Origin of the sequence: Mesorhizobium sp. C264A (assembly GCF_040324515.1) — a bacterium.
Taxonomy (GTDB): Bacteria; Pseudomonadota; Alphaproteobacteria; order Rhizobiales; family Rhizobiaceae; genus Mesorhizobium.
The window spans coordinates 574,041-631,711 of record NZ_JAMYVY010000002.1 but is presented as its reverse complement, the minus strand read 5'-3'; the positions used below and the strand labels follow the sequence as shown (position 1 = coordinate 631,711).

General features: G+C 63.3%; 49 protein-coding genes, 1 tRNA gene and 2 pseudogenes (2 of these 52 cut by a window edge). 27 read left to right on the top strand and 25 right to left on the bottom strand.

Going from position 1 to position 57,671, the window contains the following annotated elements; all coding sequences use genetic code 11:
• Positions 1-864 carry the 3' portion of a DMT family transporter gene (locus NKL04_RS22085; protein ID WP_023702649.1) on the top strand. It extends 60 nt beyond the left edge of the window, so only the last 864 of its 924 coding nucleotides appear in the window; its start codon lies beyond the left edge, outside the window; its stop codon occupies positions 862-864.
• On the opposite strand, the gene NKL04_RS22080 is transcribed toward NKL04_RS22085, so the two are convergent.
• Positions 794-1,768: a phosphotransferase family protein gene (locus tag NKL04_RS22080; RefSeq protein WP_023702650.1), complete on the bottom strand. Its 975-nt coding sequence runs from the start codon at positions 1,766-1,768 to the stop codon at positions 794-796. The genes NKL04_RS22085 and NKL04_RS22080 overlap by 71 nt on opposite strands.
• 106 nt (positions 1,769-1,874) lie before the next feature.
• Here NKL04_RS22080 and NKL04_RS22075 point away from each other — a divergent pair, with 106 nt between their 5' ends.
• Positions 1,875-2,507 carry a class I SAM-dependent DNA methyltransferase gene (locus NKL04_RS22075; RefSeq protein ID WP_023692639.1) on the top strand — a complete coding sequence of 211 codons (633 nt, stop codon included), beginning with the start codon at positions 1,875-1,877 and terminating at the stop codon, positions 2,505-2,507.
• 12 nt (positions 2,508-2,519) lie between these two features.
• Here NKL04_RS22075 and NKL04_RS22070 read toward each other — a convergent pair whose 3' ends face one another.
• Positions 2,520-4,973: a GcvT family protein gene (locus tag NKL04_RS22070; RefSeq protein WP_023702651.1), complete on the bottom strand. Its 2,454-nt coding sequence runs from the start codon at positions 4,971-4,973 to the stop codon at positions 2,520-2,522.
• Positions 4,970-5,854 carry a phosphotransferase family protein gene (locus tag NKL04_RS22065; RefSeq protein ID WP_031209794.1) on the bottom strand — a complete coding sequence of 295 codons (885 nt, stop codon included), beginning with the start codon at positions 5,852-5,854 and terminating at the stop codon, positions 4,970-4,972. Before NKL04_RS22065 ends, NKL04_RS22070 begins: the two co-directional genes overlap by 4 nt.
• A gap of 420 nt (positions 5,855-6,274) precedes the next feature.
• Here NKL04_RS22065 and NKL04_RS22060 point away from each other — a divergent pair, with 420 nt between their 5' ends.
• The 11 genes and pseudogenes from NKL04_RS22060 to NKL04_RS22010 all read left to right on the top strand — a co-directional run bounded on the left by NKL04_RS22060 (position 6,275) and on the right by NKL04_RS22010 (position 16,361).
• Positions 6,275-7,039, top strand: coding sequence for a DeoR/GlpR family DNA-binding transcription regulator (locus NKL04_RS22060; protein WP_023685103.1), 765 nt, complete (start codon positions 6,275-6,277; stop codon positions 7,037-7,039).
• Between the two features lie 69 nt (positions 7,040-7,108).
• Positions 7,109-7,384: a hypothetical protein gene (locus tag NKL04_RS22055; protein ID WP_156941270.1), complete on the top strand. Its 276-nt coding sequence runs from the start codon at positions 7,109-7,111 to the stop codon at positions 7,382-7,384.
• A gap of 55 nt (positions 7,385-7,439) precedes the next feature.
• Entirely contained in the window at positions 7,440-8,051 is a 612-nt protein-coding gene (locus tag NKL04_RS22050) for a DedA family protein (RefSeq protein WP_023702654.1), read from the top strand.
• An 80-nt stretch (positions 8,052-8,131) separates the two neighbouring features.
• Positions 8,132-9,038: pseudogene (locus NKL04_RS22045) on the top strand (LysR family transcriptional regulator).
• A 210-nt stretch (positions 9,039-9,248) separates the two neighbouring features.
• Positions 9,249-10,403 carry an ABC transporter substrate-binding protein gene (locus NKL04_RS22040; protein ID WP_023702657.1) on the top strand — a complete coding sequence of 385 codons (1,155 nt, stop codon included), beginning with the start codon at positions 9,249-9,251 and terminating at the stop codon, positions 10,401-10,403.
• A 203-nt stretch (positions 10,404-10,606) separates the two neighbouring features.
• Positions 10,607-11,605 (top strand): ABC transporter ATP-binding protein, encoded by a 999-nt coding sequence (locus NKL04_RS22035; RefSeq protein WP_023715589.1) that lies wholly within the window; start codon positions 10,607-10,609, stop codon positions 11,603-11,605.
• 219 nt (positions 11,606-11,824) lie between these two features.
• Complete coding sequence (locus tag NKL04_RS22030; RefSeq protein WP_023702659.1) at positions 11,825-12,790, top strand: ABC transporter permease; 966 nt, start codon at positions 11,825-11,827, stop codon at positions 12,788-12,790.
• Positions 12,780-13,595, top strand: a complete 816-nt coding sequence (locus NKL04_RS22025) for an ABC transporter permease (RefSeq protein WP_023702660.1) — start codon at positions 12,780-12,782, stop codon at positions 13,593-13,595. Before NKL04_RS22030 ends, NKL04_RS22025 begins: the two co-directional genes overlap by 11 nt.
• A 105-nt stretch (positions 13,596-13,700) precedes the next feature.
• The gene (locus tag NKL04_RS22020; protein ID WP_023702661.1) at positions 13,701-15,128 is read left to right on the top strand and encodes a gamma-aminobutyraldehyde dehydrogenase; all 1,428 of its coding nucleotides are present in this window, start codon (positions 13,701-13,703) and stop codon (positions 15,126-15,128) included.
• Between the two features lie 153 nt (positions 15,129-15,281).
• Positions 15,282-15,980 carry a hypothetical protein gene (locus NKL04_RS22015; protein WP_023702662.1) on the top strand — a complete coding sequence of 233 codons (699 nt, stop codon included), beginning with the start codon at positions 15,282-15,284 and terminating at the stop codon, positions 15,978-15,980.
• Between the two features lie 168 nt (positions 15,981-16,148).
• Positions 16,149-16,361, top strand: coding sequence for a hypothetical protein (locus tag NKL04_RS22010; RefSeq protein WP_352724383.1), 213 nt, complete (start codon positions 16,149-16,151; stop codon positions 16,359-16,361).
• A gap of 16 nt (positions 16,362-16,377) precedes the next feature.
• On the opposite strand, the gene NKL04_RS22005 is transcribed toward NKL04_RS22010, so the two are convergent.
• The 10 genes and pseudogenes from NKL04_RS22005 to NKL04_RS21960 all read right to left on the bottom strand — a co-directional run bounded on the left by NKL04_RS22005 (position 16,378) and on the right by NKL04_RS21960 (position 26,531).
• On the bottom strand, positions 16,378-16,740 hold the full coding sequence (locus NKL04_RS22005; protein ID WP_023688799.1) for a nuclear transport factor 2 family protein: 363 nt from the start codon (positions 16,738-16,740) through the stop codon (positions 16,378-16,380).
• 76 nt (positions 16,741-16,816) lie between these two features.
• Positions 16,817-17,296 carry a carboxymuconolactone decarboxylase family protein gene (locus tag NKL04_RS22000; RefSeq protein ID WP_023688798.1) on the bottom strand — a complete coding sequence of 160 codons (480 nt, stop codon included), beginning with the start codon at positions 17,294-17,296 and terminating at the stop codon, positions 16,817-16,819.
• 110 nt (positions 17,297-17,406) lie between these two features.
• Complete coding sequence (locus tag NKL04_RS21995; protein ID WP_023702664.1) at positions 17,407-18,960, bottom strand: alpha/beta fold hydrolase; 1,554 nt, start codon at positions 18,958-18,960, stop codon at positions 17,407-17,409.
• 134 nt (positions 18,961-19,094) lie between these two features.
• Entirely contained in the window at positions 19,095-19,409 is a 315-nt protein-coding gene (locus tag NKL04_RS21990; protein ID WP_023688796.1) for a formate dehydrogenase subunit delta, read from the bottom strand.
• Positions 19,399-20,226, bottom strand: coding sequence for a formate dehydrogenase accessory sulfurtransferase FdhD (fdhD, locus tag NKL04_RS21985; RefSeq protein ID WP_023702665.1), 828 nt, complete (start codon positions 20,224-20,226; stop codon positions 19,399-19,401). The genes NKL04_RS21990 and fdhD overlap by 11 nt, the downstream gene beginning before the upstream one ends.
• Positions 20,226-20,450, bottom strand: coding sequence for a hypothetical protein (locus NKL04_RS21980; RefSeq protein WP_023702666.1), 225 nt, complete (start codon positions 20,448-20,450; stop codon positions 20,226-20,228). Before NKL04_RS21980 ends, fdhD begins: the two co-directional genes overlap by 1 nt.
• A gap of 32 nt (positions 20,451-20,482) precedes the next feature.
• Positions 20,483-23,395 (bottom strand): formate dehydrogenase subunit alpha, encoded by a 2,913-nt coding sequence (gene fdhF / locus NKL04_RS21975; RefSeq protein ID WP_023702667.1) that lies wholly within the window; start codon positions 23,393-23,395, stop codon positions 20,483-20,485.
• 10 nt (positions 23,396-23,405) lie between these two features.
• The gene (locus NKL04_RS21970) at positions 23,406-24,962 is read right to left on the bottom strand and encodes a formate dehydrogenase beta subunit (protein ID WP_023673426.1); all 1,557 of its coding nucleotides are present in this window, start codon (positions 24,960-24,962) and stop codon (positions 23,406-23,408) included.
• A pseudogene (locus tag NKL04_RS21965) lies at positions 24,959-25,437 on the bottom strand (formate dehydrogenase subunit gamma). Before NKL04_RS21965 ends, NKL04_RS21970 begins: the two are co-directional and overlap by 4 nt.
• 194 nt (positions 25,438-25,631) lie before the next feature.
• The gene (locus tag NKL04_RS21960) at positions 25,632-26,531 is read right to left on the bottom strand and encodes a LysR family transcriptional regulator (RefSeq protein ID WP_023688790.1); all 900 of its coding nucleotides are present in this window, start codon (positions 26,529-26,531) and stop codon (positions 25,632-25,634) included.
• Between the two features lie 158 nt (positions 26,532-26,689).
• Between NKL04_RS21960 and NKL04_RS21955 the strand changes: the two genes are divergently transcribed.
• The 3 genes from NKL04_RS21955 to NKL04_RS21945 all read left to right on the top strand — a co-directional run bounded on the left by NKL04_RS21955 (position 26,690) and on the right by NKL04_RS21945 (position 29,607).
• Complete coding sequence (locus NKL04_RS21955; RefSeq protein ID WP_023673429.1) at positions 26,690-27,331, top strand: DUF47 domain-containing protein; 642 nt, start codon at positions 26,690-26,692, stop codon at positions 27,329-27,331.
• Between the two features lie 3 nt (positions 27,332-27,334).
• Complete coding sequence (locus NKL04_RS21950; RefSeq protein WP_023688789.1) at positions 27,335-28,339, top strand: inorganic phosphate transporter; 1,005 nt, start codon at positions 27,335-27,337, stop codon at positions 28,337-28,339.
• Between the two features lie 77 nt (positions 28,340-28,416).
• Positions 28,417-29,607, top strand: coding sequence for an Mrp/NBP35 family ATP-binding protein (locus NKL04_RS21945; RefSeq protein WP_352724380.1), 1,191 nt, complete (start codon positions 28,417-28,419; stop codon positions 29,605-29,607).
• Between the two features lie 160 nt (positions 29,608-29,767).
• On the opposite strand, the gene NKL04_RS21940 is transcribed toward NKL04_RS21945, so the two are convergent.
• Positions 29,768-30,226 (bottom strand): SRPBCC family protein, encoded by a 459-nt coding sequence (locus NKL04_RS21940; RefSeq protein WP_023699425.1) that lies wholly within the window; start codon positions 30,224-30,226, stop codon positions 29,768-29,770.
• 143 nt (positions 30,227-30,369) lie between these two features.
• Here NKL04_RS21940 and NKL04_RS21935 point away from each other — a divergent pair, with 143 nt between their 5' ends.
• The 3 genes from NKL04_RS21935 (at position 30,370) to NKL04_RS21925 (ending at position 34,553) form a co-directional block, all read left to right on the top strand.
• Positions 30,370-32,175, top strand: a complete 1,806-nt coding sequence (locus NKL04_RS21935) for an IlvD/Edd family dehydratase (RefSeq protein WP_023699426.1) — start codon at positions 30,370-30,372, stop codon at positions 32,173-32,175.
• A 354-nt stretch (positions 32,176-32,529) separates the two neighbouring features.
• Positions 32,530-34,080, top strand: a complete 1,551-nt coding sequence (locus tag NKL04_RS21930) for a flavin monoamine oxidase family protein (protein ID WP_352724377.1) — start codon at positions 32,530-32,532, stop codon at positions 34,078-34,080.
• 74 nt (positions 34,081-34,154) lie between these two features.
• Positions 34,155-34,553, top strand: coding sequence for a hypothetical protein (locus NKL04_RS21925; protein WP_023725813.1), 399 nt, complete (start codon positions 34,155-34,157; stop codon positions 34,551-34,553).
• Between the two features lie 17 nt (positions 34,554-34,570).
• Here NKL04_RS21925 and NKL04_RS21920 read toward each other — a convergent pair whose 3' ends face one another.
• Together NKL04_RS21920 and pdxR are read right to left on the bottom strand one after the other, a co-directional pair.
• Positions 34,571-36,175, bottom strand: a complete 1,605-nt coding sequence (locus NKL04_RS21920) for a trimethylamine methyltransferase family protein (RefSeq protein ID WP_023699429.1) — start codon at positions 36,173-36,175, stop codon at positions 34,571-34,573.
• A 206-nt stretch (positions 36,176-36,381) separates the two neighbouring features.
• Positions 36,382-37,875, bottom strand: a complete 1,494-nt coding sequence (gene pdxR / locus NKL04_RS21915; RefSeq protein ID WP_023669484.1) for a MocR-like pyridoxine biosynthesis transcription factor PdxR — start codon at positions 37,873-37,875, stop codon at positions 36,382-36,384.
• 428 nt (positions 37,876-38,303) lie between these two features.
• On the opposite strand from pdxR, the gene pgi reads away from it, so the two are divergent.
• Positions 38,304-39,947, top strand: a complete 1,644-nt coding sequence (gene pgi, locus NKL04_RS21910) for a glucose-6-phosphate isomerase (protein ID WP_023699431.1) — start codon at positions 38,304-38,306, stop codon at positions 39,945-39,947.
• Positions 39,944-40,675: an HAD family hydrolase gene (locus NKL04_RS21905; RefSeq protein ID WP_352724375.1), complete on the top strand. Its 732-nt coding sequence runs from the start codon at positions 39,944-39,946 to the stop codon at positions 40,673-40,675. The genes pgi and NKL04_RS21905 overlap by 4 nt, the downstream gene beginning before the upstream one ends.
• Before the next feature lie 377 nt (positions 40,676-41,052).
• Here NKL04_RS21905 and NKL04_RS21900 read toward each other — a convergent pair whose 3' ends face one another.
• Both NKL04_RS21900 and NKL04_RS21895 read right to left on the bottom strand, forming a co-directional pair.
• Positions 41,053-41,709, bottom strand: a complete 657-nt coding sequence (locus tag NKL04_RS21900; RefSeq protein ID WP_084568469.1) for a 50S ribosomal protein L11 methyltransferase — start codon at positions 41,707-41,709, stop codon at positions 41,053-41,055.
• A gap of 80 nt (positions 41,710-41,789) precedes the next feature.
• Complete coding sequence (locus NKL04_RS21895) at positions 41,790-43,781, bottom strand: long-chain fatty acid--CoA ligase (RefSeq protein ID WP_023699435.1); 1,992 nt, start codon at positions 43,779-43,781, stop codon at positions 41,790-41,792.
• A 476-nt stretch (positions 43,782-44,257) separates the two neighbouring features.
• Here NKL04_RS21895 and NKL04_RS21890 point away from each other — a divergent pair, with 476 nt between their 5' ends.
• The 5 genes from NKL04_RS21890 to NKL04_RS21870 are packed head-to-tail and all read left to right on the top strand — an operon-like array spanning position 44,258 to position 49,497.
• Positions 44,258-45,856, top strand: coding sequence for an ABC transporter substrate-binding protein (locus NKL04_RS21890; protein WP_023669491.1), 1,599 nt, complete (start codon positions 44,258-44,260; stop codon positions 45,854-45,856).
• Between the two features lie 47 nt (positions 45,857-45,903).
• Positions 45,904-46,911, top strand: a complete 1,008-nt coding sequence (locus tag NKL04_RS21885) for an ABC transporter permease subunit (protein WP_023669492.1) — start codon at positions 45,904-45,906, stop codon at positions 46,909-46,911.
• Positions 46,912-46,937: 26 nt separating this feature from the next.
• On the top strand, positions 46,938-47,822 hold the full coding sequence (locus tag NKL04_RS21880; RefSeq protein WP_050485757.1) for an ABC transporter permease subunit: 885 nt from the start codon (positions 46,938-46,940) through the stop codon (positions 47,820-47,822).
• Entirely contained in the window at positions 47,822-48,667 is an 846-nt protein-coding gene (locus NKL04_RS21875) for an ABC transporter ATP-binding protein (protein WP_023699436.1), read from the top strand. Before NKL04_RS21880 ends, NKL04_RS21875 begins: the two co-directional genes overlap by 1 nt.
• Complete coding sequence (locus NKL04_RS21870) at positions 48,667-49,497, top strand: dipeptide ABC transporter ATP-binding protein (protein WP_023688780.1); 831 nt, start codon at positions 48,667-48,669, stop codon at positions 49,495-49,497. Before NKL04_RS21875 ends, NKL04_RS21870 begins: the two co-directional genes overlap by 1 nt.
• Before the next feature lie 123 nt (positions 49,498-49,620).
• Here NKL04_RS21870 and NKL04_RS21865 read toward each other — a convergent pair whose 3' ends face one another.
• From NKL04_RS21865 to NKL04_RS21840, 6 genes are all read right to left on the bottom strand, one after another.
• The gene (locus NKL04_RS21865; RefSeq protein WP_027049321.1) at positions 49,621-51,417 is read right to left on the bottom strand and encodes an ABC transporter ATP-binding protein; all 1,797 of its coding nucleotides are present in this window, start codon (positions 51,415-51,417) and stop codon (positions 49,621-49,623) included.
• Complete coding sequence (locus NKL04_RS21860; protein WP_023699437.1) at positions 51,417-52,463, bottom strand: glycosyltransferase family 2 protein; 1,047 nt, start codon at positions 52,461-52,463, stop codon at positions 51,417-51,419. The genes NKL04_RS21865 and NKL04_RS21860 overlap by 1 nt, the downstream gene beginning before the upstream one ends.
• Positions 52,460-53,572, bottom strand: a complete 1,113-nt coding sequence (locus NKL04_RS21855) for a glycosyltransferase family 2 protein (protein ID WP_023699438.1) — start codon at positions 53,570-53,572, stop codon at positions 52,460-52,462. The genes NKL04_RS21860 and NKL04_RS21855 overlap by 4 nt, the downstream gene beginning before the upstream one ends.
• Entirely contained in the window at positions 53,569-54,750 is a 1,182-nt protein-coding gene (locus NKL04_RS21850; protein WP_023669499.1) for an acyltransferase family protein, read from the bottom strand. Before NKL04_RS21850 ends, NKL04_RS21855 begins: the two co-directional genes overlap by 4 nt.
• The gene (locus NKL04_RS21845) at positions 54,750-54,938 is read right to left on the bottom strand and encodes a hypothetical protein (protein ID WP_023682045.1); all 189 of its coding nucleotides are present in this window, start codon (positions 54,936-54,938) and stop codon (positions 54,750-54,752) included. Before NKL04_RS21845 ends, NKL04_RS21850 begins: the two co-directional genes overlap by 1 nt.
• Before the next feature lie 492 nt (positions 54,939-55,430).
• Positions 55,431-55,506 (bottom strand) — tRNA-Thr (locus tag NKL04_RS21840).
• A 353-nt stretch (positions 55,507-55,859) separates the two neighbouring features.
• Between NKL04_RS21840 and NKL04_RS21835 the strand changes: the two genes are divergently transcribed.
• Positions 55,860-57,083 carry a hypothetical protein gene (locus NKL04_RS21835; RefSeq protein ID WP_023699439.1) on the top strand — a complete coding sequence of 408 codons (1,224 nt, stop codon included), beginning with the start codon at positions 55,860-55,862 and terminating at the stop codon, positions 57,081-57,083.
• A gap of 7 nt (positions 57,084-57,090) precedes the next feature.
• On the opposite strand, the gene NKL04_RS21830 is transcribed toward NKL04_RS21835, so the two are convergent.
• Positions 57,091-57,671, bottom strand: the end of a protein-coding gene (locus tag NKL04_RS21830; protein ID WP_023688777.1) for a cisplatin damage response ATP-dependent DNA ligase. The gene runs 1,018 nt beyond the window's last position; 581 of the gene's 1,599 nt are visible here — the last part of the coding sequence; the start codon falls outside the window, past its right edge — the gene reads right to left on this strand; the stop codon is at positions 57,091-57,093.

Below are 57,671 nucleotides of genomic sequence, written 5' to 3'. Positions count from 1 at the left end.
TTGATGCTGGCCGGCGACTTCATGTTCGCGCTGAACGACGCGATGGGCAAATGGCTGGTCGCCAGCTTCTCGGTCGGCCAGGTGGTGCTGATCCGATCGATCGGGGCCTTCATCGTGCTCGGCCCGATGATCGCCAACCAGGGCGCCGGCAGACTGTTCCAGATGGAGCGGCCGGTCCTCCAGATTCTTCGCGTGCTGGCGACCACGGCGGACACGGCGCTGTTCTATGCCGCCGTCGTCTATCTTCCGCTTGCCGACGTGATGAGCTTCTACATGGCCGGGCCGATCTATGTGGCGGCGCTGTCGCATTTCCTGCTCGGCGAAAAGGTCGGCTGGCGCCGCTGGGCCGCCATCCTGGTCGGCTTCTGCGGCGTGCTGATCATCTTGAAACCCTCTTCGGCGGCGTTTTCGCAGTCCTCGCTGTTCGCGCTGGTCGGCAGCATCGCCTTCGCCTTTGCCATCATCCTCAGCCGCCGCCTGCGCGGCACCAGCGACACAACGCTGGTCACCTGGCAGACTATCGGCACGCTGCTGGTCGGCGGCGTGATGACCATAGGCGCCTGGCAGACGCCCTCGGCACTCGATTTCGGCGCCATGCTCCTGCTCGGCATCGTCTCCTGCAGCGCGCATCTGATGATTACCAGGGCGCTGAAACTGGCCCCTGCCTCGACGCTGGCGCCGCTGCACTACAGCCTGCTTCTATGGGCGGTGATCTTCGGCCTGGCATTCTTCGGCGACGTGCCGGGACCGCGCATCCTGATCGGCTCGGCCATCGTCGTGCTCGCCGGCCTGTTCATCTTCCACCGCCAGAAGGTGGTCGAAACAGTCGTGCCGCCGGAGAACGTGCCGAAAGGCGTGAATTGACCTCACCTTGGCGCACCGCCGCCAGATGCCGTGAAAACTCAGGCGTTTCCATCAGCGCCTTGCAACGGGCGAAGCGGCCGTCGGCATAGGCGCGGAAGTCCTCGACCGGGTTGTTGTTGGCAAGCTGGATCAGCCCCCACAACGTCCACAACAGGTCGCACATCGCCTTGTAGATAACGACGCGGCCGCGCTCGGCCGGTTTCGCCTCGCCGCCGAAATAGGCGCGCATCATCTCTTCCTCTTGCGCGGTGTCGAACCGGCCTTCGACCGAGAGGTCGCCGAGGTCCCAGAGCGGATCGTTCATCCCCGAATATTCCCAGTCGACGATCCACATCCGCTCGCCCGTATCGAGAAAATTCTCGCACAGCGGATCGCAATGGCAGGCCGCAAGCGGCAGTCTATGCGCGGCAAGGGCGGCACGCACGGTGTCGGATTCGCGCACCACGTCGTGGTAGCCCGGCGGCAAGGCGACGTCCTTGGTCGATAAGACCTTGAGATAGTCGTCGATCATCGCAAACAGCTCGAAGCGGAACGGAAACACCGCACCGGACGCGTGCAGCCTGCGGAAGGCTTCGCCGGCGCGGGCCGGGCTGCCGGCGCGCAGCTTGAACTTTTCCGGCGACATCGTCACGGCGCCGGCAACGAAGCGGCTCGCCAGCACGCCTGTCGCGGGGTCGACATGCAGCACCTCGGGACTGACGCCCGCTTTGGCCGCCTCACGCGCCGCCACCGCCTCATTAGCGCGGTTGATATACTCCTCGGTGCCTTTGCCGGGGATACGCAGGCAGATATCGCCGGCCCGAAAGACGAGATTGGTCATCCCGCCCAGCCGCTCCAGCGGTCCGTCGTAGCCCGCTAATGCCGGAATTGCCGCAAGTGTTGCGCGTGCCTCGTCGGTCCCCATGCCTGTTGCCCCTGGCGTGTTATTTCTTGCGACAACGGTTCCACAGTTTTCGCCGTTTGGCTATCATCCGATCGAGGGTGAGCAGCGAGCTGGCGGAGAAACAGCCATGGCGGGCAACAAGGATCATGGCGGGCTTGGCGCCGCCTATGCGGCGCAACGGCCCGAGGACGTCGCCGCGATCTATGACAGTTGGTCGGAAACCTACGATGCCGACATGTCGGCCGCCGGCTACCGCCATCCGACGATCTGCCTGGCCCTGCTCGCACGGCATCTGCCGCGCGGCGCCGCACCGCTTCTCGACGCCGGCGCCGGCACCGGGCTGATCGGCGAGTGGCTAGCCATCACCGGCTATCCCCAGGTCGAAGCGCTCGATATTTCGCAAGGCATGCTGTCTAAAGCGGCGGCAAAGGGCGTCTATTCGGCGCTGCATTGCCTGGCGCTCGGCGGGCCACTGCCCTTTGCCGACAATGCCTATGCCGGCATCGTCTCGGCCGGCGTTTTCACCTCCGGCCATGTCGGCGCCGAGGGGCTGGACGAACTGATCCGCGTCTGCCGTCCCGGTGGCGTCATCGTGCTGACCATCAAGAACACGCTGTGGAACGCCGGCTTTGCCGATCGCATCGCTGCGCTCGAGGCTGAGGTCAGGGTCGTTCGTGCCGAGGAGACTGCGCCTTATGTTTCGATGCCGGGCGAGGCTGACACCGTGCCCAGCCGCGGCCTTGTACTCCGTGTGAGCTAATCCAGGTTTCGTCTACGCCTTGATCCTGCTCATCGAAGAATCGTACATCGGTTCGAGATGAATGTTGGCCGGCGTCCGTTCCATCGCGACCACCAGCTCATAGTCCCCTGAGCTGAGAAAATCGTCGCTGACGCCATCGGCGTTGCGGACATAGCCATAGCCGATGTTCTTAGCCAGCGTGTAGCCATAACCGCCGCTGGTGAGATAGCCGACCGGTTCGCCATTGCGCAAAATCGTCTCGCGCCCGACCAGCACGATATCGGGATCGTCGACCGTGAAGCCGGCAAAGCGTTTCTTCAGGTCGGCGCCGCTGATCTTTTCGAGCGCCCGCCGGCCGACGAAATCGGTGTTCTTCCTCAGCTTCACCGCCCAGCCGAGGCCGGCCTCCTGAGGCGTGTCGTTGGGGGTGATGTCGGAGCCCCAGGCGCGGTAGCCTTTCTCCAGCCGAAGTGATTCCAGCGCCCGGTAGCCGATCGGCCGGATGCCGTGCGGCTTGCCTGCCGCCATCAGCGTGTCGAAAATCTCGCCGGTGGCGGCGATCGGCACATGCAATTCCCAACCAAGCTCGCCGACATAGGTGACGCGCAGCGCCCGAACCGTATGGCCGGCAGTCGTGATCTCGCGGATATGGCCGAACGGGAAGGCGGCGTTCGAGACATCGGCATCGGTCACGGCAGCCAGAACGTCGCGGGCCCGCGGTCCCATCAGTGACAGCGTGCCGAAATCCTCAGTGACATCTTTCAGCGTCACGTCGAGACCCTTGCCGACATGGTCGCCGATCCAGGAGAGATCATGCGTGCGGAAGCCGGTGCCGGTCACGATGTAGAATTTGTCTTCGGCGAGCCTGGCCACCGTCAAATCGGCCTCGATGCCGCCGCGCGTGTTGAGAAGCTGCGTGTAGGTCAGCCGTCCCACCGGCTTGGCGACATCGTTGGCGCAGATCCAGTCCAGCGCCTTAGCCGCATCCGAACCCGTCATTTCGTATTTGGCGAAGGACGACTGGTCGAAGATGCCGACTTTCTCGCGCACATGGCGATGCTCCTCGCCGACCGGGCCAAACCAGTTCTGCCGGCCCATGGAATAAATGTCTTCGGATGTGGCGCCCTGCGGCGCGAACCAGTTCGGCCGTTCCCAGCCGAGCTTGGAGCCGAACACCGCGCGGTGCGCTTTCAGCCGCTCGTAGAGCGGCGAGACGATGCGCGGCCGGCCCGAGACGTACTCCTCATGCGGAAAGCCGATCGTGTAATGCTTGCCATAGGCTTCCAGCGTGCGATCGCTGACCCATTGCCGGTCGCGGTGCAAATTGGAAAAGCGCCTGATGTCGACCACCCAAAGGTCGAGCGGCCCTTCACCATCGACAACCCATTGCGCCAGCACCCAGCCGGCGCCGCCGCCGGAAGCGATGCCGAAGGCGTTGAAGCCGGCGCCGACGAACATGTTGGCGCATTCGGGCGCGACACCGAGGATGAAATTGCCGTCCGGCGTAAAACTCTCCGGCCCGTTGATCATCTGCTTGACGCCGACCGTCTCCAGCGCCGGCACGCGCGCGATCGCCTGGCTCATATGCTGTTCGAAATGATCGTAGTCGTCGTCGAACAGGCGGAACTCCCAGTCATCGGGGACATCGCCGCCGGGCAGGCCGGTCGCCCAGGCCTGCGGGTTCGGCTCATAGCCGCCCATCACCAGCCCGCCGACCTCTTCCTTGAAATAGGTACGGCGGTCGGGATCGCGGATTGTCGGCGCGTCGGTCGCCAGCCCGTCGATCTTCTCGGTGATGATGTACTGGTGCTTGACCGGTTGCAGCGGCACGGAAATGCCGGCCATCGCGCCGACCTGGCGTGCCCATTGCCCGGCGCAGTTCACCACCTTGTCGCAAGCAATGTCGCCCTTGTTGGTCTTCACCGCGGTGATGTGCCCGTCCGTCATGTCAAAGCCGGTAACGCGGACGTCCTCGAACAGCTTGGCGCCATGCATGCGCGCGCCCTTGGCCAGCGACTGCGTGATGTCGGAGGGGCTGGCCTGCCCATCGGTCGGCAGCCAGGAGGCGCCGACGAGGTCGCCGGTCTCCAGCAGCGGCCACATCTTTTTGACCTCCCCCGGCGACAGCAACTGCATGTCCATGCCGAAGCTCCTGGCCGTCGTCGCCAGCCGTTTATATTCGGTCCAGCGGTCGGCATTGGTCGCAAGCCTGAGGCACCCGGTCATCTTCCAGCCGGTAGCGAGCCCGGTTTCGGCTTCCAGTCCCTTGTAGAGCTCGACCGAATATTTGAGCACGCGGGTGATCGAGGCCGACGAGCGCAACTGGCCGACCAGCCCGGCCGCATGCCAGGTCGAACCCGAGGTCAGCTTGCCCTGTTCCAGCAGCACGACATCGGCCTTGTGGTCGCGCGCCAGGTGATAGGCCGTCGAACAGCCGATAATGCCGCCGCCGATGACGACGATGCCGGCATGTGTAGGCAATGTCATGACTGTGTCCCGTACTTCGTGCGGTAATTGTCCAGCGCCCCGTCGAGCCGCGTCAGGTTCTCCGCGGTGTAGGCGACGTAGTCGATGCCGGGCGCGTCGAGGTAAAGTTCGGAAACCATGCTCCACATCGCCTCGCGCAGCAGCGAGGCGCATTGCATGGCCGCGTGCGAGCGGCGGATCGCCTCATCCGGCTCGCGCATGAAATACGCCGTGAGGAAAGTGAAGGACTCCGCGTCGCTCATCTCGGCGTTGGAGGCAACGCCGGCAAGATCGAACATCGCGGTGTTGAAACCGGCATATTCGAAATCGATGAGCCACAACCTGTCGCCATCGTCGAGGATATTTGCCGGCAAAAGATCATTGTGGCCGAACACGATCGGCAGCAGCTTCTGCGCCCGCTCCAGTTCGTCGGCCAGCGCCAGCAGCCTGGGCAGCTCGTCCCGCTTGCGGCTGCCGCCTTCGCTCAGCGTTCGCGCATAGTCGCGGATGACATGGAAGACCCAGAACATGAAGCCGGCGCCGGAGATGTGATTGGGCATCTCGCGATGGAACCCGCGCATAAGGGCTGCGACGCGGCCGATATTGGCGCGCACATCCTCGGCGACAAAGGTTTTCGCGCCGAGGAATTCCGTGACCATAATGCCGGGTTCGGAATGGCGGACCGCCGGCGCGAAGCCTGCGGCGTGCGCCGCGCGGGCCGTCATCACCTCGCGGTCGCGAAAGACGTGGTGAAATGGATAGTCCTGGCCGAAGCGCACGACATGCCGCCCGGCTGCGTCCTTGACCAGATAATTGGCGTTGCTGAGGCCGCCCGGCAGCGGCGCAATGTCGATGTTGCCGTTCCAGCAAGGCAAGGTCCGGATGCGGTCTTCAGCAGTCACGGGACCATCCCTGACTTTTGCGGAGCTTTCTTGGGCGCCATGCGCCGCGCAACGAGCGTTGGGAAACGCAAAAAATCTCGTCGGTGCGGGACGCAGGAACTCCTATCCCGCGCCGCACCGACGAGCCCCTCTGGCCAGGTTTTGATACCCGGTCTCCGCCCCCGCGGATTTGAGAAACTTTTGTGCCAGTTCAAACCCAGACGGTCTGGCCAGACGGTCCGGTCCGTGAATTGCGGCTCTGCCATCACCCTCCCGTGGCAGTTCCGAAGCTGTCACGCCGTCAATGTCACGCCAGTGCTACCTAACTGTCAATGAAATGTTGTGACTTTTTTTGGGTGTTTTGCCCGAAACCACGAGCAATTCCTTTAAAAACGGCGGCATTGCCCTAAAACCGGGCAGGCCGCAAATTGAGGAAGCCAGATGATCCATTCGAAACGGCATGGCGAAATCCTCCGCCTCCTCAAGGAAGAGGGCACCGTCACCATTGCCAGCCTCGCCGACCGGCTGGGGGTTTCGCTTGAAACGGTGCGCCGGGATGTCAAGCCACTGACCGGCAATGGCTCGGTGCTCAAGATGCATGGCGCCATCGGCCTGCCGTCGATGGCCGGCGAAGCGCCGTTCGAGCGGCGCATGCGCGACAATGCCGAGGCCAAGCGGCTGATCGCCCGCATGGTCGCTGCCACCATTCGCGACGGTGAATCGGTCATGCTGGACACCGGCACCACGACCTCGTTCCTGGCCCGCGAACTGCTCGGCCACCGGCGGCTGACGGTCGTCACCAACTCGTCCGATATCGCCCGCACGCTGGCCACCGTCAACGGCAACAAGGTCTATATGGCCGGGGGCGAATTGCGCAGCGATTCCGGGGCCGCCTTCGGCGCCTCGGCGATCGATTTCGTCAGCCGCTTCTCGGTCAGCCATGCGGTGATTTCGATCGGCGCCGTCGATGCCGCCGCAGGCCTTGCCGACTACGATCTGGAAGAGGCGGAGTTCGCCCGCATGGTGCTGTCGCGCGGCCAGCGCTCGCTGGTCATCACCGACCACACCAAGTTCGGTCGCCAGGGTCTGGTCCAGGTCTGCGGCTTCGACGGTTTTTCCGAACTCGCCACCGACCAGCCGCCGCCGCGCGACATTGCCTCGGCACTTGCCGAGGCTGGAGCGCGCCTCAGCATCGCTGCGGCCTAGCCAAACACCAGCGACTGGCGCGCCGCGATCCCGGCCCATGCCGCCACCCGATACCACGAAGGCGATGTTGTGCATCATGCGCGCCGCGTCGCCGGCCGCATAAGATGTCGTTCTGGTGAAAAATTGCTTTTTTCAATCATCCCGCTCTTCGCAATGTCCATGCAACTTGGCAGCCGCAAACAGCGCCTCGTCGAAATGCGGGCCGGGCGAATCGCCCGCATCACCAATGAGGCCACCATGCTGCAAACGATGCCTTGTCTTTCCTGGACGCTTGCGCGCTCCGACCTGGAAGCGGACCCGGCTTGGCTGGACATTCCGCAACTTTCCGCCGGCGACGGTGTATGACGGTGTATAAGGTGTCCAGGATCAAGAACCTCAAAACCTATGACTGGCGCTTCGCATGACTGATCCACTGTCGGCGATCCTGGGCTTCGGCCTGCTTGGTGTCGGCTGTCTCGCCTTCACTGAAAAGATCCTGCCGCTGCCGCCCTCGCATGTGCTGCTGCTGTTCCTCGGCATGACGGCAGCCTCCGATCTCCTGGCGCTGGCGATCCTGCTTCTGGTGACGACGCTGTCCGCCATCACAGGCTGCCTTGTCTGGTATAGTGTGGGCCGTAGGATTGGATTGGATCGTGCCGACAGGCTGGTCGAGCGTTTCGGCAAATATGTCTGCTTGCGCTATGCGACCTACAGCAAGCTTGGTCAGGCCTACCGCCGCCATCATGTCCGGGTCTCCTTGCTGGCGCAGTTCATCCCGACGGTTCGCAACTATCTGCCGATCGCGGCCGGCGCGCTCCGTCTTCCACTCTTGCCCTTCGCGGCGGCGACGCTGCTCGGCGCCACGCTATGGAACACCGGCTTCCTCGTCACCGGCTACCTTATGCGCGGCAGCGGCCGGGATTCCTATGCCATCGGCTTTCGCATCATCGTCATCGTTTTGGCGCTGGAGACGGCGTTTATGCTCGCGCTGCGCTACGGTTCAGCCTGCCGGCGGCGCCTCGGATTCCGCTGACCAGGAGGCGCCTCAAGCCGTATGGGTATAAGGCCCGCCTTCGGCTTTCCTTCCCCGTCGCGCCGGTGTTTAGTCCGGCCATGGCTTTCACCATCCGCCAGTTGCAGTTCTTCATTGCCGTCGCCGAGCAAGGCACGGTGTCGGGCGCCGCACAAAACCTCTCCATCTCGCAATCCTCGGTCACCGAGGCGATCAAGGAGCTGGAGAGCGATCTCGGCGTCGAATTGTTCGAGCGCCATCCACGTGGCCTCAACATTACTCACAAAGGCCACCAGTTCCTGCGCCATGCGACCAAGATCCTGGCCGACGTCTCCGACGCGCGCCGCGCTTTTTCCGACGACCAGGTGGTGGCCGGCGGGCGGCTGCAGCTCGGCGTCACCTCGCTGGTCGCGGGCTATGTGCTGTCCGATCTGCTGGCGCGCTACCGCCGCGCCTATCCCGGCATTGATGTCTCGGCTATCGAGGACAATGGCGACTATCTCGAACATCTGCTGATCGGCGGCAAGCTCGACATTGCCGTCATGGTCACCTCCAATTTGCGCGACCGCACCGCGCTGCAGTCGGAAATCCTCGAGGTCTCGGCCTACCGGCTGTGGGTCCCGCTCGGCCACAAGCTGGCCAGCGCCGACATTATCGGCATAGGCGACATTGCCGGCGAGCCGCTGATCATGCTGACCGTCGACGAGATCGAGGAGAACACCGGCAAGCTTCTGGCGGCGATCGGCGCCAGGCCGCATGTCGCCTTTCGCACCCGGTCGGTCGAAGCCGTTCGCAGCCTCGTCGCCACAGGTGCGGGCGTGGCGTTGCTGCCCGACCTAGTCTACCGGCCGTGGTCGCTGGAAGGCGACCGCATCGAATCGCGCGACATTTCGGGTTCCCTGCCGGTCGTCCAGGTCGGCATGGCGCCGCGGCTCCGGTCTGCCGCAGGCGTCGCGCGACTTCATCGGCCTTGCCCAGTCGCAACGTATGGTACGCCAGCAGCGTTGATAGGGTGCGTGGTTATCTATCGGAAAAACCGATATCGCGTTTCTGATAAATGAATTTGCGAAACCGGAATTTTCCGAGCACTTTTCATGTCAGGGACGAAAGCCGCCATCAGAGCGGCAACGTGCCATCGGATGAACTGACGCTTTTCAGCCTGCGGCTGACCGCGGCGGCGACTCGCTTCGCAGTCAGGCGCCAAATGGGAGATTGACGATGTACTCATTTCTGAAGACGTGCACCGCCTTGACGGTCGCGCTAACCTTTTCCGGTCAGGCTGTCGCCCAGGTCAAGGAGCTCGGCAAGGGCGAAGGCGAGGTCAGCATCGTTGCCTGGCCGGGGTACATCGAGCGCGGCGAAACCGACAAGGGCTATGACTGGGTGACCTCCTTCGAGAAGGAGAGCGGCTGCAAGGTCAACGTCAAGACCGCGAACACCTCCGACGAGATGGTCTCGCTGATGAATGAGGGTGGGTTCGATCTAGTCACCGCTTCGGGTGACGCATCGCTGCGCCTCGTTGCCGGCAAGCGCGTGCAGCCGATCAACACCGATCTCATCCCGAGCTGGAAGGCGGTAGACGACCGTCTGAAGGATGCGCCCTGGTTCACCGTCGACAAGGTGCATTACGGCGTTCCCTATCAGTGGGGCCCGAACATCCTGATGTACAACACCGATGTCTTCAAGGAAGCGCCCAAGAGCTGGAACGTCGTCTTCGAGGAAATGAACCTGCCGGACGGCAAGTCCAACAAGGGCCGCGTCCAGGCCTATGACGGCCCGATCCACATCGCCGACGCCGCCAACTATTTGATGTTCCACAAGCCGGAACTCGGCATCAAGGACCCGTACGAACTGAACGAAGACCAGTACAAGGCAGCGCTCGAGCTGCTGCGTGTTCAGCGGACGCTGGTCGGCCGCTACTGGCATGACGCCGCCATCCAGGTCGACGACTTCCAGAACGAAGGCGTCGTCGCTTCCGGTTCGTGGCCTTACCAGGTCAACACGCTGGTTGCCGCCAAGAAGCCGGTCGCCTCGACCGTGCCGGAAGAAGGCGTCACCGGCTGGGCCGACACCACCATGATGGAGGCCGACGCCGCGCATCCCAACTGCGCCTATATGTGGCTTGAGCATTCGCTGTCGCCCAAGGTGCAAGGCGATGTCTCGGCCTGGTTCGGCTCGCTCCCCGTGGTGCCCGCTGCCTGCAAGGGCAACGAGCTGCTCGGCGAGGAAGGCTGCAAGACCAACGGCTACGAGAACTTCGACAAGATCAAGTTCTGGAAGACGCCGGTCTCGAAGTGCGCCACCCAGAACGACCACTGCGTGCCCTACTACCGCTGGGTGTCCGACTATATCGGCGTCATCGGCGGGCGGTGAGCTCCCTTAACCCTCCCCCTTGTGGGGAGGGTCGACGCGCAGCGTCGGGGGGGCAACGCTGACGTCCGGTGCTAGTCACCCCACCCGCGGCTTCGCCGCGACCTCCCCCATCGAGGGGGAGGTGAAGTGCCGTGCCCGCTGGCCTGATTGGTGGCGGCAAGAGCTATTTCGACGAACACAAACCGGCAACAGACGGACAGCCCATGACATCGGCCGTTTCCTTCCAGAAAGTCTCTCGCCATTTCGGCAGCGTGCGCGCCGTCGATGCGGTCGATCTCGATATCGTGCCGGGCGAGTTCTTCGCCATGCTCGGTCCGTCGGGGTCCGGCAAGACGACCTGCCTGCGCCTCATCGCCGGCTTCGAGCAGCCGACCTCGGGCTCGATCTCGATCTTCGGCGACCGAGCCGAGGGCGTGCCGCCCTATCGCCGCAACGTCAACACGGTGTTCCAGGACTACGCGCTGTTCCCGCATTTGAACGTGCTGGACAATGTCGCCTACGGGCTGATGGTCAAGGGCATCGCCAAGCCGCAGCAGCAGAAGGCGGCGGAAGAGGCATTGTCACTGGTGCGGCTTCCCGGCTATGGCGCCCGCCGTCCCGGCCAGCTCTCCGGCGGCCAACGCCAGCGCGTCGCGCTGGCCCGTGCGCTGGTCAACCAGCCCAAGGTGCTTTTGCTCGACGAGCCGCTCGGCGCGCTCGACCTCAAGCTGCGCGAGAACATGCAGGAAGAGCTGAAGTCGCTGCAGAAGGCGCTCGGCATCACCTTCGTCTTCGTCACCCACGACCAGGGCGAAGCGCTGTCGATGGCCGACCGCGTCGCCGTCTTCAATGACGGCAAGATCATGCAGATCGGCACGCCGGAAGACATCTACCAGCGGCCGAAGACCCGCTTCGTCGCCGATTTCGTCGGCTCCTCCAACGTACTGCCGCCGGACTTCGTCCAGCGCTATTCCGGCCAGCACCGCTGGGGCAGCCTGCGTCCCGAATCCATCCGCATCGGCCGCGCCGCCAAAGGCGAGGGCGTCGCCGCGCGCCTGGTCGGAACCAACTATCTCGGCGCTACGACCAAGCTGACGCTCGACGCCGACGGGTTGAGGCTGCACGCCATCGTACCGGCCGGGACAAAGCTGCCGGCGAAAGGCGAAGCGGTGGTGCTGACGTTCAACCGCGAGCATTTGCATTTGATGGACGAGCCGGCATGATTGAGGTTTGCGCCAAGCACCCCCCTCTGTCCTGCCGGACATCTCCCCCTCAAGCGGGGAGATTGGCTGTTCCTCCCGGTTTCGCCAATCTTCAACGTTGGGGATTTGGCGAGGCAGCGAAACTGCTGATCTCCCCCTTGAGGGGGAGATGTCCGGCAGGACAGAGGGGGGTGTGAAGGAACGCGGCTTCTCAGGGTTCCTTCAGCACGCGGTCGCCCCATGACCATCGCCGCGCTCAACTCAACCTCCGCCCCCGCCATCCTGCCCGGCAGCGGTGGCATGCGCGGCGCACTGTCGGACCTTTTCTGGCGCAAGCCGCAACTGCTGCTGTTCCTCATGCTGCTGCCGCCGGTTCTATGGCTCGGCGTTGTCTATATCGGCTCGTTGTTCGCACTTCTGGCGCAGAGCTTTTTTTCGATCGACGAGTTCTCCGGCCTCATCAACCACGAATTCACGCTGAAGACCTATGGCGACCTGTTCCAGCCCGCCAATCTCGACATCATCCTGCGCACGGTGACGATGGCGGTGCTGGTCACGCTGGCCTCGGCCGTCATCGCCTTCCCGATCGCCTATTATGCGGCGCGCTATGCCCGCGGCCGCTGGAAGGCGCTGTTCTATCTCGGCGTCATGCTGCCGCTATGGTCGAGTTACCTCGTCAAGATCTACGCCTGGAAGCTGATCCTCGCCAAGGAAGGCATTTTGACCTGGCTGCTCGCCAAATTGCATCTGCTCTGGGTGCTCGATGGCTGGCTGTCGCTGCCGGTCGTCGGCGGCAATTCCCTGTCGGTCTCCGCCACCGGCACCTTCATCGCTTTCGTCTATGTCTGGCTGCCGTTCATGATCCTGCCGGTGCAGGCGGCATTGGAGCGCGTGCCCGGCAATCTGGTCGAGGCGTCCTCCGATCTCGGCGCATCGCCGGGCCAGACCTTCCGCAACGTGCTGTTCCCGCTGGCGCTGCCCGGCATCGTCGCCGGCTCGATCTTCACCTTCTCGCTGACGCTGGGCGACTACATCATCCCACAGATCATCGGCACATCGCGGCTGTTCATCGGGCAGGCCGTCTATTCGCAGCAAGGCACAGCCGGCAACATCCCGCTCGCCGCAGCCTTCACCGTCGTGCCCATCGTCATCATGGGTTTCTATCTCTGGGGCGCCAAGCGCATGGGGGCCTTCGATGCGCTCTGACGGTTCGCAATCCGCTCCGCTCGGCCTCAAGATCGCTGCCGCCTGCGGCCTGCTGTTCCTGCATCTGCCGATCTTGTTGATCTTCGTCTACGCCTTCACCACGGAAGAGAAGAGCTTCGTCTGGCCGCCGCCGGGGCTGACCACACAATGGTTCGCCGTCACCTGGAACCGGCCGGATGTCTGGCAGGCGCTGTCGCTGTCGGTCCGCGTCGCCGCCATCTCGACCGCGATTGCCTTGATCCTGGGCACGCTGTGCGCCGCCGCCGTGTCGCGGACGAAATTCTTCGGCCGCGAGACCATCTCGCTGCTCGTCATCCTGCCGATCGCACTGCCCGGCATCATCACCGGCATCGCATTGCGCTCCGCCTTCTCACTGGCCGACATACCGTTCTCGTTCTGGACGATCGTGCTCGGCCACGCCACCTTCTGCGTTGTCGTCGTCTACAACAATGCGGTCGCCCGTTTCCGCCGCGCTTCCGGCTCAATGATCGAGGCCTCGATGGATCTCGGCGCCGACGGCTTCCAGACCTTCCGGCACGTCGTGCTGCCCAACATCGCCACCGCTCTGCTTGCCGGGGGGATGCTCGCCTTCGCGCTCTCCTTCGACGAGGTCATCGTCACCACCTTCACCGCCGGCCAGCAGCAGACCGTGCCGATCTGGATGCTGGAAGAGCTGATCCGCCCACGCCAGCGTCCGGTCACCAATGTCGTCGCCATGGTCGTGGTGCTGGTGACGCTGCTGCCCATCCTTGCCGCCTATTACCTGACCCGCGACGGCGACCAGATCGCCGGTTCGGGCAAATGAAGAACAGCGAATAGGGAGTAGCGAACAGCGAATAGGGGAGATTGCACGACCAGCCCTATTCGCTACTCGCTATTCGCTACTCGCTCCTGACCGAGGAGAACCTGCATGGACACCCAGATGCTGATCGGCTCGAGCTTCGAGAACGGCACCGAGACCGAGGAGCCGATTCTGAATCCAAAGACCGGGGCGACCATTCTCAATTTGCCTGAAGCCAGCCAGGCGCAGATCGAGGCGGCTGTTACTGCCGCCGAGCGAGCGTTCGTCTTGTGGTCACGCACAACGCCGGCGCAGCGCTCCGGCTATCTCCTCAAGATCGCCGACCGCATCGAGGCCAACGCGCGGGAGTTCGCGGCGCTCGAGGCGCTGAATTGCGGCAAGCCGATCAACGCCGTGCTCAATGACGAGATCCCGGCGATCGTCGACTGCTATCGCTTCTTTGCCGGCGCTGTGCGTTCGATGCCGGGCGTGGTCGCCGGCGAATACATTCCCGGCCACACCTCGATGGTGCGGCGCGACCCGATCGGCATCGTCGCTTCCATCGCGCCGTGGAACTATCCACTGATGATGATGGCCTGGAAGCTGGCGCCGGCCATTGCCGGCGGCAACACCGTCGTCTTCAAGCCGTCGGAGCAGACGCCGCTGACGGCGCTGAAGCTGGCCAGGATCCTGGCCGAGGTGCTGCCCGAGGGCGTCGTCAATGTCGTGCTCGGCCGCGGCGACAGCGTCGGCAACACGCTGATCAATCACGCCAAGGTCAACATGATTTCGATCACCGGCGACGTCGCCACGGGCAAGAAGGTGCTGCAGGCCGCCGCCAAGTCGGTCAAGCGCACGCATCTGGAACTCGGCGGCAAGGCGCCGGTCATCGTTTTCGACGATGCCGACCTCGGCGCCGTGGTCAACGGCCTGCGCGCTTTCGGCTACTACAATGCCGGGCAGGATTGTACAGCCGCCTGCCGCATCTATGCCGGCAAGAAGATCTACGACAAGCTCGTCGCCGATCTCTCATCTGCCGTCTCGACCATCAAATACAACCAGCCCGACGACACCGAAAACGAGATCGGGCCGCTGATCTCGCGCCGCCAGCGCGATCGAGTCTCGAGCTTCGTCGAGCGCGCTTCGGAACTGAAGCACATCGAGATCACCACCGGCGGCAAGCCGGGCGAAGGCTCCGGCTTCTATTACCAGCCGACGGTGGTTGCCGGCGCGCTGCAGGAAGACGAGATCGTGCGCCGCGAAGTGTTCGGTCCGGTCGTCTCCATCACCCGCTTCTCCGAAGTCGATGAAGCCGTGAACTGGGCCAATGACAGCGACTACGGCCTGGCATCCTCGGTGTGGACCAAGAACGTCTCGCGCGCCATGGCGACGGCCGCCCGTCTGCAATATGGCTGCACCTGGATCAACACCCATTTCATGCTGACCAACGAGATGCCGCATGGCGGGCTGAAGCAGTCTGGCTACGGCAAGGACATGTCTCTCTATGCGCTGGAGGATTATACCGCCGTTCGTCATGTGATGGTCGCGCATGGGTAGAGGCTGCCAATATCTCTAAAATGTTCGCCAACCCGTTTTCTGTACATTAAGCGAGAGTTACTTTTGCGGTACGGCGGGAGTTCACGATTTACTGAATATTCAACCTGAACGAGCAGCCTCTTGCCGGGAAACCGCGCGGCGAGGGGTTTGCGCATGAACACGACCAAGATCAAGCTGGTACTCATTGGCGGCTTCTGTCTGCTGATCGCTGTGTTCGGCGGCAAGGACATGATCAAGAAGAGCGGCTGGCCCGAGGCGCCTGCTGAAATCCTCGCGGTCAATGTCGAATGCGACATGGAATCGACCGCCCACAAGATTGTCTACAAGACCGTCAGCACCGCCACGATCCCGTGCGAACTGGTGGATGCGTTCAAGACGGTTCATGCTGACAAAGAGTGGAAGGTGACCCAGAAATTCACCGGCACCTTGCGCGTCGGCACCGGCGCCGACGCCGTCGAGGCCACGATGGAGCTGAACAAGAACGGTGCCCGCGAACCGCAGGTCGGCGACAAGCTCACCGTCGTCCAGAACCCCGTCAACCCCACCCAGATCGAACGCACCGGCATGACCGGCACGCGTTTGACGATCGTCATTGGGGCTGGACTGCTCGGCGCGTTGCTTCTCTATGTTGCTTTCAAACCCCGCCGGCGGATGTTGACCTCCGCCGTGGCGGGCAACCCTGCCGGAGATGCCGGCGCGGACCAGCGCGCGCGCCAGGCCGACGCCTTGATAGCGGCGGCCCTGGCCAAGCAGGCCACATTGCCCAATCAGCCGGCACGTGTCGCGGCTGCCGGATCGGCCAGGGAAGGGCGGTTTTCCGGGCAGCGGACGAGTTTCGGCCGCCGCAACTGATGGCCGAAAACTGCTGCACCTGCCACGGCTACTCCACGATGCGGTAGATGTTCCAAAGGCTGGTGCCTGAAACGACGTAGGGCTCCATCTCCTTGCCCCATTTGGCGTGCGCGTCGATCTTGCCGATCCTGGCGAAGAATCCCTCCAGCTGGGCAAGGCTTCGACCTGATGATGCGATTCGACCGTCGCTTCCCGAGCTCCGACCGAACCGGTCATGATCTGGAACTCGAGATCGGCAATGCCGACCTGAGAGCCGATCTCGCGTTCCCATTTCTTCAACAGGTCGAGCACGGTCTGCTTGTGCCCGAACTTGGCGTCGATCTGCCATCTGGCGCTGAACATTTTTGTCTCCTCCAGTTTTGCGGCCCAAACCGCGGTTGATCTTTCCGCGGTGGAACTACTCGTCCCAGGCCTGCACGACGGTCTGTCGTGCAATCCGCCCATTCTTCAGCTCCAGCATCGCCGCGCAGAACACTTTCGTTCCGTCCGGATAGGCGCAGGCCTGGGTGAAGGCGAGATTGTCGCCATCGGCGATGGTGGTGTCGACCTTGTGGGTCATCGCCCGGCTGCAGATGTCGTCCCAGAAGGTGCTGATCGCCGCCCGGCCGCGGATCTCGCGCGGCTTGCTCGGTGGATTGTTGCGGTCGATCACCCGCACCAGTGCGTCGTCGGCATAGAAGCTAGCGAGCATCCTGCCGTCCCGTCCTTCGATCGCTTTCTTGATCGCCGCGCCGTCCACGCTCTGCGTCTTGGTCAGCATCTTCTCCTCCATGGCCCGTTGATCGGGCGGTTGAATGATCACAAGCAATGCCCGGCGCACCGCCCGGCATTTTCTTTCACTGCGACTTGGCTTTGACGGCTGCGAACACGCCGTCGGTCTGTTGTTTGAAGGTCGCGAAATCGACCTGGCTGCCGTTGAGCATCGTCGACCAGTGGCGCACGATCGCCGCCATCGCGATCGCCTCCTTGATCTCCTCATCGGTCGCGCCATTGAGCTTGGCGGCCTCGGTGTGGAAATAGATGCAGTACTGGCAGGGGATCTGCGAGGCGACGGCCAGCCCCAGCAGTTCCTTGGTCTTGCCGTCGAGCGCGGTCTTGGGGTTGAGCTGCACACCCTTGATCTCGGCCCAGGCGCCGGCAACCGCGACATCGGGCAGCGTCTTGAACATGTCCGGCACTGAGCCGAGCGTCGCCTCGATGTCCTTGTAGGCGGCGGCCGCCGAGGCATCCTCGGCTCTGGCGGGAGCGATCGTGAACAACGCGCCAACGCCTGCCGCTATCACCAGCGATTTGATCGACCTGTTTGACTTCAGCATTGCATCCTCCATCCGCAGTGCCTTTCCCGGCGACATCCGCCTGGCCTGCATGGAGAGAATTGGTACGCCTCGACCCCACCTGGCCGCTTCGCCCGAAAGCGCCATGGTCCCTATGGCCCGTCCGGGCCAGCCTGCCTGGCGGAAAATGCCGCTGCCGCCGCCCGTGACGGCAAATCGAGCTTCAGCAATATGTTGGCGACATGACGCTTGACCGTATGCTCGCTGAGCCTCAGCTCGGCGGCGATCGCGGCATTGCTCTTGCCGTCGGCGATCAGGATCACCACCTCGCTTTCGCGCGCCGTCAGTTGAGCCGGCTCGGCGGGTTTCGCCTTGGGGCGGCAGGCCGGCTCCAGGTGCTGTTCCGACGTTGCCTGGACCAGCGCCAGCGGCTCGTCCAGCTCATCCACCGTGACACGCCCGGCATCGATGAAATGCAGGCCGGACCCCGCCGCCAGATCGGCGGCCAGCCGCGACGCCAGAATATCGCCGCGCCCGGCATGGGCGGCGATCTGCATCGTCACCCGTGCCATCAGCCCCACCGGCGGCCCGCGCATTTCGACCTCACCGACATGGGCGCCCTGGGCGCTTGCAATGCCCATATGTTGCGCCGCATCGCGCAGTGCCGCCGCGCAGCGTATGGCCCGCGCCGGCCCGTCGAAGCGCGAGATCATCAATTCGCCGTGGATGCCGGCGACGCGTCCGCCATGACGGCCGACCAGCTGCCGCCAGCTCTCCTGGAAACGCTCGCTGCGTTCGCTCCACATGCGGTCGCCCACCCTCGCCGTGTCGTAGATGCGTGTCGCCAGAAGAGCGGCAAGCACGCGCTCCGCTTCGGCCACGGCACGCTCGCCGGTCAGGAACTCCTCGATCAGGTCGGCCACCCGGTCGACATCGCCGGTCCAGATCGGGTGGTCGCGCCCGGGGACCTCGACCAATCGCGCATTGGCGATCTCTTTCTCCAGGAAGCGGCTGGCGTCCGGGTCGACCCGCGCGTCGTTGCGGCGATGAATGAGCAGTGTCGGTGCGCCGATCGCCGAAAGCACGCCGCGCACATCGATTCCGGCATTCATCCGGGCAAGGGCTGCCGCTGCCGTCGGACTGGCCGACAGCCGCTCGAAGCGGGCCCACCACTGGGTGAAATGCGCATCATCTACCCGGCCGGGAGCGAAGTTGGGCAGTGTGGCGCCCGTGCCCCATTCCGTGCCGGCCGTCGCGATGAAGGCCTCGAGGCGCTCCGGCGACATCACCCATTTGTGGAAATGCGCATAACCGCCGTAGAGCGCCAGCGCTCGTGTCCGTTCCGGATAGGTGGCGGCAAACAACATTGCCATCGGCGCGCCTTCCGAAGCGCCGAGCAAGGCCGCGCGGCCGCTGCCGGTGGCATCCATCACCGCGCGCACATCGTCCATGCGGGTTTCGAGGCTGGGCAGGTGGCGTGGGTCGACGCGGTCGGACAGGCCGGTGCCGCGCTTGTCGAACAAGATCAGCCGCGAGAACGCCGAGAGCCGTTTCAAGAGCCTGGCGTAGCCCTCGTCTTCCCAATGCAGGTCGAGATTGGAGATGAAGCCGGGCACGAAAACCAGGTCGAACGATCCCTGGCCGACCACCTGATAGGCGATCCGCACGTCGCCGCTGAGGGCATATCGCGTCTCGATCGGCCTCACGTTGCTATCCCGCCCGGCCAGACGATTTCTGATCGCCGACCATAGCAGACGCCTGGCGGATGCGGCAGCCAAACTTTAGAAGACAGGAATATAGCCTGCGGCGAACCGTGTTCGCCCGCCATTTCTGGGGGAGGCTATTTCTGGGGAGCGGCGCTCTCTGCACCCGTGGGTTGGACGTAGCCGATGCTCACATCGGCCTGCTCCTCGGTCTTCGGCCGCTTGATCCTGGCCGAGGCCACGACGACGAGTTCGTCAAAACCTTCCCCGCCACTGTCCAGCATCTCGAAGAACTGCCGGCGCATCCTGGGCTCCCAGAACTTGTTGATGTGCTCGGCCACGCCCGCCACACCTTCCTCGCGGGGCCTTGAATGGAAGAAGGCGGCGATCTGGTTGGCCATGCGCACCAGCTTTTCCCCGGTGCTCGTGATGTGTTCTTCGTCATGCGACATGCTGGGCAACTCCCAAGACCACCCGTTCCGGGTGGGTGAAAACATCGAAATCGTCGCCGCGCACAAGCGCCACCAGCGTCATGCCGGCCTCTTCGGCGGTGCGGATGGCAAGGGCTGTCGGCGCCGACACGGCGATGATGAAGGCGGAGCCGATCGCCGCCGTTTTCTGCACCATCTCCACCGAGACGCGTGATGTCACCACCACCGCGCCCGATGCACCGTCAATGCCGGCCTTGGCCAGCGCGCCGGCCAGTTTGTCCAGCGCATTGTGACGGCCGACATCCTCGCGCGCCATGACGATGCCTTTGCCGGGAATGTAGAAGCCCGCTGCATGCACGGCGCCGGTTTCTGAATGCAGAGGCTGCACCTTGGACAAAAGCTTTACCGAGCGAACGATGTCGTCAGCTTCAAGCGTAAGCTTGGACGCACCAACCTTGTCGACCGAGCGCATCGCTTCCTCGATCGATTCGATGCCGCATAGCCCACAGCCGACCGGACCGGCCAATCGCCTGCGTCGCGCCTCGAAGCGCGTATTGGCCTGGTCCTTCAACCGGATCTGGATATCGATCCCGGCGCCATGGTCCTCGACCTCGATCGCCTCTATCTCGTCAGGCAACGCGATGATGCCTTCGGTCAGCGAGAAGCCGAGCGCAAAATCCTCGAAATCGGCGGGGCTCGCCATCATCACCGCATGTGTGGTGCCGGCAAACGAGAACGCCACCGGCGTCTCCTCCGGCACCATACGGTTGGCCGCCGCGGTGCCACTTGCACGGTGGGCGAGGCGAGAGATCTGGCTGATTGGCTGGCGGGAGCGCATCAGGGTCCCTTCATCCAATCCGGTGTCAGTTCCGGAACATCGCGCGCGATGGATTCATAGGCCTTACGATGCCCGTAGCCCATTATGTACGCGACAATGCGGCGAAGGTTGTTGAAATCCTCCTCGGAAGCATGTCCCTGGATATCGAACGAAAACTGGTTCAGGTCGGCGCCTTGCTTCTCACATAGGCGCAGAAGCGTTTCGTAGGCTTCCTTTTGAGTCACTCTTGTTTCCTCCGGCGGCGAGTCTACCCAGACTACTCCGCCGCCTGTAGCGGAGCGATGCGGCGGCTCTGCTCGGCCTGCTCGTTATAGTCGCGCTGCCAGTCCGAAGGTCCGTTCGACGCGCCGACCTGCACTGCGGTCACCTTGTACTCCGGACAATTGGTCGCCCAGTCGGAGAAGTCGGTGGTGATGACGTTGGCCTGGGTGTCCGGATGGTGGAAGGTGGTGTAGACCACGCCCGGCGACACCCGGTCGGTGATCAGCGCACGCAGCGTCGTCTCGCCCGAACGGCTGGTCAGCCGCACCCAGTCGCCATCGCGCAGGCCGCGGTTCTCGGCGTCGTGCGGATGGATCTCCAACCGATCTTCCGAGTGCCACATGACGTTTTCGGTGCGCCTTGTCTGTGCACCGACATTGTACTGGCTGAGAATGCGGCCGGTGGTCAGCAGCAACGGGAAACGCGGCCCGGTCCGCTCGTCGGTCGCGACATATTCAGTGCGGATGAACTTGCCCTTGCCACGCACGAAGCCATCCATATGCATGATCGGTGTGCCGAGCGGCGCCTTCTCGTTGCAGGGCCATTGCACGGATCCGACACGGTCGAGCAGCTCGAAGGACACGCCGGCGAAGCTCGGCGTCGTTTTTGCAACCTCGTCCATGATCTCGGAGGGATGCTGATAGTTCCAGTCCAGCCCGATCGCACGGGCAAGCTCCTGTGTCGCTTCCCAGTCGGCGTAGCGCGCCTTCGGCTCCAGAACCTTGCGCACCATGTTGATGCGGCGCTCGGCATTGGTGAAAGTGCCGTCCTTCTCCAGGAAGGTCGAGCCCGGCAGGAAGACATGCGCGTAGTTGGCGGTCTCGTTGAGGAACAGGTCGTGCACGACCACGCATTCCATCGCCGCCAGGCCGGCCGCGACATGCTTGGTATCAGGGTCCGACTGCAGAATGTCCTCGCCCTGGATGTAGATGCCCTTGAACGAGCCGTCGACGGCGGCATCCAGCATGTTGGGGATGCGCAGGCCGGGTTCGTCGTCGAGCTTCACCCCCCAAAGGCTCTCATAGATGTCACGCACCGCCTCGCCCGAGATGTGGCGGTAGCCTGGCAGTTCGTGCGGGAATGAGCCCATGTCGCAGGAACCCTGCACGTTGTTCTGGCCGCGCAGCGGGTTCACGCCGACGCCGGGACGGCCGATATTGCCGGTCGCCATGGCAAGGTTGGCGATAGCCATAACCGTGGTCGAACCCTGGCTGTGTTCGGTGACGCCAAGGCCATAATAAATCGCGCCATTGCCGCCCTTGGCATAGAGGCGCGCAGCACCCCGGATCAGTTCGGGGTCGACGCCGGACAGCTTGCCGACGATTTCGGGGCTGTTTTCCGGCAAGGCGACGAAAGAAGCCCAATCCTGGAACTCCGCCCAGTCGCAGCGATCGCGGATGAAGGCTTCCTCGAAAAGCCCTTCGGTAACGATGACATGCGCCAGCGCCGTCAGCACCGCCACGTTGGTGCCGGGCTTCAGCGGCAGGTGATAGTCGGCCTCGATATGCGCTGACTTGACCATTTCGGTGCGGCGCGGATCGAGCACGATCAGCTTGGCGCCCTGGCGCAGCCGCTTTTTCAGCCGCGAGGCGAACACCGGGTGCGCGGAAGCCGGATTGGCGCCGATGATGACGGCGACATCGGTGAAGTCGACGGAATCGAAATCCTGCGTGCCGGCCGACGTGCCATAGGTCTGGCCGAGGCCGTAGCCGGTCGGCGAGTGGCAGACGCGGGCGCAGGTGTCGACATTGTTGTTGCGGAAGCCTTGGCGCACAAGCTTCTGCACCAGATAGGTCTCTTCATTTGTGCATCGCGAGGACGTGATGCCGCCGATCGAGGTGCGGCCGTATTGATACTGGATACGGCGGAATTCCTTGGCCGTATGGGCGATGGCCTCTTCCCAACTCACTTCGCGCCAGGGATCGCTGACCTTTTCCCGGATCATAGGCGACAGGATGCGGTCCTTGTGGGTGGCATAGCCATAGGCGAAACGGCCCTTCACGCAGGAGTGGCCGTGGTTGGCCTTGCCGTCCTTGTAGGGCATCATGCGAATGACTTCGTCGTCCTTCACTTCTGCCTTGAACGAGCAGCCGACGCCGCAATAGGCGCAGGTGGTGACGGCGGAGCGCTCGGGCATGCCTTTCTCAAGCACGGTCTTTTCACGCAGCGCATCGGTCGGACAGGCCTGCACGCAGGCGCCGCAGGACACGCATTCGGAGGCGATGAAATCCTCGTGCATGCCGGCGACCATGCGCGATTCGAAACCGCGGCCCTCGATCGTCAGCGCGAAGGTGCCCTGCACCTCCTCGCAGGCCCGCACGCAGCGCGAGCAGACGATACATTGCGCCGGATCGTAGGTGAAATATGGGTTGGACTCGTCGCGGGCGATGTAGTCGACCGCCAGCGAGCCATGGCCGGGCGCGACGCCGTTTTCCTGCTTGACGTGGTTGCGGCCCTCGATGCCGAAGCGGTTCTCGGTCAGGCCGACCGATTTCGCCACAACGTCGAACTCGCTGGCGCCGGTGCCGGCCTTCTCGTTCCAGCCGGTCGGGTGGTCGGAGACGTAAAGCTCCATGACACCGCGGCGGATGGCGTCGAGCCGCTCGGATTGCGTGCGCACCACCATGCCTTCGCCGACGGGCGTCGTGCAGGATGCCGGCGTGCCGCCGCGCCCGTCGATCTCGACCAGGCAGACGCGGCAGGAGCCGAACGAGTCCAGCATGTCGGTAGCGCAGAGTTTTGGGATCTCGACCCCGCCTTCCATCGCCGCGCGCATGATCGACGTACCCTCCGGCACGCTGATGCTGCGGCCGTCGACGATCAGCGTAACCTGCTTTTGCGCCTTCGATTCCGGGGTTCCGTAATCGAGTTCTTCGATGAGTGTCGGGAAGTCGGCCTTGATATTCATCTGCCAGCTCCTATTCAGCAGCCACGCGCGCCGGCGCGGGCTTGAAATCTTCGGGGAAATGGGTGATCGAGCTCATCACCGGATAGGGCGTGAAGCCGCCCAGCGCGCAGAGCGATCCGAACTTCATCGTGTTGCAGAGATCGGTGACCAGTGCCAGGTTCTTCTCCGGCTCGATGCCGGCGGCAAGCCGGTCGATGGTCTCCACCCCGCGTATCGAGCCGATGCGGCAGGGCGTGCACTTGCCGCAGCTTTCGATGGCGCAGAACTCCATGGCAAAGCGCGCCTGCTTCAGCATGTCGGCCGTGTCGTCGAACACGGTGATGCCGGCATGGCCGATCAGTCCGTCGCGCTTCGCGAACTCTTCGTAGTCGAACGGCGTGTCGAACAGGCCGCGCGGGAAATAGGCGCCGAGCGGGCCGCCGACCTGCACCGCCTTCACCGGGCGACCAGTGGCCGTACCGCCGCCGATATCGTCGACGATCTCGCCCAGCGTCATGCCGAACGCCGCCTCGAACAGGCCGCCGAACTTGACGTTGCCGGCGATCTGTATCGGGATCGTGCCGCGCGAGCGGCCCATGCCGAAATCCTTGTAGAAGGCAGCACCCTTGTCCATGATGATGGGCACGGAGGCCAGGCTGATGACGTTGTTGATCACCGTCGGCTTGCCGAACAGACCCTGGATTGCCGGCAGCGGTGGCTTGGCTCGCACCACGCCGCGCTTGCCTTCAAGGCTGTTCAGCAGCGAAGTTTCCTCGCCGCAGACATAGGCGCCGGCGCCGACGCGGATTTCCATGTCGAAGGCGTTGGGCGAACCCAGCACGCTGACGCCGAGCACGCCTGCCTTGCGGGCGACCTCGACAGCCTTGTTCATGACAGCCACCGCATGCGGATATTCCGAGCGGATATAGACGAACCCCTTGGTCGCGCCGGTGGCGATGCCGGCAATCGTCATGCCTTCGATGAGCACGAAGGGGTCGCCCTCCATAATCATGCGGTCGGCAAAGGTGGCGCTGTCGCCCTCGTCGGCATTGCAGACGATGTATTTGCGGTCAGATGTCGTATCGAGCACCGTCTTCCACTTGATGCCGGTCGGGAAGCCGGCGCCGCCTCGGCCGCGCAAGCCCGATTCCGTGACCTGTTTGACGATGTCGAGCGGCGCCATGGCCACCGCGTTCTGCAGGCCCTTGAGCCCGCCCAGTGACTTGTAGGCATCGAGCGATAGCGGGTCGTTGATGCCGCAACGCGCAAAGGTCAGGCGCGTCTGCTTGGCCAGGAACGGGATTTTGTCGGGCGCGCCCAGCCAGCGCTTGTGATGCCCGCCGGTGAGAAAGCCGCTGTCGAACAGGCTCTTGACGTCCGATGGCTTGACCGGCCCGTAAGCGACGCGGCCCTTTTCGGTCGCGACCTCGACCATCGGTTCGAGGAAATAGGCGCCGCGCGAGCCGTTGCGGACGATCTTGGCCTCGACACCCCGTTCGGCCAGTTCCGCACGAACAGCCTTGGCGACTTTTTCGGCGCCGAGCGCCAGCGCGCCGGAGTCACCTGGAATGTAGATGCGCGGGATCATGAGCGTACCTCCGCGACGATCTCTTCGATCTTCTCGTCATCGAGCCGCCCGATCACCTCACCATCCAGCATCGCCGACGGTGAACAGGCGCACAGCCCGAGGCAATAGACAGGCTCAAGCGTAACCGATCCGTCGCGGGTGGTCTCATGGAAATCGATGCCGAGCAACTGCTTGACCTTTGCGGCGATCGCATCCGAACCCATCGACTGGCAGGCTTCCGCCTGGCAAAGCTTGAGCACATGCCGGCCAGCCGGCCGGGCACGGAAATCATGATAGAAGGTCACGACGCCATGCACTTCGGCCCTCGACAGGTTCAGCCCATCGGCGATGACGGGCACGGCGTCCTGCGGCACGTGGCCAAATTCTTCCTGGATCTCGTGCAGGATCGGCAGCAGGGGCCTTCGAGGCCCTTCAACTCCTGGATGATCGCCGCCGTGCGCGACTGTATCTCGGTACTTGCAGGCTGCATCGTCACGCAGCGCCCTCCCTATCGTAGCGATCGATGCATATAATCGTCCAAAAGCATGAAGCAGTTTTGGAACAACGACATGCCTACGCCGCTTAATCGCTAAGTGCTTAAGAAATCAGAGAAAACCTCTGAAATCAATAAAGCGGTTTCGTTGCACGATAGAAAATTTCTATCGCGCTGATTGACCAGTTATGACTAGCTCAGCGATTGGCGCGGAAATCGTCTGCCAGCGCCATCGCCTCGTCCAGCAGCGCCTGCACCAGCGGCGTGTGCGGTTCGCGCGGCGCGGCGACCAGCCCGACAGTGTGGCTGGCATCCGGTTCGACGATCGGAATGGCCCGGATCGGTTCGGAAAAACCGAATGTTTCCGCCAGGTTGAGCGGCATGATCGACGACCATTTGCCTGTCCGTATGTGGGAGAACAGCACGATCATCGAGTTGGATTCCAGTGTCGGCCGCACCTGCACGCCGGCCTCGGCCAGATGCTGGTCGATGATGCGGCGGTTCTGCATGTCCGGCGTCAACAAGCAGAGCGGCAGCTGGCTGATTTCGGCCCATGTCACTTTGTCGCGATCCGAATAGGGATTTCCGACCGCCGTGATCAGCTGGTAGCGCTCGTCATAGAGCGGCACGCTCGTCACCCGTCCGAGAGGCTCGTTGTCGAGATAGGTGATGCCGGCATCGACGTCGAAATTGCCGAGCAGCGACAACACCTCGATCGAGGTGCGCGACAGGATAGAGAAGGTGACGCCCGGGTGCTTCTCGCGAAATGGCGTCGTCAGCCGCGCCACCATGGCGAGGGCGGTTGGGATGGCGGCAATACGGATACGCCCGGACAGGCCATGTCGCGCCGCCCGCATCTCTTCGCGCATGGTCCTGGAGTCGCCGACGATGCGACGCGCCCACACCAGCACCTGCTTGCCTTCCGGCGTCAGCCCCTGAAAGCGCGAACCGCGATTGACCAGCATGACGCCGAGCTGGCCCTCCAGCTGCTTGATCCCGGCCGACAAGGTCGGCTGCGTGACGCCGCACGCTTCCGCCGCCCGGCCGAAATGCTCCTCCTTGGCCAGCGCGATGAAGAATTCGAGCTTGTCGATCATACCATCCGTCCATTCGTTGCGCGCAAGGTCGGAGAAATTGCCTTTCGCCGCAAGCTCTACCCGCAATTGGCCATGCATCCACATCTTTGGGCCGGCTGGCTGTTTCCCCCGGCCGAACACGGCGCTATGTGGTTGGATGGAATACGAGGAGATCGGACATGCTGGGCTGGTTCCGCAAGCTTTTGCCGCGCGAAGATCGCTTCTTCGACCTCTTTGAACGGCATTCCCGCACCGTGGTCGGCGGCGCCGAGGCGCTGGAGCAGCTCCTGCAGGGCAAGGACATCGATCGTTGGTGCCAGAAGATCATCGATCTCGAGGACGAGGCCGATCATATCACGGCCGAAGTGCTGCTGGCGGTGCGGCGTTCCTTCATCACGCCCTTCGATCGCGGCGACATCAAGGACCTGATCCAGTCGATGGATGACGCCATCGACATGATGCACAAGACCGTCAAGACGGTGAAGCTGTTCGAAAAGAAGGAATTCGACCCGCTGATGCAGGAGATGGGTGGCGTCATCGTTGCCGCCTCCAGGCTGGTTGCCGAAGCGATCCCGCTGCTCAGCAAGGTCGGCACGCACACGGTACGCCTCAACGCCATCGCCGAAGAGGTGATGCGCGTCGAAAGCCGCGCCGACGATCTGCATGAGCAGGGATTGAAGGACCTGTTCAAGCGGCATGGCCGCAGCGATCCGATGGCCTACCTGATCGGCTCGGAGATCTACGGCCAGCTGGAGAAGGTGGTCGACCGCTTTGAGGACGTCGCCAACGAGATCAGCGGCATCGTCATCGAGAACGTTTAGGCAATGGAAGCCACCATCGCCTTTCCCGTGCTGATCGGCCTTGTCGCCGTCGCGCTGTTTTTCGATTTTCTCAACGGCCTGCACGATGCGGCGAACTCCATCGCCACCATCGTCTCCACCCGCGTGCTGAGACCGCAATATGCGGTCCTGTGGGCGGCTTTCTTCAATTTCATCGCCTTCATGTTCTTCGGCCTTCACGTGGCTGAAACCGTGGGAAAAGGTATCGTCGACGTCAGCATCGTCACGCCGGCGGTGATCTTCTCGGCGCTCGTCGGCGCCATCGTCTGGAACATCGTCACCTGGATTGCCGGCATCCCGTCCAGCAGTTCGCATGCCCTGATCGGCGGGCTCGTCGGCGCCGGCGTTGCAAAGGCTGGGCCCGGCGCCATCGTCTGGACCGGGCTTGGCAAGACGGTCGCCGCAATCGTCGTGTCGCCGGCGACAGGGTTTGTTCTGGCGCTGGTCCTGATCCTGGCCGTTTCCTGGCTGTTCGTGCGCCAGACACCGTTCGCCGTCGACAGCACCTTCCGCGTCATGCAGTTCTTTTCGGCCTCGCTTTATTCGCTAGGGCACGGCGGCAACGACGCCCAGAAAACCATGGGCATCATCGCCGTGCTGCTCTATTCGCAAGGTATGCTCGGCGGGACGTTCTACGTGCCGCTGTGGGTCGTCCTCACCTGTCAGACAGCACTGGCGCTCGGCACTTTGTTCGGCGGCTGGCGCATCGTCCACACAATGGGCTCGAAGATCACCCGGTTGAACCCGATGCAGGGCTTCTGCGCCGAGACCGGCGGCGCCATCACCCTGTTTGCCGCCACCTGGCTTGGCGTCCCCGTGTCGACCACCCATACGATCACCGGGGCCATCATCGGTGTCGGCGCCGCCCGCCGCGTCTCGGCCGTGCGCTGGGGCATTGCCGGCAACATCGTCATCGCCTGGATCGTCACCTTGCCGGCCACGGCTGCAATTTCGGCGCTCACCTACCTTGCGGTTGGCCTGGCAAGGTGAGGCGGACACCGTGGTGCTTGGAGTCGCTGCCAATCTGCACTATCTGAGCCGCAGCCAAACGCCTTAGGGAATAATGCATGTCCGTCACCAAGGAAATCGTCACCGAGCGTCTGAAGACGGTCAACGGGCCGGACTTCACCGGCAACATCGTCGACCTCGGCATGGTTTCGGAGATTTTCATCGCCGATTCGAAAGTGTTTTTCTCGATCACCGTTCCCGCCGCCCGCGCACAGGAGATGGAGCCGCTGCGCGCCGCAGCCGAGCGTGTCGTCAAGGCGATCCCTGGTGTCGCCGGCGCCGTCGTCGCGCTGACGGCGGAGAAGAAGGGCGGCGGCATGGAGGCTCCGGTTGCGTCGCGTCCCGCGCCCAGGCCCGCACCGCCGGCTGCGCCAGGCGGGCCGCGCCCAACTCCACACACTCCAGCCCCGCACGCCTCGGCCTCGCAAAGCTCGGGCAAGCGCGGCGTGCCCGGAATCGAGGCGATCATCGCGGTGGCGTCCGGCAAGGGCGGCGTCGGCAAGTCGACCACCGCTGTCAACATCGCGCTTGGCCTCGCCGCCAACGGTTTGCGTGTCGGCGTGCTCGATGCCGATATTTATGGCCCGTCCATGCCCAGGCTGCTCAACATCCATGGCCGGCCGCAGACCGTCGACGGCAAGATCCTGAAACCGATGGAGAATTACGGCCTTAAGGTGATGTCGATGGGCTTCCTCGTCGACGAGGAGACGCCGATGATCTGGCGCGGTCCGATGGTGATGTCGGCGCTGACGCAGATGCTGCGTGAGGTCGAATGGGGCCGCCTCGACGTGCTCGTCGTCGACATGCCGCCCGGCACCGGCGACGCCCAGCTGACCATGGCCCAGCAGGTGCCGCTGGCCGGCGCGGTCATCGTCTCGACGCCGCAGGACCTGGCGCTGATCGACGCCCGCAAAGGATTGAATATGTTCAAGAAGGTCGACGTGCCGCTGCTCGGCATCGTCGAGAACATGAGCTATTTCATCGCCCCCGATACCGGCAAGCGCTACGACATCTTTGGCCATGGCGGGGCGCGGCGCGAGGCCGAGCGCCTCGGCGTGACCTTCCTCGGCGAAGTGCCGTTGGAAATGGGCATTCGCGAAAGTTCTGATGAAGGTGCTCCGGTGGTGGCGTCGAAGCCAGACAGCGCCGAGGCGAAGATCTATCGCGGCATTGCTTCGAAGGTCTGGGACCGGGTCAACGAAGAACGCGGCGCGGCCGAAGCGGCGGTGCCGAACATCGTGTTCGAGTAGCTCGGATATCCCTCCCCTCAAGGGGGAGGGTGGCCCGAAGGGCCGGGTGGGGTCCGCGGTGACACGCTCGACGCTATTTCTTTACAAGTCGAGGCAGCTCAACTCAGGTTGAGGCAGTTGAGGCGACCCCACCCGCCTCGCTTCGCGAGGCACCCTCCCCTCAAGGGGGAGGGGAACCCACCTTCTCACCAAAGCTTGAGAAAAACTGCCCGGCCAGCTTCTTCGAAGTCGATTCGATGAGCCGGCTGCCGAGTTGGGCGATCTTGCCGCCGACTTCGGCTTTGGCCGCGTATTTGAGGACCGTCGCATCCGGCCCGTCCGCCGTCAGCGTCACGTCGGCGCCACCCTTGGCGAAGCCGGCAATACCGCCCTTGCCCTCGCCCTGGATGGTGTAGGAGTGCGGCGGCTTCAGGTTCTTCAGCGTCACCTCGCCGTTGAATGTCGCCTTGATCGGTCCGATCTTCAGGACCACCGTCGCCGCCATTTCGGTCGGCGATTTCATCTCCAGGTTCTGGCAGCCGGGAATGGTCGCCTGCAAAACCTTCGGATCGTTCAGCGCTTCCCACACTTTCTGCAGGGGGGCGGCAATGCGTTCCTCGCCTTCGATCACCAAAGCCATCGATACCTCCCGGACAGACTTCGAAGGCCTAACGCACGGTCTGGTCTGTGTCTATCGCACCAAAGTCCGGTTGCGACGGTGCGCCCTCTTGCCTGCTTCCGCGCGTTGCCATATCGATTTGTCTTACAAATACGGAGACCATGATGGCAGGCGCCCCCACCGGAAAGAAGAAGTTTCGCTCGCAGGAGTGGTTCGACAATCCCGACAATCCAGGCATGACCGCGCTTTACCTCGAGCGCTACCTGAACTACGGCCTGACGCGGGCCGAGCTAATGTCGGGCAAGCCGCTGATCGGCATCGCCCAGACCGGCTCGGATCTGTCGCCATGCAACCGCCACCATATCGAGCTCGCCAAGCGCGTGCGCGAAGGCATCGTCTCGATGGGCGGCATCCCCTTCGAATTCCCGTGCCATCCGATCCAGGAGACCGGCAAGCGCCCGACCGCGGCACTCGACCGCAACCTTGCCTATCTCGGCCTGGTCGAAGTGCTTTACGGCTATCCGCTCGACGGCGTCGTGCTGACCATCGGCTGCGACAAAACCACGCCGGCGCTGCTGATGGCGGCGGCCACCGTCAATATTCCGGCCATAGCACTTTCGGTCGGACCGATGCTCAATGGCTGGCACAAGGGCAAGCGCACGGGATCGGGCACCATCGTCTGGGAGTCGCGCCAGCGCCTCTCGGCCGGCGAGATCGACTATGACGAGTTCATGGACATCGTCGCCTCATCGGCGCCGTCGACCGGCTATTGCAACACCATGGGCACCGCCACCACGATGAACTCGCTGGCCGAGGCGCTCGGCATGCAATTGCCGGGCTCGGCTGCCATCCCGGCGCCCTATCGCGAGCGCGGCCAGATCTCCTATGAGACGGGCAAGCGCATCGTCGAGATGGTGGATGAGGATCTGAAGCCGTCCGACATCATGACGCGCAAGGCCTTCGAGAACGCCATTGTCATCAATTCGGCGATAGGCGGCTCGACCAACGCGCCGATCCACCTCAACGCGATTGCCCGCCATCTCGGCGTGCCACTCACCAATGACGACTGGCAGACGGTCGGCCTCCATGTGCCGCTCATCGTCAATCTGCAGCCATCGGGCGAATATCTCGGCGAGGACTATCACCATGCCGGCGGCGTGCCGGCTGTGGTGGCCGAGTTGATGAAGGCCAAGCTGCTGCCTTATCCCGAAGCGATGACCGTCAATGGCAAGACTATCGGTGACAATTGCAAGGGTGTCGCCAACGAGAACACCGACGTCATCCGCACCGTCGCCGAGCCGCTGAAGGCCAATGCCGGCTTCATCAATCTCAGCGGCAATCTGTTCGATTCCGCAATCATGAAGATGAGCGGCATCTCGCCGGAATTCCGCGAGCGCTATCTCTCCAACCCGAACGACCCGGAAGCCTTCGAAGGCAACGCCATGGTCTTTGACGGGCCGGAGGACTACCACGCCCGCATCGACGATCCGGCGCAAGGCATCGACGAGCACACCATCCTGTTCATGCGCGGCGCCGGCCCGATCGGCTATCCCGGTGGCGCCGAGGTGGTCAACATGCAGCCGCCCGCTTATCTCATCAAGAAGGGCATTCACGCGCTGGCCTGCATCGGCGATGGCCGCCAGTCGGGCACATCGGGCTCGCCCTCTATCCTCAACGCTTCCCCGGAAGCCGCCATTGGCGGCGGCCTGGCGCTGCTCAAGACCGGCGACCGTGTGCGCATCGACTTACGCAAAGGCACTGCCAACATCCTCGTCACCGACGAGGAAATCACGCGCCGCCGTGCCGAACTGCAGGACGATGGCGGCTACCACTATCCCAAGCACCAAACGCCATGGCAGGAAATCCAGCGCTCCATGGTCGACCAGTTCTCGGAGGGCATGGTGCTGAAGCCGGCGGTGAAATACCAGGACGTCGCGCACACCAGCGGCGTGCCGAGGGACAACCACTAAGCACCCGCTTGATATGCAAATGCCGGCCTGATCGGGCCGGCATGAAAGCCTTGGCGTAAGCTTGTTTGGATGGCGGCCTCAGGGTGGAGGCGGGCCGGACGAAGCGGCGATGGCTGTGATGCCGGAGAGTCGTCCTGCCTTGCGGATGACTGGTGTGTGATACTGTTTCTTCATAGGACCCGTTGCCCGTTTTAGATCACTGCTCGCACGCCAACTGATCCCACCTGTCAGTATGACATTGCAGTCCTCGTCAGTTTCGGGTTTTTTGACACGAAATCAAGAGGGGTCCAGAGAGTCGTCCATGATGATGGTTTTCCGCCACGGGCGTATCCTTGCCGCCTAGCCCGATCGACATTGCCCCGGTCGACATTGCTATTGTCGGCGCGGGCATGGCCGGTCTCTTCCTGGCGTGGCGCTTGTCCCAAAGCGCCTAGCCCGATCGACATTGCCCCGGTCGACATTGCTATTGTCGGCGCGGGCATGGCCGGTCTCTTCCTGGCGTGGCGCTTGTCCCAAAGTGAAAAGCCCGCAAGGATCGCTGTTTTCGAATCCGCCGGTCGCGTCGGCGGTCGGGCCTCCACGGTCTCATTTCCCGGAGAGCCGAACTTCGGCATCGATCTCGGCGCGATGATGCTGATGCCGCAACATCGGCTGCTCAAAAAACTCATGGCGACGCTGGATGTAAAGCTGTCGGGTATGGACGTCGTCACAGGCGCCAACCGGCTCCATCTGCGCGGTAGGAGCCTGCCCTACGCCGCTATATCGCGCTTTGCGCCGCGCCGCCTGTTTGCCTATGACGTGACGCGTCGGCTGCAGGAAAAAGGCCCGTCCCGCCTGCTGCGAAAGGCGGCAGCACTGATCCTGCCGGGTTCGGAGGCCTTCGGCAGCGCCGAATGGAACGGCGCCGCAGGCTTCGTTTATCGCGGCCGCAAGCTGGCGGATTGGGCGACTTGGGATGTGCTGGCGACGGTCTTGACCCCGGAGGAAATGGCTTTTGCCGAGGACGCGGTGGGCTATTCGTTGCTCCTGCGCAGACCCAACGCCGCCGAGACGTTCAGGCTTGCGCTCGGCGAGCTGAGCGGCGGCCGCTCCTATTGTTCCCCCGATGGTGGGTTCCAGCCGGTTGCGGAGCGAATGGCCGGGCGGATCGCTGTCAGCGGCGGCGCCGTCCATCTCGATCACACCGTGACCGCCATCGCCCGCTCGGCGCAAGGGATGGTCTTGTCTGTCGAGGGGCAGGGCGGGACGGTCGAGGCGCGCAAGGTCGTGCTGGCGTTACCGGTCCGCCCCCTGCGGACCCTGCTGGAAAAGTCCGGCATCGAGCAGCCCAGCGATCTGCCGGCACCGGAACCCTGGCCGATGCTCACGCTGGCCGCCTGCTATGCCAGCCCATGGTGGGCTCGAAACGGCATCGCGGCCGGCCACAGCGTGACCGATCTGCCGGCTCGCCAGATATGGCAGTTCACAAAAGCGGACGCGCGCGACGCGACGATTCGGCGGAGCGTCGCCATGGCCTATTGCGATGGCAGGCACATGGTATTCTGGCGCTCACTGCTGCCTGAGCTCGCTCGGCGCCACGGTTTTGCGGTTTTGGCCGAGGGACATTCCGCGCTGGAGGCCTTTCACGGCCAGATGGTCGAAGTCCATGGCAAACACGGCGCCATCTCGAAACCCATCGGCGGGTTTGCGCAGGATTGGGGTGCGCCGGCCTATGGCGGCGCGTCGCATGTCTGGGACCGTGGCATAGATATCTCCGGTATAAAACTGGCGAGCCATACGCTTGCTCCGGGCATTCATGTCTGTGGCGAAGCGTGGTCCAACAATCACGGCTGGATCGAGGGCGCGCTGGAAAGTGCGGAAGACCTGTTGCAGCGGGAATTCGGGCTCGACGCCTGGCTTGCCTGAGACTCCGCAAGGGCGATGAAAAACGATCCTACATTCCCATATGAGTGGTCGGCTATCGGACGGAAAGTATCAACGTGACTAAACGGCGCTCTTCAATCGGTTTCCTCGGCATGTTCGGTCGCTCCGGCGATTTGCGGGAACTCGACACCGCGCTGCGCGGCGCCGATCTGCATCCGGCGCTTGTCCCTGAGGGGGTAAAGCTCACCATCGTCAATTTGATGAAGGATTATTGGCCGGACGAGCCGCCGCCGGACGCCTACCGGTCCGTGGCGCAGCTGTTTGGCTATTGCATCGCAGGCCCACAAACCTTCGAGCAGGCCAATGGGCCGGAGCGGCGGCTGGACGCTGAGCGCCGCATCGAGGCTGCGCTTGAAACCGGCGACAGCCTGGATGCCCAGATCGTGTTGATGGCGCTGCATGGCAAGCTGATCAGCGCCGAAGTCGTCGAGCGCTTTGGGTTAAGTGCGGATTGACATACGTAAGGTGAAGCTTACCCGCCCATGCCGCTGCGTGGCAGCTTGATCATCTCGCCGAAGCGGGCGCGCAATTTGTCGTCGAGCAGCTTCGGCACATGGCGCGGGAACCGCTCGGCAAGCACGCGCTTCTTTTCGATGATCGCCCGCTGCAAGATGTCGGGCCGGCCCTTCTCGTTCCATTCCTTGGGCGAAAAGCGGTCGCCGACGGCCGGATAAAAATACTCGGTCTGCATCAGGCGCAGCGTCTGCTCGTTGCCGAGATAGTGGCCTGGGCCATTCATGCAGACTTCGGTGATGGTGTCGATCGACAGCGCTTCGTCGGTCACTTCGATGCCGCGCACGCAGCGCAGGCAGTGGCCCAGCATGTCATTGTCTATGATCAGGCTCTCCAGGCAAAAGCCGAGCAGCGAGGCATGCATACCTGCCGATTCATAGACCAGATTGAGGCCGGCAAGACCGGCCATCACGTCGGTGATCCCCTTTTCATAGCCGGACTGGATGTCGGGCAGTTTCGAATCCGTCATGCCGGCGGCCGAACCGCCCGGCAGATCGTAGAACTGCGCCATCTGCGCGCAGGCCGAAGTCAGCACGGCCTGCTCGGCCGAACCGCCCGACATGGCGCCGGTCCTGAGGTCGGAGACGAACGGCCAGGTGCCGAAGATCGCCGGATGCCCCGGCTTGATGGCGTTGACATAGATGAGACCGACCAGCACTTCCGCCACCGCTTGCACCACAGCGCCGGCAATCGCCGCGGGAGCGGTGGCGCCGGCCTGGCCGGCCGATAGCAGCAGGATCGGGATGCCGCCTTCGACACAGGCTTCGAGCACGCCGCAGGCGTCCTCGGCAAACTTCATCGGCGGCACGACGAAGCAATTGGAGTTCGACACGAACGGCCGGGCGCGAAAGTTCTCCTCGCCGCCGGCGATCGCATAAAGCATTTCCAGCGCCGGCTGCACGTTCTCGCGCACCGTGAACGAGGTGCCGACATGCTTCGACGTGCCCATCACGCAGGCGTAGAGCGTGTTGAAGTCCATTTCGAGCGGATCGGGAATGTCGCGCGGCACCATCGGCCGCTGGAAGAAATGGATGTTGTCGAGCCCTTCGACGAGGCGAGCGGCGTCGTAAATGTCCTGCACCAGCGACTCTCGGTATTCGCGCTTTTCGACATCGACCAGATGCACCGCCGCACCCGCCGTGCCGTAATGCACGCGCTTGCCCTGGATAAGCATGTCATGCCTGGGGTCCTGGCCGTGCAGCATAAAATTCCTCGCCGCTTTCTTGATCGTGTCCATCACAAGCCCACGTGGGAAACGGATGCGGCCGTCATCGCCATAGACGGCGCCGACCCCGGTCAGAGCCTCGATGCAGGAGGGAATGGCATTGGCGAAGCCGACGGTCTCCAGCAGCGTCAGCACCGCTTCATGGATGCGCTCCTGGTCGTTCTGGTTGAGCGGCCCGTAGCTGCCGCCTTCGAGGCCGGCGCGCACCGGCCGGATATCGTCGGCAAGCGGTGCGGCGCGCATGGCGCGGCGCGCTTCGCGCCCGCCGGATCGGCGCGAACGCTGGTCGGCTGATGTATCTTTAGGAGCCGCATCCTGCTTCTCAACAGCCACTGACATGGGGGGCACTCCACCTTTAGCTTGCGAAACACGACGCGGTGATCGGTCCACCGTCGGCCTGCTTCGTCCCTCTGTCAGCCGACTATGCCGTTGCCATTGGCCCAGCCTATGGGCCAGTCAACGCAGCCGAGTATGCCAGAGAGCTAATGCAGAATGTTGGTGATCATGCCAAGGGCCGGGCTGTTCAAAGCCCCGGCACAGGCAAATCAGGCTGCAGCGGGCCTGCGTCCGGCTGCGGTCGCGAGCTCGCGAATACCCGGCTCGATGTGCTGCAGTGCGATCGAGGAAATGCCCAAGCGCATGAAACGCGACGGCTTTTCGGTGCGATCGAAGAAGCGATCGCCTGGCTCGATGATGACGCTGCGCGAGGCCGCGGCCTCGGCCAGTCCACGTGAATCGGTGCCACGCGGGCCTTCCAGCCAGAGCGATGTGCCGCCGGCCGAATCGGTCGAGCGCCATTCCGGCAGGAATGCGGAAATCGCATGGACCAGACGCTTGCGCCGCTCGTCGAAGGCCGACGACAGCCGCCGCACCAGGGCTTCGTGATGGCCGAGCGACAGGAACAGCGCGACCGCGCGCTGGTTGTTGGCTGGCGGGTGCCTGAGCATGAAGCGACGCAGCGCCCTAAGCTCGGAGATTAGTCCAGCCGAAGCGACGATGTAGCCAAGCCGCAGGCCCGGAGCCAGCGTCTTCGACATCGAGCCGACATAGACGACGCGACCCGAGCGATCGAGGCTCTTCAGCGCCTGCTGCGGCGCCTCGTCGAGAAGCTGGCTGTCATAGCCGTCCTCGATGATGATCTGGTTGTGGCGGTTGGCGCGCGCCAGAAGGTCCTGCCGCCGCTCTGCCGACAGCGGCACCATGGTCGGGCAATGGTGGCTGGGGGTGACGAAGACAAAGCCGGAATCGTTGGGGATGGACGAGGTGACGATGCCGGACTGATCGACCGGAACCGGCTGGATTTCGGCGCCTGCCAGGCGGAAGATCGAGCGCGCGTCGGGGTATCCCGGGTCTTCCATCGCGACCTTGGAGCCCTTTGTCATCAGCAGTGTCGCCAGCATATAGAGCGCGTTCTGGGCGCCCAGCGTGACGATGATCTCGTCCGGATTGGCGAAGATGCCGCGCCGCGGCAACAGCCGCGCCTGGATTTGCTCGATCAAGAGCGGATCGTCGCGATCGACCATGTCGGAGGCCCAGTTGCGGATTTCGAGCACGGCCAGCGCCATGCGGTTGCACTCACGCCATTCGGCGGTCGGGAACAGCGCCGGGTCGAACTGGCCGTAGACGAAGGGGTAGGACGACTTGATCCAGTTATCGTGCTTGGCCGGCGGCGGCATGTCGCTGGCGGCGATCTGCCGGCGTGCCTTCCAGTCGATCTCGTTCTGCTGGTCCGGCGCCTTCTGGTGCGGCTTGGCGGGGGTGGCCAGCACATCCGGATTGACGAAATGGCCGCGCCGTTCGCGCGCGACCAGGAAACCTTGGTCGACCAATTGCTGGAATGCCAGCACCACAGTGCCGCGCGCGACGCCGAGTTTCTCAGCCAGGATGCGGCAGGACGGAAGCGGCATCGAAGCGGCGATCTGCCGGTCGAGAATGGCGGCGACGATCGCCTGACGGATCTGCGCCTGCAGGGTCTGGCCCGATTCCGCCGAAATCCGGAACAGGCCGGACCATATGGCCGTGTCGTTACGCTGTGGCATGGAAGGTGTTTCCTCGATGGCCAGTCTTTTTTGCTCGGCTGGACCAGCGGAAGGTACCCGTGGCACAAGGGGTTGCGCCAATCAATTTTTCTGATCGCTGGGATTTATGCCAGTGATCTATGCGCGACGCGCAGCGTCGTCGCATCCCCGGGTGACGCTTGCGTCATCCCGCAGCGCGGACGCCCGCGCGACGCGCAGCGTCGTCGCGCCTCATTATCCCCAGTGCGACGCGTAGCGTCGTCGCTACTCCCATCAAATCATCCAGCGCGACGCGCAGCGTCGTAGCTCCATCAGATCGCACTATGCTGCACTGCGTCATCCCCACGCATTGAAACATGGGGAATTCGGCTCAATAAGATCAGCGCGACGACACGCGCCGGAAACATCCGGTCTGATAAGATGTCGTGAAAAACGATCAGGAGCCGGCAGTGGATCATTCCTCCTTCGACAAACAGCTTGTCGCCTTGCGTGCTGCGCGCTCGGCTGCATCGGGCACGATGCGCGAGGCTTTTGCCGCGGACCCCAAGCGCTTCGAGACATTTTCGGCCAGCGATGGAGACCTTTTTCTCGACTGGTCGAAATGCGCGGTCGACCAGGGCACGATGGAACTGCTCGAGAAGCTCGCCGCCGCCGCCGATCTCGAAGGGCGCCGTGCCGCAATGTTTTCCGGCATGAAGATCAACATCACCGAGGACCGCGCCGTGCTGCACACGGCGCTGCGCAACCTCTCGGGCAAGGCCGTCACCGTCGACGGCCAGGACGTCAAGGCGGATGTGCTGTCCGTGCTCGACGCCATGGGCGCTTTCGCCGATGCCATTCGCTCCGGCAAGGCCGCCGGCGCCACCGGCAAGAAAATCACCGACATCGTCAACATCGGCATTGGCGGCTCCGATCTCGGCCCGGCCATGGCGACGCTGGCGCTGGCGCCCTATCACGACGGCCCGCGCGCGCACTACGTCTCCAACATCGACGGCGCCCATATCCACGACACGCTGAAGGGCCTGTCGGCCGAAACCACCCTGTTCATCATCGCCTCCAAGACCTTCACCACGGTCGAGACGATGACCAACGCCGAGACCGCACGCAAATGGGTGCAGAAGGCGCTCGGCAAGGAAGCAGTCGGCAAGCATTTCGCCGCCGTTTCGACCGCGCTCGACCTGGTTTCCAAGTTCGGCATCGAAGCGGATCGCGTGTTCGGCTTCTGGGACTGGGTCGGCGGCCGCTATTCGCTGTGGGGCGCCATCGGCCTGCCGGTGATGATTGCCATTGGCCCGCGCAACTTCCGCGCCTTCCTCGATGGCGCGCATGAGATGGACGAGCACTTCCGCACCGCACCCCTGCAGAAGAACCTGCCGGCGCTGCTGGGGCTGGTCGGCTGGTGGCATCGCGTGATCTGCGGTTATCCGGCGCGTGCGGTCATCCCTTATGACCAGCGCCTTTCCAGGCTGCCGGCCTATCTGCAGCAGCTCGACATGGAATCGAACGGCAAGGGCGTCACCCTCGACGGCACGCCGGTGACGACGCCGACCGGACCGCTGGTCTGGGGCGAGCCCGGCACCAATGGCCAGCACGCCTTCTTCCAGCTGCTGCACCAGGGCACCGATTTCATCCCGGTCGAGTTCCTTGCCGCTGCCGTCGGCCATGAGCCGGATCTGAAGCACCAGCACGATCTACTGCTTGCCAATTGCCTGGCCCAATCGGAAGCGTTGATGAAGGGCCGCACGCTGGACGAGGCTCGCGCGCAGATGCTGGCCAAGGGCATGAAGCCGGCAGATGTCGACAGAATAGCCCCGCACCGCGTCTTCTCCGGCAACCGCCCCTCGGTGACGATCCTCTACCGCAAGCTCGACCCGCGCACCTTCGGCCGGCTGATCGCGCTTTACGAGCACCGCGTCTTCGTCGAAGGCACTCTGTTCAACATCAATTCCTTCGACCAATGGGGCGTCGAGCTCGGCAAGGAGCTGGCGACCGGCCTGTTGCCAGTCGTGGAAGGCAAGGAGAGCGCCGACAAGCGCGACGCATCGACCGCCGGGCTGGTGGCGCGCATCCAGCAACTGCGGGGGGCTCAATGAAAAATCCGGCCGACATCAAGGGCATCTTGTTCGACAAGGACGGCACGCTTGTCGATTTCAACGCGACCTGGCTCAGCATTGCCGATTTCATGGCCATGGACGCCGCCGAGGGCGATCGCTGGAAGGCCGACAGGCTGCTTTCGGCGGCGGGCTTCGATTTCGTAGGCAAGCGCTTCAAGCCGGATTCCATCTTCGCCTCCGGCACCAACATGGATGTCGTCGAACTGTGGTTCCCGCGCCTGTCCGACGAGGACCAGATGCTGGCCGTCGCCCGCTTCAACGAGATCACCTCGGTGCAAGGCTCGTCGATGGCGGTGGCCTTGCCCGGCGTCGTCGCGGCGCTGACGGCTCTGCACAAGCGTGCCTACCGGCTCGGCGTCGCCACCAACGATTCGACTGCCGGTGCCGAAAAGACCATGGTCACTCTCGGCGTCGCCCAGCTGTTCACCGCCGCCTATGGCTATGACGCGGTCGCCAATCCGAAACCGGCGCCGGACACGATCGTCGCCTTTTGCGACCTGACCGGGCTGAGGCCGTCAGAGATCGCCATGGTCGGCGACAACCGCCACGACCTGGAGATGGCGCGTGCCGGCGGCTGCGGCCTGGCGGTCGGCGTGCTCTCCGGCACCGGCACGCGTGAATCGCTGTCGGCGATCGCCGATGTCGTTTTGGATTCGGTCGCCGATTTGCCAGACTTTCTCTCGGCGCGGGTCAAGGAGACGGTCTGACGGGGGCCTGGGGCAAACTCAATTCGGCTCGGGATTTCCCCGCCAATGGCCGAGTTGAGGGAAGCAGCCATGAAACTATGGAGCTTCTGGTTTGTTTTCGGACACAGTGGGCTACTCATCAGCAGAGCAAACGTACCCGCATTTGCCGCACCTGATCTTGGCGCTTGCGTTATCGATGTCTTCGCCAGGCTGAAGCTCGAAGCCGCGATTTTCGCACTTTGGGCAAACCCTATGAAGCCGATACGTTGAACAACTTTAATCCACGCCATTCGACTTCTCCTATCAACGGCTAATCCAATCTATTTTCTGCCCCTTGAGGTTTGTCCACAATGAGTAGAATCCGGCCATTCAGAGCGACTGGGCTTTGCCGCGTCGCGCTAGCAATCTTCCGGCTCGAACCAAAACACACCGCTCGGCTTGGTCACATCACCCTTTGCGTCGCCGAAATCCGGCACCTGATATTCGGCGAGCAATCGTAGCCGCGACAGCGGCAGATCGGCGCGGCGGGGATCGCCGACCAGCACCTCGATGCCGGCTGCCAGGCAGCGGTCGAGGAACGGAATAACCCGTATCGCAACCTCGCGGCCGTAGAACACGTCGCCGGCAAGCACGAGGTCGACGGCCGGCGGCGGGCCTGTGGTGATGTCCTTGTCGACAATGGTGATCTCGACGCCGTTGGCCGCGGCATTGATGCCGATCGCGGCGACGCCGTTGCGATCGATCTCGGCCGCGATCACCGCGCTGGCGCCGGCCTTGGCGGCGGCGATGCCGACGAGGCCGGAGCCGGCGCCGAGATCGAGCACGCGTCGGCCGGCTACGCTTTGCGGATGGTCGAGTATATAGCGCGCAAGCACCGCCCCGCCGGCCCATGGATAGGCCCAGTAGGGCGGCGGTGGCTGAGGCGCGTCGTCGACTGGCTCAACCGCATCGTCGTCCGCGCCTTGGTGCGGGTCGACAAGCCGCCTCAGGCCGCTGCCGGGATGAGCCGTGTAGAGTTGGATTTCAGGAAGTGCTGGAACAGGCGCAAGGCGCATGTTCGCCTTGATGAACGTCGCCGCGTCGGGACGCGGATTGTCGTCTACACTTTCGCCGCGACTAGGCTCGTCGTTCAAATCTATTCCCGCAGCGCCCGGCGCAAAATCTTGCCCACCGGCGTCTTCGGCAGTTCGGTTCGGAACTCGATGTATTTCGGCCGTTTGTAGCCGGTCAGGTTCTCGCGGCAATAGGCGGTCAGTGCCTCGACGGTCAGCGCCGGATCTTTCTTGACGATGAACAGCTTCGGCACCTCGCCCGAATGCTCGTCCGGCACGCCGATCGCCGCCACTTCGAGCACGCCCGGATGCTGGGCGACGACTTCCTCGAGTTCGTTCGGATAGACGTTGAAGCCGGAGACCAGGATCATGTCCTTCTTGCGGTCGACGATCTTGGTGTAGCCGCGCTCGTCCATGAAGCCCATGTCGCCGGATTTGAAAAACCCGTCCTTGGTCATCACCTTGGCGGTCTCGTCCGGCCGGTTCCAGTAACCGGCCATCACTTGCGGTCCGCGGATGCAGATCTCGCCGACTTCGCCCAGCGGCAGGTTGTTGCCGTCATCGTCGCGGATGACGATCTCGGTCGACGGCAGCGGCAGGCCGATCGTGCCGGTGAAATTGCTGTCGCTGAACTTGTTGGCGGTGGCCACCGGCGAGGTCTCCGACAGCCCGTAGCCCTCGGTGATCGAATTGCCGGTCAGCGCCTTCCAGCGCTCGGCAACCCCCTTCTGTACCGCCATGCCACCACCCAGCGTCATGATCAGCGGCTTGAAGTCGAGCTTGCGGAAATCCTCGTTGTTAAGCAGCGCGTTGAACAGCGTGTTGAGGCCGGGGAAAATGTGCATCGGGTATTTCTGCAGCTCCTTGACGAAGCCGGGAATGTCGCGCGGGTTGGGAACGAGCACGTTCTGGGCGCCCTGCTGCATGCCCATCAGCGCGTTCACCGTCAGCGCGAAGATATGGTAGAGCGGCAGCGCGCAGATGAAGTTGAGATGCGCCGGTTTCGGCTTGATCGCATAGGCGTCCTGCAGCCACAGCGTGTTCTGCGCGACATTGGACAGCACATTGGAGTGCAGCAGCACAGCACCTTTGGAAATCCCCGTGGTTCCGCCGGTATATTGCAGGAAGGCGATGTCGCCGGCCTCCATCTTGGCCGGCTTGAAGGCGATGCCGGCGCCGGCTTTCACCGCCGCATTGAACTTGACATGGCCGGGCAGCGACCAGGCCGGCACCATCTTCTTCACCCGGCGCACGACGAGGTTGACGATCGTGCCCTTGAGGGCGCCGAGCATGTCGCCCATCGCCGCGACCACCACATGCTTGACCGCCGTCCTGGCAATCACCGCGTCCAGGGTGCTGGCGAAATTCTCCAGAATGACGATCGCCTGCGCGCCGGAATCCTTGAGCTGATGTTCGAGCTCGCGCGGCGTGTAGAGCGGATTGATGTTCACCACGACATAGCCGGCGCGAAGCACGGCCATCATCGCCACCGGATATTGCAGCACATTCGGCATCATCAGCGCCACGCGTGCGCCTTTCTGCAGGCCCTTCGATTGCAGATAAGCGCCGAAGGCGGCCGATTGCCGCTCGAGTTCGGCATAGGAGATCGACTTGCCCATGCAGACGTATGCCGGCTGGCCGGAAAACTGCTTACAGGCGCCGACGAGGAAGTCGCCGATCGAACTGTAGGGCAGGGCGCCGATCTCCGCCGGCACTACTTTCGAATAGCTTTTTAGCCATGGCTTTTCCGGCAAGCCCGCGGCAAGCGCCGTCAGCGTATTCGGCAGTTTTTTGGCCGCGCCCGGCGACGGCTTCGAGGCGGGCTTCGCCGCGGCTGTCTTGGCGGCTGGCGGCTGGGCGGGCTTTGCAGCGGGTGCTGTCTTCGCCGCGCGCTTGACCACAGGTTTCGCTGCCGGCTTGGCGCTTGCCTTCGCCGGCGTCGAGGTTGCCGTTGGCTTGACAGCGGGAGTGGCTTTGGCCGGTGGCGCTTTCGACTTGGCGGCAGCGGCGGCCGGTTTTGAAGCTTTCGCCGCTTTTGCTTTCGCCGGGGCCGTTGTCTTTGTTGCTTTCGCCACCTCTAGCCTCCCTCGGTCGTTCTGTTGCCTGCTCCTGCTGCGCCGCCTCGATGTGGTGAGGCGTCCTCCGCTGCAGCGATGTCGCGGATTCCCGGAAAATCCAGCGTGTCATCTATCTATTGCGACTATCGGCGGCCGTGCAAGTCTTGCCCCAGCGGCAGGACGGCAAAGATTTGCCGCCGAAATCCTTCCCGCGATGCCAGCTCAGGCAATGCCGTCCTGTCATCTCGGTGGCGAAACCCAGGCTTGTGGATTTTTGGCTTACGGTTGCTGCAATCAATGAAAAAATGCGGTCGTTAACAATCCCGTGATTAGCAGATTTTGCTATTTGTTTCTGCAGTTCGTCAAAGACCGAGAAATATTTTCTGCTTACGGTGGGGTAGGCAAACAGGGTGTTCCAAAGCCGGAAAAACGGTGCTTATATGCGCGCTTCGCGAGCCTATAGAGGGGCTTGGAAGAACATCAGGGAGTGCTCAATGAAAAAGAAACTGACTTTTGCAGCCGCGTTGCTGGCTGCAAGCGTCCTCGGCGGTGTGGCCAATGCCAAGACGCTGGTCTATTGCTCGGAGGCCTCGCCGGCCAACTTCGACCCGGGTACCACGACGGGCGGCAACGACTTCGACGCCTCGTCGCGCACCGTCTATTCGCGCCTGGTCGAGTTCAAGCATGGCGGCACCGAAGTTGTGCCCGGTCTCGCCGACAAATGGGAGATTTCGGACGACGGCCTGGTCTATACTTTCCACCTGCATCCGGGCGTGAAGTTCCAGACGACGGATTTCTTCAAGCCGACGCGTGATTTCAATGCCGACGACGTCGTCTTTTCGTTCGATCGCCAGTTCAACAAGGAAAACCCCTGGAACGGCGAGAAGTACCTGCCGAACCTGACCTGGGACTACTACACCGGCATGGACATGCCGAAATACGTCGCCAAGTGGGAAAAGGTCGATGACCTGACCGTGAAGCTGACGCTGACCGAGCCGAACGCGCCGATGCTGGCCAATCTCGGCATGGACTTCGCCTCGATCGTGTCGAAGGAATATGCCGACCAGCTGGAAAAAGACGGCAAGATGGCCGACTTCTCGACCAAGCCGGTCGGTACAGGTCCGTTCCAGTTCGTCGACTACCAGCTGGATTCGGTCATCCGCTATGCGGCCAACCCGGACTACTTCAAGGGCAAGGAAAAGATCGACGATCTCGTCTTCGCGATCACGCCTGACGCCACCGCCCGCATCCAGAAGGTGCTCGCCGGCGAATGCGATATCGCGCCCTATCCGAATCCTGCCGACATCGGCACGATCAAGGCCAACGCCGACGTGACCCTGATGGATCAGGCTGGCCTCAACATCGGCTATATGAGCTACAACACCACCATCCCGCCGCTCGACAAGCCTGAAGTGCGCCATGCGCTCAACCAGGCGATCGATCGGGAATCGCTCATCAAGTCGCTGTTCCAGGACGCCGGCGCCACGCCGGCCGTAAACCTGATCCCGCCGACCATGTGGTCATGGAACAAGGACGTGAAGTCCGACGCCTATGATCCGGAAGCCGCCAAGAAGGTGCTGGCCGATGCCGGATTGAAGGAGATCCAGCTTTGGGCCTCCGACCGCGTCCGTCCCTACAACCCGAATTTCCAGCGCGCCGCCGAACTGATCCAGGCTGACTGGGCCAAGGTCGGCGTCAAGGCGGAGATCGTCAGCTACGAGTGGACGAAGTACCGCGAAGAAGGCAAGAAGAAGGAACGCCCGGGCGCCTTCCAGATCGGCTGGACCGGTGACAATGGCGATCCGGACAATTTCTTCGCCACGCTGTTCGCCTGCTCGGCCATCGGCGTGTCGAACTACTCCAGCTGGTGCGACAAGGACTTCGAGGATCTGATCCAGAAGGCCAAGAAGACCAGCGACCAGGCCGAACGCACCAAGCTCTATGAAGAGGCGCAGGTTGTCTTCCAGAAGCAGGCTCCGGCCTTCCTCATGGCACACAGCCAAGTCTACGCAGTCGTGCGCAAGAATGTCAGCGGCTTCATGATGGATCCGCTCGGCATTCATCGCTTCGACGGCGTCGACAAGGCCGAATAGAACTGTTAGGCGGGCGGCGCGCAATCAGGCGCCGCCCGCTTTTCAAGATGCTCCGATATCTCCTAAACAAAATCGTCTTGGTGCTGCCGACGCTGATCGGCATCACCATCTGCGCCTTCGCTTTCGTCAGGCTGCTGCCCGGCGATCCCATTCTTGCCATGGCCGGCGAGCATGGCGTGTCGCCCGAGCGTTACGCGGAACTGAAGGAACAGTTCGGCTACAATTTGCCGATCTGGCAGCAATACGCGCATTATGTCCGCGATGCCGCGACCGGTAATTTCGGCGTGTCGATTTCGTCCAAGCGGCCGGTCATCGAAGATTTCATGACGCTGTTCCCGGCAACCATCGAGCTCTCCGTCTTCGCCATGATCTTCGCCATGGTGCTGGCCATACCGGCCGGCATCATTGCTGCGGTCAAACGCGGCTCCTGGTTCGACCAGGGGCTTATGGGCACCGCCCTCGTCGGCTATTCCATGCCGATCTTCTGGTGGGGCCTGCTGCTGATCATCTTTTTCTCCGGCTATCTCGGCTGGACCCCGGTTTCAGGCCGCATCGGCCTTCAGTTCTTTATCAAGCCGATCACCGGCTTCCTGACCCTCGACAGCCTGCTCTACGGCAAGTGGGATGCTTTCCGCTCGGCATTGAGTCACCTGGTGCTGCCGACAATTGTGCTCGGCACCATCCCGCTGGCGGTGATCGCGCGCCAGACGCGCTCGGCCATGCTCGAAGTGCTGGGCGAAGACTATGTGCGGACCGCCCGCGCCAAGGGCCTGTCGTCGTCCCGCGTCATCGGCGTGCATGCGCTACGCAATGCGCTGATCCCGGTGGTCACCACCATCGGCCTGCAGGTCAGTACCCTGCTCGCCGGCGCCATTCTCACAGAAACCATCTTCGCCTGGCCGGGCATCGGCAAGTGGATGGTCGAATCCATATCCAAGCGCGACTATGTCGTCGTGCAGTCAGGCTTGCTGCTGATCGCCCTTATCGTCATGGCGGTGAACCTGATCGTCGACGTGCTTTATGCCGTCATCAACCCGCGCATCAGGGCGGCGTGATGAGCCAGTCGACCGAAATCGCCCCGATGGCCGCCGGCAACCCTGACCGTCTGACCGGCTTCAGGACCTTCTGGCACTATTTCTCGGTAAACCGCGGCGCCGTCATCGGCCTGTTCGTCTTCATCCTTTTGGTGCTGGCCGCGCTCTTTGCACCGCTGCTGGCACCCTATGCGCCCGACATCCAGGACAAGACAGCTTTCCTGCGTCCGCCGGCCTGGCAGGCAGGCGGCAGCATGGAATATCTGCTTGGCACCGACGCGGTCGGCCGCGACATGCTCTCGCGCCTGCTCTATGGCGCGCGTTTCTCGCTGCTCATCGGCGCCGTCGTGGTCACGCTGGCGCTTGTCGGCGGCATCACGCTCGGCCTTTTGGCCGGCTATTTCCGGGGCTGGGTCGACGTGGCGATCATGCGGGTCATGGATCTGATCCTGTCCTTCCCGTCGCTGCTCTTGGCGCTGGTTCTGGTCACCATCCTCGGCCCCGGCCTGTTCAACGCCATGCTGGCCATCGCGCTTGTCCTGCAACCCCACTTTGCCCGTCTGGTGCGCGCTGCCGTCATGGCCGAAAAGAGCCGCGAATATGTGGTCGCCGCCAAGGTCGCCGGCGCCGGCCATATAAGGCTTATGCTGCGCACCATCCTGCCCAACTGCCTGGCGCCGCTGATCGTCCAGGGCACGCTGTCCTTCTCCAACGCCATCCTGGAGGCGGCCGCTCTCGGCTTTCTCGGCCTTGGCGCCCAGCCGCCGACGCCGGAATGGGGCACCATGCTCGCCTCGGCGCGTGAATTCATCCTGCGCGCCTGGTGGGTGGTGACTTTCCCCGGTCTGGCTATCCTCATCACCGTGCTTGCCATCAATCTGATCGGCGACGGTCTGCGCGATGCGCTCGATCCGAAGCTGAGGAGGTCGTGATGGCGCTGCTCGACATCCGCAATCTCGTCGTCGAGTTCCAGACCGCCTCCGGGCCGTTCCGCGCGGTCGATGGCGTCTCGCTCCATGTGAACGAACGTGAAGTGCTGGCCATCGTCGGCGAATCCGGCTCCGGCAAGTCGGTGTCGATGTTGGCTGTGATGGGGCTGTTGCCGTGGACGGCGACGGTCACTGCCGACGAGATGAGCTTCAACGGCCGCGATCTCCTGAAGATGAGCCCGGCCGACCGGCGCAAGATCGTCGGCAAGGACATGTCGATGATCTTCCAGGAGCCGATGGCCAGTCTCAATCCGTGCTTCACCGTCGGCTTTCAGATCGAGGAGGTGCTGCGCTTCCATATGGGCATGGACAAGGCCCAGCGTCGCGAGCGCGCCATCGAATTGCTGACGCAGGTCGGCATTGCCGAGCCGGCCGAACGGCTGAACTCGTTCCCGCACCAGATGTCGGGCGGCCAGTGCCAGCGCGTCATGATCGCCATCGCCATTGCCTGCAATCCCAAGCTTCTGATCGCCGACGAGCCGACCACCGCGCTCGACGTCACCATCCAGAAGCAGATCCTCGACCTGCTGGTGTCGCTACAGGTCAAATACGGCATGGGCCTGATCATGATCACCCACAATATGGGCGTCGTGGCCGAGACCGCCGACCGCGTCATCGTCCAGTACAAGGGCCGCAAGATGGAAGAGGCCGACGTGCTGTCGCTGTTTGAATCGCCGAAGAGCAATTACACCCGCGCACTTTTGTCGGCGCTGCCGGATAATGCCGTCGGCGACCGGCTGCCGACCGTCTCGGACATGCTGTTCGAACCGGCTGCCGGGAGCGTCTGATGGGCATCAAGGTCGTCGAAGGCAAGGACATCGTGCGCGACTATCACGTCGGCGGCGGCCTGTTTCGCGGCGCGCGCACCGTGCATGCGGTCAAGGGCGTTTCGTTCAGCGTCGACAAGGGCAAGACGCTGGCCATCGTCGGTGAATCGGGCTGCGGCAAGTCCACGCTGGCGCGCATCATCACGCTGATCGATCCGGCAACGTCGGGCGAGCTGTTCATCGACGGCAACAAGGTCGACATCGCAAGGAACGGCCTGACCAGGGAGATGCGCCGCAAGGTGCAGATCGTCTTCCAGAACCCTTACGGATCGCTCAATCCGCGCCAGAAGATCGGCGACGTGCTGGGCGAGCCGCTGCTCATCAACACCGACAAGCCGGCCGAAGAGCGGCGCGACCTTGCCATGAGGATGCTGAAGAAGGTCGGCCTCGGCACCGAGCACTACAATCGCTACCCTCACATGTTCTCGGGCGGCCAGCGCCAGCGCATCGCCATTGCCCGCGCGCTGATGCTGAACCCGAGCCTGCTGGTGCTTGACGAACCGGTCTCCGCGCTCGACCTTTCGGTGCAGGCGCAGGTGCTCAACCTGCTCGCCGACCTGCAGGACGAATTCCAGCTGACCTATGTCTTCATCAGCCACGATCTGTCTGTCGTGCGCTACATCGCCGACGACGTGATGGTGATGTATTTCGGCGAAGCCGTCGAATACGGCTCGCGCGAGGAGGTCTTCGCCGACCCCAAGCACAACTACACCAGGACGCTGTTCGCCGCGACGCCGCGCGCCGACGTCGCCTCGATCAAGGCGCGGCTGGCGAAGAAGAAGGCCGCCTGACCTCTCACCGAGAATTGTTTTTGAACAATCGGAAATGCGTCGCGGCGGTGGTTTGCCGGCAGGATTGATCGCGATCTGCGAGCTGCCGGGCGCAAGCCGCGTCGCAGGTTGGGGTGCGCCCCATCACTCACCCGCTCCGTGCTGGTAAAGCTCGTCCATGCTGAGCATTGCCAGGGTTGCGAAGGGGGCCTGTTTTTTCACCCGACCGCGGCTCAAGATCACCACGTCGTCGCAGAACGATATGGTGCTGTAATGATGACTGATGACAATGGTGGTGCGGCGGCCGGCCCGCGATTTCAGCGTCTCGACAATAGCGGCTTCTGACAACCCATCCACCGCACTGGTGGCTTCGTCGAGGATGAGAATATCGGGATCGCGCACCAGCGCCCGCGCCAGGGCGATCCTTTGCCTTTGTCCGGCTGACAGGTTGATGCCCCGGTATCCGACCAGTGTCGCGTAGCCCTGCGGCAGGTGCTCGATGAATTGATGTGCCTCGGCCAGCCTTGCGGCGCGCATGGCGTCGCTGGCCGACGCCGTGTCGTAGCCGTAGATAATGTTTTCAAAAATGGTGCCATCGACCAGTTCCAGCTCCTGACTGGCCAAGGCAATGTTCCGCCGCCATTGGCTTGGGTCCACTTCATCGAGCGGTGCCCCATCGACGAGGATCCTGCCGCTGTCGGGTTTGACGAAGCGGCACAGGAGATTGACGATCGTCGTCTTGCCGGCGCCCGAGCGGCCGATCAGCGCCGTCGAGCGGCCGCTGCGGATATCGAACACCGCCTTATGCAGCACCGCCTCGCGCGCGTCGGGGCCTGACAGGGGACCGGAATAGGCGAAGCTCACATCATCGAAGCTGATCCCTTGGCGCAAGCCGTCGAACGGCAGGCTGCCCTGCGGCGCCTCGGGCTTGTCGGAAGGATCGAGCAGCCATTGTACCTCCTCCAGCGAGCCGCTCATGCCTTGCAACTGACTCCAGGACATCTGCAAGGCCCGCATATGCGGCTGCAGTCGGTAGAGCAGGATGAGGAAGGCGACGGTCAGCGGGAAGCTTACATTCGCCAGCCAGGCTCCGATCACCACCGCCAGGAACAGCATCGCGTGCAATACCTCGGTCAGTGGCGGCAAGACGCCCTGGCGGATTGAAAGCACGAAAGCCGCCCGCCGCACCCCGTCGGACGCTTTGGCGAAGACCGCCTTTTCGCGGTTCTCCTGCCCGAAGATGCGAATCAGGCGCCCGGCATGCACCAGATGCAGCATCTGCGACGCCAGTGCGCTGTTGCGCGAGACGACGCTGCGGCTCGGCGCCTTCAGATTGGACGACAAAACCCCGTGCGCCAGCTGGACAAGCGCCAGCCCTAGAGTCACCAGCAGCGTCATCTGCCAAGAGAGGAGCAGGAGGAAGGCGAGCAGGATGACGGCGGCCGAGGCACTGACGATCGCGCCGAGCAGGGCCTGGATAGCGTCGGATGCTCGCCAGGATTCGTTGGAGATGATGTTGAGCAGCCGCCCGGGGCTTTGCTGCAGGAAAAAGGGGTAGCCGACCCTGAGCAACTGCTCCGACAGTGCGCTACGGATCGAATAACCTGCCTTGCCGTAGATGTAGCTGGTCAGCAGAGTGTTGGCGAAGGCAAAGACATTTTTCAGTACGATCGAACCGAGGATCGCGGCCGAAATGGCGATCAGCCGCTGGCGCTCGCCGAGGTCCGCTCCAACCTGCTGGAGGAGGGCGGAGAAACCGGCCATGCCTGATGTTTCGCCACGTCCCATAATGATGCCGAGCAGCGGAATGATGAGACCGATGCCGAGGCCTTCCAGCGCGGCGCCCGCAAGCCCGAGCCCCACCACGACGGGAACGAGCCGCAACAGCCTGCCACCAAGCGCGCGGCGCAGCATTGGCAGGGCTGACGGAATCAGTGACATTATCGCGCTCTGGCCTCCGCGTTGGCTTCGCTGGCTTGTCGGTCGTGGCGCAGCGGCAGCCGTTTTGGCCATCCCATCATGACGAGCAGCGCAAATCTGGCGGCACCTGCCAGATTCATAACGACAATAGGCCAGTGCGACAGATCGAGGTCGCGGTCAAAGCGAGGACGGCCCGCCAGTTCCCTGAACGCGGCCCGCGCGGACCAATAGACATGGCGAAGCAGCCAAGGGGCGTGGCGGACATGTTTCAGGCACAGCGCACCATTACCGAGGCTATAGTCGCGGTGCAGCCTGTCGATCGATTTGCGGTCTCGCCGGCCGTGATGATGCAAGACCGTCATGTCGGGCACATACTCGACCGGCATGCCGAGCAGCATCGCCCGCACGAGATAATCAGTATCTTCAGCCGAGCGTAGCGGGCCGCCAGCGCCGAAGCGTTCGTCGAACGACCCGATGCGGGCCGCGACGTCGCGGTGCATGGTCATGTTGCAGCCGAGCACGAAGCCGCCGGGGTGGACCGCCGGGGTCAGCCGCTCGCTTGCCTCGTAGAGCTTTATGGTGAAGGGCAGGTCCCGGGCATCACCGAGCTCGACCCGGCCGCCGCGGATCAGCCACTTCTCGCCACTCCGGTAGTGCCGCTCCAGGTCGCGGAGATAGTCGCGGTCGAGCTTGCAGTCGTCGTCGACGAAGACCAGCACGCGGCCTCGCGCTCGCGCCAATCCGGCATTGCGGGCAGCGGCTAGTCCGGGGCGAGTCTCCGAGACGGCTGTGACTGGGATGTCGGAAGTTTCGGCGATAGCGGCCAGCCGCTTTGACGTGCCGTCCCGTGAACCATTATCGACCACCACCAACTCTGCCGCGAAGGTGGCGTGCACCCGGCATGCCGCCTGGATCGAGGCTATGCAAGCCTCCAGCACAGCGGCGCGGTCGCGCGTGCAGACGATGAAACTGACCTCGAGCGACGGCCGCTCCGATCGGGGAGATGTCGGGACAGGCGCACTCGCAAACTGGTGATCGCGCAGGAGCGGGTGGGGCCTGTCGGTCATACCAGTCCCCGCTGATAACGCGCAAGCACCGCTTCGGCCGGCGTGGTTTTGAAGAAGTAGGCCACCGCGTCCGCCCGCTTTCCGGCCCTTATCGAGAGCAGGCTGAGCCAAGGCGCCCAGACGCCGGGACGCAGCGCATATTGTTCGCGGCGCCGGATGAAATTCCATCTCGCCGTCCGCGTGAGCAATTCGTGGGTCAGCGGCGGTTCTCCTTCGTCGCCGACGAGTTGGTAGAGGAAATAGAACAGGTTCAGCGCGCCTGCCTCGAAGCTTGGCCGTGTGTCGGTCGGCAGCTCGGAAATCCGCTCTTCGAGCGCACGGATGAAATCGGCTGCGCGCGAAACCGTGTCGAAAGAGACGGCCTCGCCGATGTCGCGCAGATCCGCTGTGGTTTCCGCAAGCCCCTCACGCTCGAGATTTTCGGCCACGATCCGCAAATGCGTCCTGCGCATTTCCTTGGCATGCCGCATGGTCACGCTTCCCGCGTGGATGCGATAGACGAGCAGGCTATCGGGCGATATGGTCGCCGGGAAACGGCCGGCAAGCCGTCTGAAGAGATCGAAATCCTCGGCGTGCCTATATTTTGGATCGTAATAGAGATCGTTGTTCCCAATGACATTCCTGTTGTAGATCACCGTCGGATGTAAGAATATCGTAAAGAACATCGACAATATGTCGAGCCGGCCGAGCCGGAACGCCGGGTCTAGCCTGCCTTTGGCGATACGGCCGTGAAGCAAGGTATCGACGCAGGCGCCGCAGAAGCCGAGATCGGGCCGCCGCTCGAACAGTGCGACCTGGCGCGAGAGGCGCCGGGGATAGGCGACATCGTCCGCATCCATTCGCGCAACAAGCTCGCCCTGGGCCAGTCGTAGCCCTTCATTGAGGGTGGCGACGAGGCCGCGGTTCTCACGCGAGATGACAGAAACGCGATTGTCTGCCCGGCCGTATCGTTCGAGAATCTCAAGCGAGTTGTCAGTCGATCCGTCATCGATAGCGATGACCTCCAGGCGATCGTAGTCTTGCCGCAGAATGCTCTCCAGCGCAGCGGTGAGATAAGGCCCGGCATTGTAGACCGGCAGCAGGACGGAGACGAGCGGCGCGGTGGTCATCTCTGCGCATCCGTTCGCCGGAGTTCGAGTGCGGCGCGGCCATCGGGGGATCCGCCGGGATAGGCGTCCGCCGCCCTGCCGAGCCAGCCGGCATCGCCAGAGCGTGCCTGGGAGCGGCGGCGCGCTACATAGGGGAAGCGGCGCTTGAGGCCGTTGAGCGGCTTTTCGAAAGCCGTCCACGAGATCGAAGCGACGGCGATCGTGGCGGCGCTCGCGACCAGGAAACGCCCTGGCCCCTGCTCCGAGACATTGAGCGGGATCCAGGGCTGTGACTTGACGGCGAGCGACAGAAGGATCGGATGGTAAAGATAGACGCCGTAGCTGATGCGGCCCAGTGACAGCAGCGGTGGCAGTTCGAAAACCCTGCCGAGGACGCCGCCAAGGCCGGCTGAACAGGCGGCGACAACGGCCACCAGCGGCACCAGGGGCAGGATCTGCAGCAACGCCCAGCGGGCCCATTCCAGCATAGGATCGGCCGGCGCAGGGATAAGCCACTCAATCGCCAGGAAGACAGCCGCAAGGGCTGGCCAGCCTAGCCGCATCCATTGCGGCAGGCCGGCGCCTCTGGTCCGCCGGCAGGCAAGCAAAGCACCAAACGCCAGCGCGTCCATCGATGCTGGCGGCAGCAGGTCGCGCGCTAGCGCCGGGGTGGCGGTGATCGGCCAGTAGAAGCGATAGGCCAGCGACAACAGGATGACGCCGATAGTGATCGCTTCCACCCGCCGGCGGGGTGCGAGAAGCACGACCAGCGGCCAGGCGATATAGAACTGCTCCTCGATGCTCAGGCTCCAGAAATGGCAGAGTAGCCAGGGCGTCCATTCGTTGCGCAGCGCGTACCAAAAATTCGACAGGTAAAGCGCATGCCAGACGAGCGATCCACTGGACTGCTCCAGATCGGTCAGCCAGACGAACCCAAGCACGGCGAAATAGGGCGGGAATATGCGCAGCGCGCGCCTGATGTAGAAGGAACTCAATGCAGGGCCGGCTTTGAATTCGGCCGCGGCGCGCGCTTCGAGCAGCAGTCGTGTGATCAGGAAGCCGCTCAGCACAAAAAAAAGCCGCACCCCGATGTGGCCCCAAAAGGAGGACCCGTTGGGTGCAAGGAAATGGGAATAGAGAACCATCGTGACAGCGATGGCGCGCAGAGCGTCCAACTGATTGTCACGCGCGACCGCCATCAGCCATTTCCGCCGGTCTGAAATCTCCGATGAAGCCAGCGGCCCTGCATTCCGGGCCTCAGGTCGAGGCCTGCCAGCGTCGAGAGTGCGCCGACAACATCAAACCCGCGCCTTGTGCGCGGGGCAGCCTCGAAATCGGTGCTGGCCAGCGAAAAATTCAAGCTGATCAACTTGGCGGAATCCTCCACGGCGCACTTCCCAGTACCAAATCCCCCAAGAAATGGTGCAACCGGGCAATGGTGCAGTGCAACACAAAATATCTATCGAGCTGTAATATTTGTGTGAGTTAGTGCTAAAAATGGGTATGATTTGCGAGTGCGTTGCGTCGATCAGGGTTTTTCACGTCCGCAATGCTGCATGAGCAGTAGTACCATGTCAGAAAAGGCACGGTTTAATTACACAACTATAATCCGGAGTGTCTGATATAGGTCAAAATTGACGAAGATTATTCCAAGATAGTGGTTTTGTATCTTATAAATTATGCTTGTATTGTCGGGTTCTCTAGGCTGTCGATCTTGCGCGATGCAGCATAGTCGATGGTCAAGCGTCTGACGACGCAATCCTGTGGCGGCGGCCATATGGCGCATGTCGACGAGGCAGACAGGAAGTGCCGGTGTTGGCGTAGGGAGTGACGTGCATTAGCCTTGCACCTGCCGTCACGCTTGCGTCGGATGGAGAACTGGTGCCGCTTAGGTGACTCGAACACCTGACCCCATCATTACGAATGATGTGCTCTACCAACTGAGCTAAAGCGGCCCGGGAAGCGCGAGGTTCCAGGATCGGCTGGGTGATAGACTCAACCGGCCGCTAATTCAAGATGGGCAACCGCGATTTCGAGCCGGCATCCGGCAATTCGTCCCGGCATTTTCCATTGGCGCGCAATGAGCCACCGCCTCATTTGCTTTTTCGGCTACGCGGAGACGTCGCGGTGGACTGCGCACAAACTGCCCGGCAAGGCGGCAAAACGGACTGATTTTATTGCCAAAACGCATCGAAATGGGCCTTGAACAGGCCTGTAAGGCAGAATGCGGGCGCTCGCCCGTTGATTGATTGGTCGCCTGCGGCTAACGATCATGGCAATGTAAGCGAACGGACAGGGGAATTCGCTTTTGGACGCGATCGAAAAAGCGATCCGCAACGCCTTCGAGAAAGGCAACGCCGAGGACCGGGCATTTCGCGAGCGGGTCTATCGGTCGGCTTTCGCGGCGCTCGACCGCGTGCTCCAGGCCAATCCCGGCGTGACGGTGGAAGCCGCCATCAAGCGCCGTAAGGCGGTGCAGGAAAAGATCGCCGAGATCGAATCCGAATTCCTGCCCGCGGTCCCCGATGTCGCCGCGCAGACGCAGAGCGCTGCGCAGACACAAGATACCGCGCTGACGCAACGCGTTGCGCAGCCGCAAGACGCCGTACAGGGCGCCGCCGAGGCGCCCGCGGTCGATGCCCCGACAGGTGTCGCGGCCGGACCGTCGCCGGCGATCGTCGTTGATGGACCGGTTCAGCCCGAGGCATCCGACGCGCCGCGTTCGCGCGTGCTGCCGGTCGTCCCCGACATCATGCCTGACGCCACGCTGCCCGGCGCCCCGGCGATCGATATGGCCGAATCCGCGCCGGCCGAGGCCGCGGCGGAAGTGGCGCCTGACCGTGATGAAAGGCGGATAAGGGGCCGCCGCCTGCCGCTGACGGCGATCTTCTTTGGCGTGACGTTGCTCGCCGCCGCCGGCATCGGCCTCTATTTCGCCGTGCAGACCGGGGTCTTCAAGACGCCGGCGCAGCTCGACACGGCGCCGCCCGAAGCGCCGCCGACCGTCGACGATGACGACTTCACGCCGCCTGCCGATACAACTGAGCCGCAGCAGCCTGGCGCGCCGCAGCAGCCTGGTGTCGCCGAACAGACGCGCGACTGGATCAACGTGTTTACACCCACCGATCCAACGCATGTGGCGACCCCGTCCGACGCCAAGGCCGATGTCGTGCAGGATGACACCGGCTCCTTCCTGCGCATCCGCTCCGGTGCTTCCGGCTCGGCCATCAGCTTCGATGTCGGGCAGGGCGTGCTGGAGAAGCTTGCCGGCAAACATGCCGTGTTCGACATCGTCGCCCGCGCCGAGGACGGCAAGGACACGCAGATCTCCGTCGACTGCAATTTCGGCGATCTCGGCGACTGCGGCCGCAAGCGCTATGCGGTCGGCCAGCAGCGTAACGAATATCTGTTCGACGTGAAATTCCCCGACAAGCCCCCGGGCGCGGCCGGCAGCATCGCCATCAACTCCGACTTCGACAAGCAGGGCAAGGCGGTCGACATCTACGAGATCCGCGTTTCGATCGAACCGTAAGCGCCGCCTAGCGATCAAGCAGCGCCTGCAGCGTCTCGATGCGGTCGGCTTCGGCGGTCGGCTTGTCCCAGCGCAGCCGTGAGATGCGGGGAAATCGCATCGCAACGCCGGATTTGTGGCGGGTCGAACGGTTGAGACCTTCGAACGCCACCTCCAGCACCAGGCCTTGGCTGCGGTCGGCGCGCACCGAGCGCACCGGGCCGAAACGCTCGACCGTGTTGTCGCGGACAAATTTGTCGATCTGCTTCAGCTCCTCGTCGGTGAAGCCGAAATAGGCCTTGCCGACCGGCACCAGTTCCTCTGCGCCTTCCGGCCCCGACCAGACGCCGAACGTATAGTCGGAATAAAAGCTTGACCGCTTGCCATGGCCGCGCTGCGCATACATCAGCACAGCATCGACCGTGTGCGGATCGCGCTTCCACTTGAACCACGGGCCTTTCGGCCGTCCCGCGAGATAGGGCGAATCCCAGCGCTTCAGCATCACGCCTTCGATGATCGGGTGCGGCGGCGCGCGGCGCAGTTCCTCCAGCGTTTGCCAATCCGGGAATTCGACGAATGGCGACAGATCGAAACGGTGCGGGTCCAGCG

Coding starts and splice junctions, on each gene's coding strand:
- NKL04_RS22080 (WP_023702650.1), bottom strand. CDS start 1,768: ATGGGGACCGACGAGGCACGCGCAACACTTGCGGCAATTCCGGCATTA.
- NKL04_RS22075 (WP_023692639.1), top strand. CDS start 1,875: ATGGCGGGCAACAAGGATCATGGCGGGCTTGGCGCCGCCTATGCGGCG.
- NKL04_RS22070 (WP_023702651.1), bottom strand. CDS start 4,973: ATGACATTGCCTACACATGCCGGCATCGTCGTCATCGGCGGCGGCATT.
- NKL04_RS22060 (WP_023685103.1), top strand. CDS start 6,275: ATGATCCATTCGAAACGGCATGGCGAAATCCTCCGCCTCCTCAAGGAA.
- NKL04_RS22050 (WP_023702654.1), top strand. CDS start 7,440: ATGACTGATCCACTGTCGGCGATCCTGGGCTTCGGCCTGCTTGGTGTC.
- NKL04_RS22040 (WP_023702657.1), top strand. CDS start 9,249: ATGTACTCATTTCTGAAGACGTGCACCGCCTTGACGGTCGCGCTAACC.
- NKL04_RS22035 (WP_023715589.1), top strand. CDS start 10,607: ATGACATCGGCCGTTTCCTTCCAGAAAGTCTCTCGCCATTTCGGCAGC.
- NKL04_RS22030 (WP_023702659.1), top strand. CDS start 11,825: ATGACCATCGCCGCGCTCAACTCAACCTCCGCCCCCGCCATCCTGCCC.
- NKL04_RS22025 (WP_023702660.1), top strand. CDS start 12,780: ATGCGCTCTGACGGTTCGCAATCCGCTCCGCTCGGCCTCAAGATCGCT.
- NKL04_RS22020 (WP_023702661.1), top strand. CDS start 13,701: ATGGACACCCAGATGCTGATCGGCTCGAGCTTCGAGAACGGCACCGAG.
- NKL04_RS22015 (WP_023702662.1), top strand. CDS start 15,282: ATGAACACGACCAAGATCAAGCTGGTACTCATTGGCGGCTTCTGTCTG.
- NKL04_RS22010 (WP_352724383.1), top strand. CDS start 16,149: ATGATGCGATTCGACCGTCGCTTCCCGAGCTCCGACCGAACCGGTCAT.
- NKL04_RS22005 (WP_023688799.1), bottom strand. CDS start 16,740: ATGCTGACCAAGACGCAGAGCGTGGACGGCGCGGCGATCAAGAAAGCG.
- NKL04_RS22000 (WP_023688798.1), bottom strand. CDS start 17,296: ATGCTGAAGTCAAACAGGTCGATCAAATCGCTGGTGATAGCGGCAGGC.
- NKL04_RS21990 (WP_023688796.1), bottom strand. CDS start 19,409: ATGTCGCATGACGAAGAACACATCACGAGCACCGGGGAAAAGCTGGTG.
- fdhD (WP_023702665.1), bottom strand. CDS start 20,226: ATGCGCTCCCGCCAGCCAATCAGCCAGATCTCTCGCCTCGCCCACCGT.
- fdhF (WP_023702667.1), bottom strand. CDS start 23,395: ATGAATATCAAGGCCGACTTCCCGACACTCATCGAAGAACTCGATTAC.
- NKL04_RS21970 (WP_023673426.1), bottom strand. CDS start 24,962: ATGATCCCGCGCATCTACATTCCAGGTGACTCCGGCGCGCTGGCGCTC.
- NKL04_RS21960 (WP_023688790.1), bottom strand. CDS start 26,531: ATGATCGACAAGCTCGAATTCTTCATCGCGCTGGCCAAGGAGGAGCAT.
- NKL04_RS21955 (WP_023673429.1), top strand. CDS start 26,690: ATGCTGGGCTGGTTCCGCAAGCTTTTGCCGCGCGAAGATCGCTTCTTC.
- NKL04_RS21950 (WP_023688789.1), top strand. CDS start 27,335: ATGGAAGCCACCATCGCCTTTCCCGTGCTGATCGGCCTTGTCGCCGTC.
- NKL04_RS21945 (WP_352724380.1), top strand. CDS start 28,417: ATGTCCGTCACCAAGGAAATCGTCACCGAGCGTCTGAAGACGGTCAAC.
- NKL04_RS21940 (WP_023699425.1), bottom strand. CDS start 30,226: ATGGCTTTGGTGATCGAAGGCGAGGAACGCATTGCCGCCCCCCTGCAG.
- NKL04_RS21935 (WP_023699426.1), top strand. CDS start 30,370: ATGGCAGGCGCCCCCACCGGAAAGAAGAAGTTTCGCTCGCAGGAGTGG.
- NKL04_RS21920 (WP_023699429.1), bottom strand. CDS start 36,175: ATGTCAGTGGCTGTTGAGAAGCAGGATGCGGCTCCTAAAGATACATCA.
- pdxR (WP_023669484.1), bottom strand. CDS start 37,875: ATGCCACAGCGTAACGACACGGCCATATGGTCCGGCCTGTTCCGGATT.
- NKL04_RS21905 (WP_352724375.1), top strand. CDS start 39,944: ATGAAAAATCCGGCCGACATCAAGGGCATCTTGTTCGACAAGGACGGC.
- NKL04_RS21900 (WP_084568469.1), bottom strand. CDS start 41,709: ATGCGCCTTGCGCCTGTTCCAGCACTTCCTGAAATCCAACTCTACACG.
- NKL04_RS21890 (WP_023669491.1), top strand. CDS start 44,258: ATGAAAAAGAAACTGACTTTTGCAGCCGCGTTGCTGGCTGCAAGCGTC.
- NKL04_RS21885 (WP_023669492.1), top strand. CDS start 45,904: ATGCTCCGATATCTCCTAAACAAAATCGTCTTGGTGCTGCCGACGCTG.
- NKL04_RS21880 (WP_050485757.1), top strand. CDS start 46,938: ATGGCCGCCGGCAACCCTGACCGTCTGACCGGCTTCAGGACCTTCTGG.
- NKL04_RS21875 (WP_023699436.1), top strand. CDS start 47,822: ATGGCGCTGCTCGACATCCGCAATCTCGTCGTCGAGTTCCAGACCGCC.
- NKL04_RS21870 (WP_023688780.1), top strand. CDS start 48,667: ATGGGCATCAAGGTCGTCGAAGGCAAGGACATCGTGCGCGACTATCAC.
- NKL04_RS21865 (WP_027049321.1), bottom strand. CDS start 51,417: ATGTCACTGATTCCGTCAGCCCTGCCAATGCTGCGCCGCGCGCTTGGT.
- NKL04_RS21860 (WP_023699437.1), bottom strand. CDS start 52,463: ATGACCGACAGGCCCCACCCGCTCCTGCGCGATCACCAGTTTGCGAGT.
- NKL04_RS21855 (WP_023699438.1), bottom strand. CDS start 53,572: ATGACCACCGCGCCGCTCGTCTCCGTCCTGCTGCCGGTCTACAATGCC.
- NKL04_RS21850 (WP_023669499.1), bottom strand. CDS start 54,750: ATGGCGGTCGCGCGTGACAATCAGTTGGACGCTCTGCGCGCCATCGCT.